Source organism: Peribacillus sp. NPDC056705 (genome assembly GCF_043656335.1).
Window position 1 is genome coordinate 403,136 of sequence record NZ_JBHTYI010000002.1, and the last position, 57,420, is coordinate 460,555.

55 protein-coding genes, 1 pseudogene and 2 other annotated features (1 of these 58 running past the window's edge) are annotated in these 57,420 nt (G+C 43.4%); of the genes and pseudogenes, 46 read left to right on the forward strand and 10 right to left on the reverse strand.

Features of this window, described 5'->3' with window-relative positions; genetic code table 11:
* The 8 genes from leuC to yihA form a co-directional block, all read left to right on the forward strand.
* A protein-coding gene (leuC, locus tag ACFRAK_RS04395) for a 3-isopropylmalate dehydratase large subunit (RefSeq protein WP_394571348.1) crosses the window boundary here: on the forward strand, positions 1-910 show its 3' portion. 500 nt of this gene lie to the left of the window's left edge; only the last 910 of its 1,410 coding nucleotides appear in the window; the start codon falls outside the window, past its left edge; it ends in the stop codon at positions 908-910.
* A 28-nt stretch (positions 911-938) separates the two neighbouring features.
* On the forward strand, positions 939-1,538 hold the full coding sequence (gene leuD, locus ACFRAK_RS04400) for a 3-isopropylmalate dehydratase small subunit (RefSeq protein ID WP_394571349.1): 600 nt from the start codon (positions 939-941) through the stop codon (positions 1,536-1,538).
* Between the two features lie 165 nt (positions 1,539-1,703).
* Entirely contained in the window at positions 1,704-2,738 is a 1,035-nt protein-coding gene (locus ACFRAK_RS04405) for a tetratricopeptide repeat protein (RefSeq protein WP_387602579.1), read from the forward strand.
* 183 nt (positions 2,739-2,921) lie between these two features.
* A complete protein-coding gene (tig, locus tag ACFRAK_RS04410) occupies positions 2,922-4,214 on the forward strand; it encodes a trigger factor (protein WP_387602582.1) in 1,293 nt (430 codons plus the stop codon).
* Positions 4,215-4,645: 431 nt separating this feature from the next.
* A complete protein-coding gene (gene clpX / locus ACFRAK_RS04415) occupies positions 4,646-5,914 on the forward strand; it encodes an ATP-dependent protease ATP-binding subunit ClpX (protein WP_034308926.1) in 1,269 nt (422 codons plus the stop codon).
* A 396-nt stretch (positions 5,915-6,310) separates the two neighbouring features.
* Positions 6,311-7,981 carry an ATP-dependent protease LonB gene (lonB, locus tag ACFRAK_RS04420; RefSeq protein ID WP_387705094.1) on the forward strand — a complete coding sequence of 557 codons (1,671 nt, stop codon included), beginning with the start codon at positions 6,311-6,313 and terminating at the stop codon, positions 7,979-7,981.
* A 253-nt stretch (positions 7,982-8,234) separates the two neighbouring features.
* Positions 8,235-10,556: an endopeptidase La gene (gene lon, locus ACFRAK_RS04425; RefSeq protein ID WP_387602587.1), complete on the forward strand. Its 2,322-nt coding sequence runs from the start codon at positions 8,235-8,237 to the stop codon at positions 10,554-10,556.
* Positions 10,553-11,134: a ribosome biogenesis GTP-binding protein YihA/YsxC gene (gene yihA / locus ACFRAK_RS04430; protein ID WP_034308918.1), complete on the forward strand. Its 582-nt coding sequence runs from the start codon at positions 10,553-10,555 to the stop codon at positions 11,132-11,134. The genes lon and yihA overlap by 4 nt, the downstream gene beginning before the upstream one ends.
* 74 nt (positions 11,135-11,208) lie before the next feature.
* On the opposite strand, the gene ACFRAK_RS04435 is transcribed toward yihA, so the two are convergent.
* Positions 11,209-11,691 (reverse strand): LiaI-LiaF-like domain-containing protein, encoded by a 483-nt coding sequence (locus tag ACFRAK_RS04435; RefSeq protein WP_260285330.1) that lies wholly within the window; start codon positions 11,689-11,691, stop codon positions 11,209-11,211.
* 254 nt (positions 11,692-11,945) lie between these two features.
* Here ACFRAK_RS04435 and hemA point away from each other — a divergent pair, with 254 nt between their 5' ends.
* From hemA to ysxE, 8 genes are all read left to right on the forward strand, one after another.
* Entirely contained in the window at positions 11,946-13,292 is a 1,347-nt protein-coding gene (gene hemA / locus ACFRAK_RS04440; protein WP_387705092.1) for a glutamyl-tRNA reductase, read from the forward strand.
* A 22-nt stretch (positions 13,293-13,314) separates the two neighbouring features.
* Positions 13,315-14,133 (forward strand): cytochrome C assembly family protein, encoded by an 819-nt coding sequence (locus tag ACFRAK_RS04445; RefSeq protein WP_253513634.1) that lies wholly within the window; start codon positions 13,315-13,317, stop codon positions 14,131-14,133.
* A gap of 9 nt (positions 14,134-14,142) precedes the next feature.
* The gene (gene hemC / locus ACFRAK_RS04450; protein WP_387602595.1) at positions 14,143-15,075 is read left to right on the forward strand and encodes a hydroxymethylbilane synthase; all 933 of its coding nucleotides are present in this window, start codon (positions 14,143-14,145) and stop codon (positions 15,073-15,075) included.
* On the forward strand, positions 15,075-15,872 hold the full coding sequence (locus tag ACFRAK_RS04455; protein ID WP_394571351.1) for a uroporphyrinogen-III synthase: 798 nt from the start codon (positions 15,075-15,077) through the stop codon (positions 15,870-15,872). Before hemC ends, ACFRAK_RS04455 begins: the two co-directional genes overlap by 1 nt.
* Entirely contained in the window at positions 15,869-16,861 is a 993-nt protein-coding gene (gene hemB, locus ACFRAK_RS04460; RefSeq protein ID WP_076364930.1) for a porphobilinogen synthase, read from the forward strand. Before ACFRAK_RS04455 ends, hemB begins: the two co-directional genes overlap by 4 nt.
* A gap of 41 nt (positions 16,862-16,902) precedes the next feature.
* Positions 16,903-18,192 carry a glutamate-1-semialdehyde 2,1-aminomutase gene (gene hemL / locus ACFRAK_RS04465; RefSeq protein ID WP_387602602.1) on the forward strand — a complete coding sequence of 430 codons (1,290 nt, stop codon included), beginning with the start codon at positions 16,903-16,905 and terminating at the stop codon, positions 18,190-18,192.
* Positions 18,193-18,530: 338 nt separating this feature from the next.
* Positions 18,531-19,934: a stage VI sporulation protein D gene (gene spoVID, locus ACFRAK_RS04470; protein WP_394571352.1), complete on the forward strand. Its 1,404-nt coding sequence runs from the start codon at positions 18,531-18,533 to the stop codon at positions 19,932-19,934.
* Between the two features lie 94 nt (positions 19,935-20,028).
* Positions 20,029-21,102: a spore coat protein YsxE gene (ysxE, locus tag ACFRAK_RS04475; protein ID WP_387602607.1), complete on the forward strand. Its 1,074-nt coding sequence runs from the start codon at positions 20,029-20,031 to the stop codon at positions 21,100-21,102.
* 56 nt (positions 21,103-21,158) lie between these two features.
* Here the strand turns inward: ysxE and ACFRAK_RS04480 are convergent, their stop codons facing one another.
* Entirely contained in the window at positions 21,159-21,350 is a 192-nt protein-coding gene (locus ACFRAK_RS04480) for a hypothetical protein (RefSeq protein ID WP_192205965.1), read from the reverse strand.
* Positions 21,351-21,577: 227 nt separating this feature from the next.
* Positions 21,578-21,806, forward strand: a binding site (T-box leader).
* Positions 21,807-21,849: 43 nt separating this feature from the next.
* Here ACFRAK_RS04480 and ACFRAK_RS04485 point away from each other — a divergent pair.
* A complete protein-coding gene (locus tag ACFRAK_RS04485; RefSeq protein ID WP_394571353.1) occupies positions 21,850-24,501 on the forward strand; it encodes a valine--tRNA ligase in 2,652 nt (883 codons plus the stop codon).
* 73 nt (positions 24,502-24,574) lie between these two features.
* Here ACFRAK_RS04485 and ACFRAK_RS04490 read toward each other — a convergent pair whose 3' ends face one another.
* Together ACFRAK_RS04490 and ACFRAK_RS04495 are read right to left on the reverse strand one after the other, a co-directional pair.
* Entirely contained in the window at positions 24,575-25,417 is an 843-nt protein-coding gene (locus ACFRAK_RS04490; RefSeq protein WP_387705085.1) for an ATP-grasp domain-containing protein, read from the reverse strand.
* On the reverse strand, positions 25,386-26,327 hold the full coding sequence (locus ACFRAK_RS04495) for an ATP-grasp domain-containing protein (RefSeq protein WP_394571354.1): 942 nt from the start codon (positions 26,325-26,327) through the stop codon (positions 25,386-25,388). Before ACFRAK_RS04495 ends, ACFRAK_RS04490 begins: the two co-directional genes overlap by 32 nt.
* 98 nt (positions 26,328-26,425) lie before the next feature.
* Here ACFRAK_RS04495 and ACFRAK_RS04500 point away from each other — a divergent pair, with 98 nt between their 5' ends.
* A complete protein-coding gene (locus tag ACFRAK_RS04500) occupies positions 26,426-27,715 on the forward strand; it encodes a bifunctional folylpolyglutamate synthase/dihydrofolate synthase (protein ID WP_387705081.1) in 1,290 nt (429 codons plus the stop codon).
* A gap of 29 nt (positions 27,716-27,744) precedes the next feature.
* On the opposite strand, the pseudogene ACFRAK_RS04505 reads toward ACFRAK_RS04500, so the two are convergent.
* A pseudogene (locus tag ACFRAK_RS04505) lies at positions 27,745-28,073 on the reverse strand (transposase); the annotation flags it as partial.
* A 507-nt stretch (positions 28,074-28,580) separates the two neighbouring features.
* Here ACFRAK_RS04505 and ACFRAK_RS04510 point away from each other — a divergent pair.
* The 9 genes from ACFRAK_RS04510 (at position 28,581) to minD (ending at position 36,417) form a co-directional block, all read left to right on the forward strand.
* The gene (locus ACFRAK_RS04510) at positions 28,581-29,333 is read left to right on the forward strand and encodes a prepilin peptidase (RefSeq protein WP_394571355.1); all 753 of its coding nucleotides are present in this window, start codon (positions 28,581-28,583) and stop codon (positions 29,331-29,333) included.
* Positions 29,334-29,641: 308 nt separating this feature from the next.
* On the forward strand, positions 29,642-30,616 hold the full coding sequence (locus ACFRAK_RS04515) for a hypothetical protein (RefSeq protein WP_394571356.1): 975 nt from the start codon (positions 29,642-29,644) through the stop codon (positions 30,614-30,616).
* 191 nt (positions 30,617-30,807) lie between these two features.
* Entirely contained in the window at positions 30,808-31,377 is a 570-nt protein-coding gene (locus ACFRAK_RS04520) for a Maf family protein (RefSeq protein WP_192205958.1), read from the forward strand.
* Positions 31,378-31,442: 65 nt separating this feature from the next.
* On the forward strand, positions 31,443-32,117 hold the full coding sequence (gene radC / locus ACFRAK_RS04525; protein ID WP_394571369.1) for a RadC family protein: 675 nt from the start codon (positions 31,443-31,445) through the stop codon (positions 32,115-32,117).
* Between the two features lie 149 nt (positions 32,118-32,266).
* Positions 32,267-33,286 (forward strand): rod shape-determining protein, encoded by a 1,020-nt coding sequence (locus ACFRAK_RS04530; RefSeq protein ID WP_034308871.1) that lies wholly within the window; start codon positions 32,267-32,269, stop codon positions 33,284-33,286.
* A gap of 136 nt (positions 33,287-33,422) precedes the next feature.
* Positions 33,423-34,295, forward strand: coding sequence for a rod shape-determining protein MreC (gene mreC / locus ACFRAK_RS04535; protein WP_387707263.1), 873 nt, complete (start codon positions 33,423-33,425; stop codon positions 34,293-34,295).
* The gene (mreD, locus tag ACFRAK_RS04540; protein ID WP_192205957.1) at positions 34,292-34,810 is read left to right on the forward strand and encodes a rod shape-determining protein MreD; all 519 of its coding nucleotides are present in this window, start codon (positions 34,292-34,294) and stop codon (positions 34,808-34,810) included. Before mreC ends, mreD begins: the two co-directional genes overlap by 4 nt.
* A 117-nt stretch (positions 34,811-34,927) precedes the next feature.
* Positions 34,928-35,611: a septum site-determining protein MinC gene (minC, locus tag ACFRAK_RS04545; protein ID WP_063232834.1), complete on the forward strand. Its 684-nt coding sequence runs from the start codon at positions 34,928-34,930 to the stop codon at positions 35,609-35,611.
* 2 nt (positions 35,612-35,613) lie between these two features.
* Positions 35,614-36,417 carry a septum site-determining protein MinD gene (minD, locus tag ACFRAK_RS04550; RefSeq protein WP_063594290.1) on the forward strand — a complete coding sequence of 268 codons (804 nt, stop codon included), beginning with the start codon at positions 35,614-35,616 and terminating at the stop codon, positions 36,415-36,417.
* A 126-nt stretch (positions 36,418-36,543) separates the two neighbouring features.
* On the opposite strand, the gene ACFRAK_RS04555 is transcribed toward minD, so the two are convergent.
* A complete protein-coding gene (locus ACFRAK_RS04555) occupies positions 36,544-36,987 on the reverse strand; it encodes a S1 domain-containing RNA-binding protein (RefSeq protein ID WP_034308861.1) in 444 nt (147 codons plus the stop codon).
* A 259-nt stretch (positions 36,988-37,246) separates the two neighbouring features.
* Between ACFRAK_RS04555 and ACFRAK_RS04560 the strand changes: the two genes are divergently transcribed.
* The 12 genes from ACFRAK_RS04560 to ACFRAK_RS04615 all read left to right on the forward strand — a co-directional run bounded on the left by ACFRAK_RS04560 (position 37,247) and on the right by ACFRAK_RS04615 (position 45,785).
* Positions 37,247-37,996: a peptidoglycan DD-metalloendopeptidase family protein gene (locus ACFRAK_RS04560; protein WP_387604482.1), complete on the forward strand. Its 750-nt coding sequence runs from the start codon at positions 37,247-37,249 to the stop codon at positions 37,994-37,996.
* Positions 37,989-38,855 carry a M50 family metallopeptidase gene (locus ACFRAK_RS04565; RefSeq protein ID WP_394571357.1) on the forward strand — a complete coding sequence of 289 codons (867 nt, stop codon included), beginning with the start codon at positions 37,989-37,991 and terminating at the stop codon, positions 38,853-38,855. The genes ACFRAK_RS04560 and ACFRAK_RS04565 overlap by 8 nt, the downstream gene beginning before the upstream one ends.
* Positions 38,856-38,897: 42 nt before the next feature.
* Positions 38,898-40,370 carry an Rne/Rng family ribonuclease gene (locus tag ACFRAK_RS04570; RefSeq protein ID WP_394571370.1) on the forward strand — a complete coding sequence of 491 codons (1,473 nt, stop codon included), beginning with the start codon at positions 38,898-38,900 and terminating at the stop codon, positions 40,368-40,370.
* Between the two features lie 75 nt (positions 40,371-40,445).
* Positions 40,446-40,529 (forward strand) — a sequence feature (ribosomal protein L21 leader region).
* Between the two features lie 13 nt (positions 40,530-40,542).
* Entirely contained in the window at positions 40,543-40,851 is a 309-nt protein-coding gene (rplU, locus tag ACFRAK_RS04575) for a 50S ribosomal protein L21 (RefSeq protein WP_034308849.1), read from the forward strand.
* Between the two features lie 13 nt (positions 40,852-40,864).
* Positions 40,865-41,197: a ribosomal-processing cysteine protease Prp gene (locus tag ACFRAK_RS04580; RefSeq protein WP_192205951.1), complete on the forward strand. Its 333-nt coding sequence runs from the start codon at positions 40,865-40,867 to the stop codon at positions 41,195-41,197.
* A 12-nt stretch (positions 41,198-41,209) separates the two neighbouring features.
* Positions 41,210-41,500 carry a 50S ribosomal protein L27 gene (gene rpmA / locus ACFRAK_RS04585; RefSeq protein ID WP_061143474.1) on the forward strand — a complete coding sequence of 97 codons (291 nt, stop codon included), beginning with the start codon at positions 41,210-41,212 and terminating at the stop codon, positions 41,498-41,500.
* Positions 41,501-42,037: 537 nt separating this feature from the next.
* Complete coding sequence (locus ACFRAK_RS04590) at positions 42,038-42,577, forward strand: Spo0B domain-containing protein (protein WP_260285314.1); 540 nt, start codon at positions 42,038-42,040, stop codon at positions 42,575-42,577.
* 48 nt (positions 42,578-42,625) lie between these two features.
* A complete protein-coding gene (gene obgE / locus ACFRAK_RS04595; RefSeq protein WP_260285313.1) occupies positions 42,626-43,915 on the forward strand; it encodes a GTPase ObgE in 1,290 nt (429 codons plus the stop codon).
* A 40-nt stretch (positions 43,916-43,955) separates the two neighbouring features.
* Positions 43,956-44,405 (forward strand): ACT domain-containing protein, encoded by a 450-nt coding sequence (locus ACFRAK_RS04600; protein ID WP_076364968.1) that lies wholly within the window; start codon positions 43,956-43,958, stop codon positions 44,403-44,405.
* Positions 44,406-44,535: 130 nt separating this feature from the next.
* A complete protein-coding gene (gene pheA / locus ACFRAK_RS04605; protein ID WP_387604476.1) occupies positions 44,536-45,411 on the forward strand; it encodes a prephenate dehydratase in 876 nt (291 codons plus the stop codon).
* Positions 45,412-45,488: 77 nt separating this feature from the next.
* Complete coding sequence (locus tag ACFRAK_RS04610; protein ID WP_387604474.1) at positions 45,489-45,611, forward strand: hypothetical protein; 123 nt, start codon at positions 45,489-45,491, stop codon at positions 45,609-45,611.
* Positions 45,612-45,620: 9 nt separating this feature from the next.
* Entirely contained in the window at positions 45,621-45,785 is a 165-nt protein-coding gene (locus ACFRAK_RS04615; protein WP_387604472.1) for a hypothetical protein, read from the forward strand.
* A 53-nt stretch (positions 45,786-45,838) separates the two neighbouring features.
* Here the strand turns inward: ACFRAK_RS04615 and ACFRAK_RS04620 are convergent, their stop codons facing one another.
* Both ACFRAK_RS04620 and ACFRAK_RS04625 read right to left on the reverse strand, forming a co-directional pair.
* Positions 45,839-46,369, reverse strand: coding sequence for a transcription repressor NadR (locus ACFRAK_RS04620; protein ID WP_098370081.1), 531 nt, complete (start codon positions 46,367-46,369; stop codon positions 45,839-45,841).
* A gap of 49 nt (positions 46,370-46,418) precedes the next feature.
* Positions 46,419-47,546 carry an IscS subfamily cysteine desulfurase gene (locus tag ACFRAK_RS04625; RefSeq protein ID WP_387604470.1) on the reverse strand — a complete coding sequence of 376 codons (1,128 nt, stop codon included), beginning with the start codon at positions 47,544-47,546 and terminating at the stop codon, positions 46,419-46,421.
* A gap of 102 nt (positions 47,547-47,648) precedes the next feature.
* Between ACFRAK_RS04625 and nadB the strand changes: the two genes are divergently transcribed.
* From nadB to nadA, 3 genes are read left to right on the forward strand one after another with little or no spacing between them, the layout of a single operon-like run.
* The gene (gene nadB / locus ACFRAK_RS04630) at positions 47,649-49,232 is read left to right on the forward strand and encodes an L-aspartate oxidase (protein ID WP_387604468.1); all 1,584 of its coding nucleotides are present in this window, start codon (positions 47,649-47,651) and stop codon (positions 49,230-49,232) included.
* Complete coding sequence (gene nadC, locus ACFRAK_RS04635) at positions 49,213-50,064, forward strand: carboxylating nicotinate-nucleotide diphosphorylase (protein ID WP_394571358.1); 852 nt, start codon at positions 49,213-49,215, stop codon at positions 50,062-50,064. Before nadB ends, nadC begins: the two co-directional genes overlap by 20 nt.
* Positions 50,061-51,167 (forward strand): quinolinate synthase NadA, encoded by a 1,107-nt coding sequence (gene nadA / locus ACFRAK_RS04640; RefSeq protein ID WP_394571359.1) that lies wholly within the window; start codon positions 50,061-50,063, stop codon positions 51,165-51,167. The genes nadC and nadA overlap by 4 nt, the downstream gene beginning before the upstream one ends.
* Positions 51,168-51,256: 89 nt before the next feature.
* Here the strand turns inward: nadA and ypfJ are convergent, their stop codons facing one another.
* A complete protein-coding gene (ypfJ, locus tag ACFRAK_RS04645) occupies positions 51,257-52,102 on the reverse strand; it encodes a KPN_02809 family neutral zinc metallopeptidase (RefSeq protein WP_387707232.1) in 846 nt (281 codons plus the stop codon).
* Between the two features lie 319 nt (positions 52,103-52,421).
* On the opposite strand from ypfJ, the gene safA reads away from it, so the two are divergent.
* The 4 genes from safA (at position 52,422) to ACFRAK_RS04665 (ending at position 57,182) form a co-directional block, all read left to right on the forward strand.
* Positions 52,422-54,932, forward strand: a complete 2,511-nt coding sequence (gene safA / locus ACFRAK_RS04650) for a SafA/ExsA family spore coat assembly protein (RefSeq protein WP_394571360.1) — start codon at positions 52,422-52,424, stop codon at positions 54,930-54,932.
* The gene (locus ACFRAK_RS04655; RefSeq protein WP_394571361.1) at positions 54,922-55,869 is read left to right on the forward strand and encodes a phosphotransferase; all 948 of its coding nucleotides are present in this window, start codon (positions 54,922-54,924) and stop codon (positions 55,867-55,869) included. Before safA ends, ACFRAK_RS04655 begins: the two co-directional genes overlap by 11 nt.
* Before the next feature lie 102 nt (positions 55,870-55,971).
* Positions 55,972-56,571, forward strand: coding sequence for a YhcN/YlaJ family sporulation lipoprotein (locus ACFRAK_RS04660; RefSeq protein WP_394571362.1), 600 nt, complete (start codon positions 55,972-55,974; stop codon positions 56,569-56,571).
* A gap of 101 nt (positions 56,572-56,672) precedes the next feature.
* A complete protein-coding gene (locus ACFRAK_RS04665; protein WP_387604457.1) occupies positions 56,673-57,182 on the forward strand; it encodes a BofC C-terminal domain-containing protein in 510 nt (169 codons plus the stop codon).
* Positions 57,183-57,266: 84 nt separating this feature from the next.
* On the opposite strand, the gene ACFRAK_RS04670 is transcribed toward ACFRAK_RS04665, so the two are convergent.
* The coding region (locus ACFRAK_RS04670; protein WP_387599374.1) for an IS3 family transposase at positions 57,267-57,420 on the reverse strand (154 nt) is incomplete at its 5' end.

The following is a 57,420-nucleotide window of genomic DNA, read 5'->3' on the forward strand; positions in this document are numbered from 1 at the left end:
TGAGGTTAATGGCAAGCTTGGTCATGGCGTGATGGCGAAAGATGTCATTTTATATGTGATTTCTAAATTCGGTGTCGATTTCGGTACGGGACATATCATTGAGTATTGTGGGGAGGTTTTCCGCGATATGTCAATGGAAGAGAGAATGACGGTTTGCAATATGTCGATCGAAGGCGGGGCAAGAGCCGGGCTGGTAGCTCCCGATGAAACAACTTTCTCTTATTTGAAAGGTCGTAAATATTTGCCGGAAGGAGAAGAGTTCGAGCGATGTGTTCAGGATTGGAAGTCACTTTCCAGTGATGAGGATGCTGTATATGACCAAGAAATCATTCTTGATGGCAGTCTGATTTCACCAATGGTCAGCTGGGGGACGAATCCTGGAATGGCTAGTGGAGTGGACGGAAAAGTACCTACCTTCGCAGAAGATATCATGGATCCTAAAGAACTGAATCGGGCCATTGAGTATATGGGTCTTGAGGAAGGTATGCCGATCACGGAAATTCCCGTACAACATGTATTCATAGGATCGTGCACCAATTCACGCATTGAGGACTTACGGCAAGCCGCAGAAATGATCGAAGGCCAAACTGTTCATAAAGGGGTTCGGGCGATGGTCGTTCCTGGTTCACAAAGCGTCAAAAGGCAAGCGGAAGATGAAGGGTTGGATGAGATTTTCAAATCAGCGGGATTCGAATGGCGTGAATCGGGCTGCAGCATGTGCCTCAGCATGAATCCTGACGTTGTTCCTGCCGGTGAGCATTGTGCCTCCACAAGTAATCGGAACTTTGAAGGCAGGCAAGGAGCTGGAGCAAGAACGCACCTGGTTAGTCCGGCCATGGCTGCCGCGGCAGCCATTCATGGGAAGTTTGTCGATATCAGGAATTTGAAAAGAACTGAACAAGTCCATTAAGAATACGAATTAACCGGAGGTGCAGAGAATGGAACCCATTACTATATATAAAGGAAGAGCGGCGGCACTTGACCGTAAAAACGTGGATACGGACCAAATCATTCCTAAGCAATTTTTAAAACGGATTGAGCGAAGCGGATTTGGCGAGTTTTTATTCTATAACTGGCGTTTTGATGAAGATGGAAAGGAACGTCCTGATTTTGAATTGAATCAGCCCTATAATCAAAACACGTCCATTTTAATAGCAGGTGAGAATTTTGGCTGCGGTTCTTCGCGTGAGCATGCCCCTTGGTCATTGAAAGACTACGGATTCGATATCATCATCGCTCCTTCTTATGCTGATATCTTTAAAAGTAATTGCATGAAAAATGGCATGGTCCCCATCGCTTTAACCCAGACTGAAGTAAGCTATTTAATGGAGAGGGTGTCGGCACCTGATTATGAGTTGACGATCGACCTTCCCAATCAGACATTGAAAGATGGTCAAGGGTTTGAAACAAGCTTTGAAATTCATCCATATTGGAAGGAAATGCTCATCAAAGGCTGGGATGAAATTTCGATAACGCTCCAATATGATAAAGAGATTTCTGCCTATGAATCTCAAAAAAAGACTGTAAAGAGTATTTAATCGAAGAAGGTCATATCCCGTTCTCCTTTCATAATTGAAAGGATGCGGGATTTTTTTTATAGGGGAAAGCCGAAAAGGCGTTCATCAGGCATATAATTTTTTGTGTTTCCAGCTATTACATGCTAAACTGTTTCTCAAAAAGCGAACGGTGAGGCGGAAAATAGGATGGATAATGAGAACAACGAAAAGAAGGTCGGAGAAACCAAAATTATCGCCTTTCCAAATCTCGGTGAAAGGCTGATTGTAAAAGGGCTGGATGAGCTTGGAAACAGAAACTTTAAAGCGGCTGCACAGCTTTTCAGCCAAGCCAGGGAGTATGAGCCCGAAAATGATGAAGTTTGCATGGGACTAGTGGTCTCATTAGTCGAACTTGAGTATTACCAGGAGTCAAAAGAGTTGTGTATAGAGATGCTGAATAAAGGCATCGGCGACTATTTTCAATTGATCAATATTTATTTGATGGTACTGCTGCAATTAGGCGAACATCAGGAAATGGTCACGACGATCGAACTGCTATTTGAAGAAAGCCAAATTCCTTTTGATAAAGAGGAACATTTCGAAAAGATGCTTCAGTTCAGTAAAAGGGCCCTTGAGGATAAAAAAGAGGAAAAGGAAAGGCAAAATCAGCAGCTTTCAGAGGAATTGCAGGAGGATGAACTTTTTGAAGGGAAAACGGATAATGACATGCTTATGGTCATTTCAAAACTCACGAATATCAATATTCGACCATTTATCCCTCAAATCGAAGAATTCCTACAAAAAGATGAGGAACACCCTTTCTTTAAAACGATGCTCCTTAACATCCTTATCGACCAGGAATATAACGAGGAAGTGACGTTGAAGAAATTCAATCAATCAAAGTCGGTCATACCAAGCGAATTGAAAAGTTTGAAGGAGACGGACTTTTATAAGAAGGTAACCGGGCTGACCGAAGAGGAAATCAGTCAGGATAATCCGAGCTTATTTGAAATGGTCCATAGTTTGATTGAACGTCATTCTTTTTTATTGTTTCCTTTTGAACCCGGACCAGAAAGTTTGCCTGCATGGGCAGCTGCCTATCATGCCTTGGCGGAAGAATACATGACCGGGGAAGTTTTCATGAGGGAATTAGCGGACCTTTACCAAGCTGATGAGGAAAGCGTTGCGGATATTCTTTCCAATATAAAAGAAATTGAAGAAATTTCTTATCCCATTATTTAAGCTATTGCTGTTGTAACAGATTAATCCTGTGGTATAATGTAGTGGTTGTAATGTATAATCGTCTAATTTTGACGATTACCCCAATATTTTTGGGGTATATTTGAAGGATGACTTGTTAACACTTGCAAAGCATATTCATCCAATGCTTATTATTGAAGTATATAGATTTTTGGAGGGAAACACATGTCTGTAAAATGGGAAAAACAAGAAGGTAACCAAGGCGTACTAACAATCGAAGTTGACGCTGCAAAAGTAAACGAAGGTTTAGACGCAGCTTTCAAAAAAGTAGTGAAACAAGTAAATGTACCTGGCTTCCGTAAAGGTAAAATGCCACGTCAAATGTTCGAAAAAAAATTCGGCGTAGAATCACTTTACCAAGATGCGCTTGATATCATTCTTCCAGATGCTTATGCAAATGCTGTCGAAGAAGCTGGAATTCAGCCTGTAGATCGTCCAGAAATCGACATCGAGAAAATGGAAAAAGGCGAAAACCTGATCTTCACTGCAACTGTAACAGTTAAGCCTGAAGTTAAATTGGGAGATTACAAAGGTGTTGAAGTTGAAAAATTCAATACTGAAGTAACTGACGAAGATGTTGAAAACGAATTGAAAACTTTGCAAGAGCGTCAAGCTGAGCTTGTCGTTAAAGAAGAAGGACAAGCTGCTGAAGGCGATACAGTTGTTCTTGACTTCGAAGGATTCGTTGATGGTGAAGCATTCGAAGGCGGAGCTTCAGAAAACCATTCATTGGAAATCGGTTCAAACTCTTTCATTCCAGGATTTGAAGAGCAACTTGTAGGTCTTGAAACTGGCGCTGAAAAAGATATCGAAGTTACATTCCCTGAAGAATACCATGCTGCTGAACTTGCAGGTAAACCAGCTGTATTCAAAGTGAAAATTCACGAAATCAAAACAAAACAACTTCCTGAGTTGGATGATGAGTTCGCGAAAGATGTCGACGACGAAGTGGAAACTTTGGCTGAACTTAAAGAAAAAACAAAACATAAATTAGAGCATGACAAAAAACATGAAGAAGAAAACTTCATTCAAAACACTGTAATTGGTAAAGCTGTTGAAGGTGTAGAAATAGACGTTCCTGAAGCAATGATTTCAAACGAAGTTGACCGCATGATGAATGAGTTCTCTCAACGCATTCAATCTCAAGGTCTTAATTTGGAGCTTTACTACCAATTCTCAGGTCAAGATGAAGAAGCTTTAAAAGCGCAAATGAAAGAAGAAGCTGAAGGACAAGTTCGTACGAGCTTAACTCTTGAAGCGATCGCTGAAGTTGAAAAACTTGAAGCTACTGACGAAGATGTAGAAGCTGAACTTGCACAAATGGCTACTATGTACAATATGGAAGTTGACGCGATCAAACAAGCTCTTGGAAACTTAGAAGGAATCAAAGGCGATCTTAAAATTAAGAAAGCAATTGACTTCTTGGTAGAAAACAGCAAAACAGTTGACGCAAAATAATTGTTATTAAATAAGTAGATTAAAATATTTCCTTTAAAAAACAAGGCGCGAGTAATCGTGCCTTGTTTTATACATATTGAGAATCAGTGTAAATTTCAAATATCGGTTATTTCCTGATTGATTTTTTTGGGATTTCGGTGTAGATTAGTTCTAATACCGCATATACATATTTATACAGCAAATGCTGCTTTTAAAAATCTAAAGTTTTGGGCATACTGGTAAAGGGCAAATACATATTGATTGATTATTGTACTTATTTAACAACTCGGACCGTGAGCATTTTTGTTACTAAACTTCCAAGAACATGATAAAATGCAAAACATACTTAGGATTTTGGAATGTTTAAGTAGATGTGTGCCTAGTTTCTTTTCATTACGATTGGGTACCGCTATGTTATAGAGTTGGAAGAGTATTTAAAGGGGTGAACGTACATGTTTAAATTTAATGATGAAAAAGGACAGTTAAAATGTTCTTTTTGCGGTAAAACACAAGAACAAGTCCGTAAACTGGTTGCTGGTCCAGGTGTCTATATTTGTGACGAGTGTATAGAACTTTGTACGGAGATCGTCGAAGAAGAGCTGGGAACTGATGAAGAAGTAGAATTCAGAGATGTTCCTAAGCCTATGGAAATCCGTGAAATTCTTGACGAATATGTGATTGGACAAGAACAGGCGAAGAAATCTTTGGCTGTCGCTGTTTACAACCATTATAAACGTATCAATTCCAATAGCAAAGTCGACGATGTGGAGCTTTCAAAAAGTAACATCGCCCTAATCGGACCGACTGGAAGCGGGAAAACCCTTCTTGCGCAAACATTGGCGCGATTACTGAATGTTCCTTTTGCCATTGCTGATGCCACTTCATTGACGGAAGCTGGATATGTTGGGGAAGATGTCGAAAACATCTTGCTAAAATTGATCCAAGCAGCAGATTATGATGTGGAAAAAGCGGAAAAAGGCATCATTTATATTGATGAAATCGATAAAGTTGCCCGTAAATCGGAAAATCCTTCCATTACACGTGACGTGTCTGGTGAAGGTGTGCAACAAGCTTTATTGAAAATACTTGAAGGAACGGTTGCAAGCGTTCCGCCTCAAGGTGGCCGTAAACATCCACATCAGGAATTCATCCAAATCGATACGACTAATATTTTGTTCATCTGCGGCGGTGCCTTTGATGGCATCGAACCGATCATCAAACGCCGTCTTGGTCAAAAAGTCATCGGCTTTGGCTCTGATGTGAAAAAGGATGATATTGCAGAAAAAGAATTGCTTTCCAAAGTCCTTCCTGAAGACTTGCTTCGTTTCGGATTAATTCCGGAATTCATCGGACGTCTTCCGGTAATTGCGACTCTTGAGCAATTGGATGAAGCTGCTTTGATTGAAATCCTTACACAGCCGAAAAATGCCCTTGTTAAACAATATCAAAAATTGCTTGAGCTTGACGATGTTGAATTGGAATTCGAACAGGAAGCGCTAAGTGAAATTGCTAAAAAGGCAATTGAACGTAAAACTGGTGCACGTGGTCTGCGTTCCATCATCGAAGGCATCATTCTTGAAGTGATGTTCGATCTGCCTTCACGTGATGACGTTGCAAAATGTGTAATCACTGGCAGCACGATTTCGAAAAACGAATCTCCAAAGCTCGTCCTAAAAGACGGTACAACCATCAAAGGCCAAGAAAAGAAAACATCTGCTTGATCTTATGGAAAAGCAAGGCTGCCAGTTCAACCTGGCAGTCTTTTTGTTTGTTGGAATGGAAGGTGCGAGACTCCTGATTGAATACGCGTCCTAGGGAGACCCCGTAGGCGCAGGGCGCCGAGGAGGCTCCCGGACCGCCCGCGGAAAGCGGTGCCTGTAGTGGAAAATCAATTCGAACTTCAAAAAAACAGTAGGGTAAAACCAATTTAATTTTGAGTTATTTACAGTCTAGACTGCCAGTTCAACCTGGCAGTCTTTTTCTTTGTCTTTTTATAAATTGTTGTTATTTAGGATAAAAACGCCAAAATTTTCAACACGAATTTCTTGGATAATTTCGCCCTTCCAAAGGAGATACTAACAGAAATGACAAACTAGGAGAGTGCAGGAGGGAATACGATGAATTGGACAGGATTGGCGTTGTTTATCCAGCTTTTTTTTGGGATCATTATTGGATTGTATTTTTTGAACTTATTGAAAGGCCAGCGGACACAAAAAGTTTCCATTGACCGTGATTCACGTAAAGAGATGGACCAATTACGGAAGATGAGATCGATTTCGTTAACAGAGCCATTGGCAGAAAAGGTTAGACCAAGCACATTTAATGAAATCGTCGGTCAAGAAGATGGGATTAAATCTTTAAAAGCTGCTTTATGTGGGCCGAATCCCCAGCATGTGATAATTTACGGTCCTCCAGGGGTAGGGAAAACGGCAGCTGCCAGACTTGTTTTGGAAGAGGCGAAGAAAAATGGCAAGTCCCCTTTTAAGAATTCGGCCGTTTTCGTTGAATTGGACGCCACTACAGCCAGGTTCGATGAACGGGGGATTGCCGATCCGCTCATTGGTTCTGTGCACGATCCAATCTACCAAGGAGCTGGGGCAATGGGGCAGGCTGGCATTCCGCAGCCTAAGCAGGGGGCAGTCAGCAATGCTCATGGCGGCGTACTGTTCATAGATGAAATAGGGGAGCTTCATCCAATACAGATGAATAAACTGTTAAAGGTATTGGAGGATCGCAAGGTCTTTCTGGAAAGTGCTTATTATCAAGAGGAAAATCAAAATATTCCAACTCACATCCATGATATTTTTAAAAATGGGCTGCCCGCTGACTTTCGGCTGATTGGAGCCACAACAAGAACGCCAAATGAAATCGCGCCTGCGATACGTTCAAGATGCATAGAAGTGTTTTTCCGAGAACTTGACCGGGAAGAAATAATCACCGTGGCTAAGAATGCCTCTGATAAAGTGGGGATCACCATCAGTGAAAAAGGCTTGCAGTCGATTTCGGATTATGCCCGAAATGGCAGGGAAGCTGTCAACATGATTCAGACTCTTGCAGGAATATCTATTAATGAAAACAGGACGTTTATCAGGGAAGAAGATATAGATTGGATGGCCCATAGCAGCCAGCTGACACAAAGAATGGACAGGAAAATAGAATCGAATTCTAAAATAGGCCTTGTCAACGGTCTTGCAGTCTATGGTCCCAACAGCGGGGCGTTGCTGGAAATCGAGGTTACGGTCATGGCTGCTTCTGATGAAAAAGGTTCGATAAACATTACCGGCATCGTTGAAGAAGAGAGTATCGGCGGCGGGAGTGGCAAATCGATTCGCCGCAAGAGCATGGCAAAAGGTTCGATAGAAAATGTCATTACGGTTTTACGGTCGATGGGAGTGCCTGCCGATCAATTCGATATCCATGTGAACTTTCCTGGCGGAAGTCCAGTAGATGGCCCTTCTGCAGGAATTGCCATGGCCACAGGCATATACTCGGCCATATATAAAATCCCTGTTGATCACACCGTGGCGATGACTGGGGAAATAAGCATTCATGGCGGCGTTAAACCGATCGGCGGTGTCATTCCGAAAATCAAGGCGGCTAAACTAGCTGGGGCTAAGAAAGTAATCATCCCAGCCGAAAACATGCAGCCACTTCTATCTGAAATCAAGGATATAGAAATCATTCCCGTTACGAATGTAAAAGAAGTGCTGGATCAGGCACTGAAAAAAGAATTGATGTCGGAACAAATCCTTACAACCTTGGACCTATCGAAAAAAGAAAGTGTATAAAGGAAATGCCCCGGCTAAAAAATGGAACCGGGGCATTTTAAGGACCATATTGGCGTTCCCGACAAACCTGACGTAAAATAAACCGCATTCAGACGTGCTTTTTTATCCAATATTGGAGATAATAAAAGCAGTCGAAACGTGTTAAGGTAAACGAATAGACACTTCTATATAAATAGGATAGAATTGTTAAAAGGTTGAGAACATGGGTAAATAGTTTACAACGACGATACTAATTAGATGGAGGTGTCAGGAAATGACTGATAAAGAAATCATCGTCCCCCTCCTGCCGCTAAGAGGATTGCTTGTATATCCAACGATGGTACTTCATTTAGATGTAGGCCGAGATAGATCAGTGCAAGCCCTTGAGAAAGCAATGGTGGAAGACCATCTTATATTTTTGACGACACAACAGGATGTTTCGTTGGACGAACCAGGTGAAGAAGATTTATTTACAATGGGAACTTTAACAAAGGTAAAACAGATGTTGAAGCTTCCGAATGGTACAATCCGGGTGTTGGTGGAAGGATTGAACCGCGCAGAAGTCATTGAATTTTACGATTATGAGACACATTATGGTGCCAAGATTAAAATATATGAAGACAGTGATGAAAAGGATGCTGAACATCAAGCATTAATGCGCACACTACTGGATTATTTTGAACAATACATAAAAATGTCCAAAAAAATAACCGGTGAAACGTTTTCTTCCACTTCGGATATTGAAGAGCCTGGGCGATTAGCGGATATAATCGCTTCACATTTGCCTTTGAAATTGAAGGAGAAGCAAGAAGTGCTTGAGACCATTGATATGAAAGAGCGTTTAAGCCGTGTCATCGAGATCATCAATAACGAGAAGGAAGTTCTTTTTCTCGAGAAAAAGATCGGCCAGCGTGTTAAGCGTTCGATGGAACGGACTCAAAAGGAATATTATTTACGAGAACAAATGAAAGCGATCCAAAAGGAATTGGGCGATAAAGAAGGAAAAACAGGGGAGATTGAGGTCCTCAACGAAAAGATTGAAGAAGCAAATATGCCTGAGCACATTAAAGAAACGGCATTAAAGGAATTGGACCGTTATGAAAAGGTTCCTTCGAGCTCAGCGGAGAGTTCTGTCATCCGCAATTATATCGAATGGCTGATATCGCTTCCGTGGACCAAAGCGACCAAAGATGACTTGAATATTCATAAAGCCGAAAAAATCCTGAACCGGGACCACCATGGTTTGGAAAAGGTGAAGGAGCGGGTGCTTGAATATTTGGCCGTCCAGCAATTGACCAATTCATTGAAGGGACCGATCCTCTGTTTGGTGGGACCGCCAGGGGTCGGGAAAACGAGCCTGGCTAAATCGATCGCTTCATCCCTGAATAGGAATTTTGTCCGTATATCTTTAGGTGGAGTGCGCGATGAATCAGAAATCCGCGGACATCGCCGCACATATGTAGGGGCGATGCCTGGACGGATCATTCAAGGCATGAAAAAAGCCGGAACGATCAATCCTGTCTTTTTATTGGACGAAGTCGATAAGATGTCCAATGACTTTAGGGGAGATCCATCTGCAGCGATGCTGGAAGTGCTTGATCCGGAGCAAAATCATAATTTCAGTGATCATTATATTGAAGAAACCTACAATCTTTCAAAAGTCATGTTCGTCGCGACGGCGAATAATTTGGGATCGATTCCCGGTCCGCTTCGTGATCGTATGGAAATCATTTCGATTGCAGGTTATACTGAGATAGAGAAACTTCATATAGCCAAGGATCACTTGCTGCCTAGACAGCTCGAAAACCATGGTTTATTGAAGACACAACTGCAAATCCGTGAGGAAGCTCTAACAAAAATCATCCGTTACTATACTCGGGAAGCCGGCGTTCGGAGTCTGGAGCGACAGCTTGCAAGCATCTGTCGGAAGACTGCAAAAATCATCGTGTCCGGAGATAAAAAGCGGGTTGTCATTTCTGAAAAGAATGTCGAGGAGTTTTTAGGGAAAACCATGTTCCATTATGGACAGGCGGAAGTCGAGAACCAAGTAGGTGTAGCCAATGGGTTAGCTTACACGTCGGTAGGTGGCGATACGCTGCAAATCGAGGTTTCCTTATCACCAGGTAAAGGCAAGCTGATACTGACAGGAAAGCTTGGCGATGTAATGAAAGAGTCAGCACAGGCTGCTTTCAGTTATGTCCGTTCAAAAACCGAGAAACTTCAGATTGATGCGAACTTCCATGAAAAATATGATATCCATATTCATGTCCCCGAAGGTGCGGTCCCAAAAGATGGCCCTTCTGCAGGCATCACGATTGCAACAGCGTTAATATCGGCCCTTACAAATAGGCCGATCAGAAAAGAGGTAGGCATGACAGGCGAAATTACATTACGCGGACGGGTTCTTCCGATCGGCGGGCTTAAAGAAAAATCTTTAGCGGCCCATCGCGCAGGACTTACGAAAATCATCATCCCGCAAAATAACGAAAAGGATATTGATGATATCCCGGAAAGTGTCCGTAAAGCATTAACTTTTGTTCCAGTTTCACACGTCGATGAAGTCCTTGAGCATGCATTGGTAGGTGTGAACGAATGAAAGTGACTAGTTCAGATATTGTCATCAGTGCTGTGAAGCCTGAACAATATCCCAATACCCCAATACCGGAATTTGCCTTGGCAGGCCGTTCCAACGTTGGGAAATCCAGTTTCATCAACAAAATGATCAATCGAAAAAACTTGGCGCGCACATCCTCTAAACCGGGTAAGACGCAAACCTTGAATTTTTATATCATAAATGAAGCACTCCATTTTGTGGATGTACCTGGTTATGGTTATGCAAAAGTATCTAAGACCGAGCGTGATGCTTGGGGCAAGATGATTGAAACGTACTTCACTTCCCGTGACCAGCTCCGCGCTGCGCTTCTGATCGTCGATTTGCGTCATCCGCCGACAAAGGATGATATCGCAATGTATGAATTCCTGAAGCATTATGATCTGCCCCGGATCGTTATTGCCACTAAAGCGGATAAAATTCCAAAAGGCAAATGGCAGAAGCACTTGAAAATCACGCGCCAAACATTAAATATGGAAAAAGAAGATGAATTGCTTCTATTCTCCGGTGAAACAGGCGAAGGTAAGGAACAAGCATGGGGCGTCCTTAAGAAATATATGTAAAAGAAAAGGGTATTCCGCATCTGGAATACCCTTTTTCATTATGGAATTCATAAAAATTGGCCAAACAAAAATTTTCACTTTTTTCGAACCAAAAAATAAATGCCGATTGCCATCAAGGCAAATGGCCAAAACCTTTCGATGTTCGCAGTAGTTGTATCAACAAACCCGAAAGACGTTTTGATTTTATCATAGAATAAAAAGGTGATCGAGATGATGAATATTACCATACCATGAAACATTCCAGAATTTGTTTTACGTGCCCGGAGAATAAATCCCAGAGAGATGATTAAAATAAAGATACCTATATTATCCGGCCAAATATCCAGGTTCTCGACGATGTGGAAGTGAGCCCCGAACCCGAGTAAGATGACGCCTGGCAGGATGGACTCATATTCATTACCGCTATATGCCTGAATCAGGAAGGCGGCACCAACTATACATAATAAAGTGGGCCAGCTGAAAAAGCCTGGAAAGATTTCGATTTGGGAATGTTCAAGAAAAAAATAGAGCCCGAAACCGATTAAAACGATTCCTGGGAAAATACGCTGCGTTTTCATTTTATCCTCCTATGCAATTTGATTACTTGAAGTTTTTTGCCATTTTTGATATGGTACTTTTGTACACAATGTCGAAATATGTATGTAACATACAAAACCCGCTTAGACACCTTTTGTAACAATTCAGGCGTTTTGGCTGTCTTTTCCATGGTAGCATACGTTTTCATAAACTGTTCATATTATTTGCGTGAAACCATTTTAGTACATGGTATAATAAATTTACATGAAAAATTTTGGGGGTGCAAAACAAAAGGATGCATATTCTAGCGGTTGGTATAAATTACAAAACTGCCCCTGTAGAAATTCGGGAAAAACTATCGTTTAACGAAGCCGAACTTGCCGAGGCAATGAAAGCTCTTAAAAATAAAAAAAGCATCTTGGAAAACATTATCATTTCAACATGTAACAGGACGGAAATATATGCGGTCGGTGACCAGCTTCATACAAGCAGGTATTATATAAAGGAATTTCTTTCGGAATGGTTTAATATCGATAAAGAAGAATTTTCTAAATATCTGTTCATTTATGAAGGCGATGGGGCTGTGGAGCATTTATTTTCAGTTACCTGCGGCTTGAATTCCATGATACTGGGAGAAACTCAGATTTTGGGACAAGTACGTTCAAGCTATCTGTTAGGGCAGAAGGATGATACAATCGGTACCGTTTTTAACCATCTCTTCAAGCAAGCCCTTACATTAGCTAAGAAAGCTCATTCGGAAACCGAAATCAATACCAATGCCGTTTCCGTCAGCTATGCGGCAGTCGAGCTTGCAAAAAAAATCTTTGGAGGCCTGAACGGCAAGAATGTCTTGATTCTTGGGGCCGGTAAGATGGGTGAGCTGGCCATTCAAAATCTTCATAGCAATGGCGCAGACAGCATTACGGTCATTAACCGTACCTTCCAGAAAGCGGTCGACCTGGCCGAGAGATTCAATGGTACGCCGAAACAGCTTCAAGAGCTGCAATGCGCTTTAGTGGATGCCGATATCCTGATTACTTCCACTGGATCAAAAGATCTTCTTGTAACAAAAGAAATGATGTCATTCATCAATAAGCTTCGTAAAGGCCGTCCTATTTTCATGGTCGATATCGCAGTGCCGCGTGACCTCGATCCAACATTGGGTGAGCTGGAAAATGTCTTCTTGTATGATATTGACGATCTTGAAGGGATTGTGCAAGCCAATATCGAAGAACGTAAAAAAGCTGCCGAGAAAATAGAATTGATGATCGAATCGGAAATCGTGGACTTCAACCAATGGATTAATTTGCTTGGTGTGGTTCCCGTCATTTCTTCATTACGGGAAAAATCCCTAACGATCCAGAAGGAAACGATGGAAAGCATCGAAAGAAAGCTTCCGCATTTAAGCGAACGTGACAAAAAAGTTCTGAACAAGCATACGAAAAGCATCATCAACCAAATGCTGAAAGATCCGATCCTTTATGCAAAAGAGCTGGCAGATGAGCCGAATGCAAAAGAGCAATTGAATAATTTCGTGAAAATTTTCCATTTAGAGGAATTGATTGAAGACCAGCTGGTTGCGGATGAAAAAGAACGGAACAGCTCCAAGTCATCCCTATTGAATCCAGTTCCTGTCCAGTAATGAGGTAGAGATGGAATTACTAATGACAAGATTGCATGAAGCCACTGTTTTGTTGTATGCCGTCAGTATGCTTTTATATTTTATCGATTTCCTTAATAATAACCAGAAGGCGAATAGGGTCGCCTTCTGGTTGCTTTCTATTGTTTGGGTGCTGCAAACAATTTTTTTGTTTCTGTATGTGTTGAAAACGGGAAGGTTCCCGGTATTGACGATTTTTGAAGGACTATATTTTTATGCATGGGTCCTCATATCGTTATCTTTAATCATCAACCGATTGTTAAGAGTCGATTTTACGGTCTTTTTTACGAATGTATTAGGTTTCATGGTCATGGCCATCCATACATTCGCACCTGTTCAGATAGAATCTCAAGTGCTTGCACAGCGCCTCGTTTCGGAGCTATTGCTCATACATATCACTTTTGCCATCCTATCATATGGGGCATTCACGCTTTCTTTCGTTTTTTCACTTTTATACTTAATTCAATATGATTTACTGAAAAGGAAGAAATGGGGAAAACGCCTGCTTCGACTCGGCGATTTAACAAAGCTCGAGCATATGTCTTATGTCCTCGCAGTAATAGGTGTTCCATTATTGGTGGTCTCCCTTATCCTGGGGATTCAATGGGCTTATATAAAAGTGCCTGGGGTATCCTGGCTGGACATGAAGATCATCGGCTCATTCATTTTGCTTATCGCTTACAGTGTGTTTTTATACTTGAAAATTCGGAAACAAATGTATGGAAGGACGCTAGCCTTTCTGAATATTGGATCTTTCATGATTGTGTTGATTAACTTTTTCCTTTTCGGAAGCCTTTCAACATTCCACTTTTGGAATACTTAGGAGGAAACTATGAGAAAAATAATTGTCGGTTCTAGACGTAGTAAATTAGCGATCACCCAAACGAACTGGGTAATCGATCAACTTAAAGAGCTTGGGGTCCCATACGAGTTCGAGGTGAAGGAAATTGTCACAAAGGGTGACCAAATCCTTGATGTAACACTTTCCAAGGTAGGCGGAAAGGGCTTATTCGTTAAAGAAATCGAACAAGCGATGCTTGATAAAGAAATTGATATGGCCGTACATAGTATGAAAGATATGCCTGCTGTGCTGCCTCCAGGCTTGACGATTGGCTGCATACCACCTAGGGAGGACCATCGGGATGCCTTGATTTCAAAGAACCATGAAACTCTTTCCGAACTGAAGCCCGGTTCCATCATAGGTACAAGCAGCTTGCGCCGCGGCGCGCAAATTTTGGCTAGAAGGCCGGACCTTGAAATTAAATGGATTCGCGGTAATATCGATACCCGTCTGAATAAGCTGAAAACGGAAGATTATGATGCCATCATTTTAGCAGCGGCCGGACTATCAAGAATGGGATGGGAACAGGACATCGTAACGGAATTTTTAGATGAGGATATTTGCATTCCGGCAGTTGGACAAGGAGCACTTTCCATTGAATGCCGCGAAGACGACAAGGATCTGCTGGCGGAACTTGCGAAATTGACCTGTGAGAAAACGAAAAGAACGGTTGAAGCGGAACGTGCCTTTTTGGATAAAATGGAAGGCGGATGCCAGGTGCCGATTGCCGGATATGCGGTGGCAAAAGAAAATGGATCCGTTTCGTTGACGGCTTTGGTCGCTGCCCCGGATGGAAAGGTGATTTATAAAGAAATGGTCGAGGGCGCCGATCCCGAGGCTGTTGGGCATGCTGCTGCCAAACAGATTAGTGAAATGGGCGGTAAAGAATTGATCGATCGCGTAAAAGAAGAGCTTGATCAGTAATGAATCCCGTTCAACCTCTTAAGGATTATCAGGTGTTAATCACCAGAGGGAAAGGACAGGCAGATGGTTTAAAAGAGTCGATCGAAAAAAATGGCGGAACGCCGCTTCTTGTGCCATTGCTTGAGTTCACTCTTCCTGATCATTTGGAAGATGTACAACAGCGGTTAGAAAAGTTGCTTACATATGACTGGATCATTCTGACCAGTCAAAATGGAGTGGATTTCTTCTTTAAGCTACTTGGAGACCAGCCTTTAAAGCTTCCGAAAATAGCCGTAATCGGCTCCAAAACAGAAGCGGCCCTGAAACGGCATGGATATAAGGCGGATTTCGTTCCAGCTCAGTTTGTTGCCGAAGGGTTCGTGGCGGAGTTCAATACCCGGCTTGATCCGGGGGCACGCGTGCTGCTGGCAAAAGGAAATCTCGCAAGGGCAGTCATTGCGGAGGCAATCAATGAAGCTGGTGCATCTTGTGATGAAGTGATTATTTATCATACAGTGCTTCCCCGAAGCAGTGAAAAAAAACTGGTGCGTCTTATAAAGAACCATGAAATCGACATCATAACCTTTACGAGTTCATCGACGGTCAATCATTTTTTGCAGATCATGAAACGCCATGAATTGGATACATACATAGACCGGATCATCATCGCAGCAATCGGGCCGATTGCCGCTAAAACAGCTGAAAAACATGGGCTATCCGTCGATGTATGTCCAGATGTATATACGACGGATGCCATGGTTGCGGAGTTAATACGCTTCATCTTGAAAAGAAGTGAAAAGGGAGGAACTTTAAAATGAAAAACATTCCATTCAATCGCCACCGCCGCTTGCGTGCAAGTGCTGGCATGAGGGCATTAGTCCGTGAAACACAATTGCATAAAGAGGATTTGATCTATCCGATCTTCGTCATCGACGGGGAAAATGTGAAAAATGAAATCAACTCCATGCCGGGCATCTATCAGCTATCGATGGATAATCTGGGGGCCGAAATGGATGAGGTCGTGAGTCTGGGAATCAAATCAGTCATTTTATTCGGTGTCCCTTTTGATCATGATAAAGACGAACAAGGCACAGGGGCATTTCATCACAACGGACTTGTGCAAGAGGCAACCCGCTTTATTAAAAAACAATATCCAGAAGTTATTGTCATTGCGGATACCTGCCTTTGTGAGTATACAAGCCATGGCCATTGCGGGGTTGTTGAAGGGGAAAAAATCCTTAATGACGCCTCTCTTGACCTTCTTGCCAAAACGGCAATCAGCCAGGCAGAGGCCGGCGCCGATATCATTGCGCCTTCCAATATGATGGACGGTTTCGTTGCGGCCATCCGTACAGGTCTGGATGAAGCGGGTTATGAAGATATTCCGATCATGTCCTATGCGGTGAAATACGCTTCGGCTTTTTACGGCCCATTCCGTGATGCTGCGAATGGTGCGCCACAATTTGGCGACAGGAAAACTTACCAAATGGATCCCGCCAATCGCCTTGAAGCGTTCCGTGAGGCTGAATCCGATGTTGCTGAAGGTGCGGATTTCCTAATCGTGAAACCAGCCCTTTCCTATATGGACATCATCAGGGACGTTAAGAATAACTTTAATCTTCCGGTTGTTTCCTATAATGTCAGCGGTGAATATTCAATGGTCAAGGCTGCTGCCCAAAATGGCTGGATTGATGAAAAAGCGATAGTGATGGAAATGCTGACAGGTTTGAAACGCGCAGGTTCCGACTTGATCATTACGTATTTTTCAAAAGAGGTAGCACGCTGGATAAATGAAGATAATCAATGATATAAAAAATATAACCTGTAATGGAAAAAGGGGATGGAATCATGCGGTCATATGAAAAATCGAAAAAAGCGTTTGCCGAAGCAAAAAATTTGATGCCAGGCGGCGTGAACAGCCCGGTACGTGCCTTTAAATCTGTGGACATGGATCCCATTTTCATGGAGCGTGGAAAAGGCTCAAAAATGTATGATATCGATGGAAATGAATATATCGACTATGTTCTATCATGGGGACCGCTTATCCTTGGACACACGAATGACCGTGTCGTGGAATCATTGAAAAAGGTAGCGGAATCAGGTACAAGCTTTGGAACTTCTACGCTGATCGAGAATGAACTGGCCAAGTTGGTCATTGAACGGGTGCCTTCGATTGAAATGATTCGGATGGTATCTTCAGGAACCGAAGCGACGATGAGTGCACTAAGGCTGGCACGAGGCATTACAGGCCGTGATAAAATCCTGAAATTCGAAGGTTCCTATCATGGCCATGGCGATTCATTGCTAATCAAAGCGGGTTCCGGCGTTGCAACGTTAGGTTTACCGGATAGCCCTGGAGTACCGGAAGGCATTGCTAAAAATACGATTACCGTAGCATATAATGATCTTGCTGCAACCAAATATGCGTTTGAACAATTTGGCGAAGACATCGCTTGCATCATCGTGGAACCTGTTGCAGGGAACATGGGCGTGGTTCCGCCACAACCTGGTTTCCTCGAAGGCTTACGTGAAGTGACGACCCAATACGGGGCTTTATTGATCTTTGACGAAGTTATGACAGGGTTCCGTGTAGGCTATAATTGTGCACAAGGCTATTTTGGCATCATACCTGACCTGACTTGCCTTGGGAAAGTAATTGGCGGCGGCTTGCCTGTCGGAGCATTCGGAGGCAAGCGCGAATTCATGGAACAGATTGCCCCGAGTGGGACAATCTATCAAGCAGGGACATTATCTGGTAACCCTCTTGCGATGACGGCTGGCCTTGAAACGCTGAGCCAATTGACTCCAGAATCCTATGATGAGTTCACCCGAAAAGGGGATATGCTCGAAAAAGGAATTGGAGAAGCAGCGGAAAAGTACGGAGTTCCCCATACATTCAACCGTGCCGGTTCCATGATTGGACTTTTCTTTACTAATGAAGAAGTCATAAACTATGATACAGCTAAAACATCCGACTTAGAGTTCTTTGCTTCTTACTATAGGGAAATGGCGAATCAAGGCATCTACTTGCCGCCGTCACAGTTTGAAGGTTTATTCCTTTCCACTGCACATAGTGATGAAGATATTGAAAAGACCATTGCAGCGGCAGAACAGGCTTTTGCAAAATTAAAAAAATGATGCAAGGCATCATGAACTACCGCTATATTAGATAATAATTTGAACTGGCTACCCTTTCTACCAAAGGCTTTTGGAGAAAGGCTGCCAGTTTTTTTTTTGCATACAATCAGTAAATGGAAGAAACGAATCAAAAGTAGGAGGCCGAATTAATAAGACGGTAGTCCGGATCATGCCGGATTTTTCAGCCCGATTGATACATAATTGGATCTCCTTCTTTTTAAAAGGCTTAGGAAAGATAAGGAGTATTGCAAATGAAATGAAGGAATAATCAGCTTCCTTCCTTCATAGATTGATATTGGTATAGGTACCGTTTCCTGAAGCTGAAAGGAGGAGTTGTCTTGTCGCAAGAAAATGAATCGTATTTACGATTTTCTTTAGAGGAATCCGTTTGGTTCCAGAAGGGACAGGAAGTGGCTGAGCTATATTCCATTTCCCTTGATCCGAATGTGGCGATTCAAGAAAGTGATCAATATGTTTATATACGAGGCTCGTTAGATTTAAGCGGTGAATACAAAGGCTCGCAAAATGGTGAAGAAGAGGAGTTTTCGCAGACCTTTTTGCCAAAAGCAGTTCAAAAGGTCGAGAGGCATCTTGATGGACTTAATGAGTTCACACACCGTTTTCCGGTTGATATAACGATTCCGAATAATCGGATTGCCTCATTGGATGAGGTCGATGTCTCGATTCAAAGCTTTGATTATGCCATGCCAGAGCATAATTGTTTGAAATTGCAGGCGGACCTTTTGATAACCGGAATCTATAATGATTCATATGTGGAAGAACGTTTCGATACTGAGCAGGAAGTTGGGGAAACAGAGGAACAGGAAGAAACGGATGGGGAAAACGAGTCATATATTCCTTATGCAGCTGCTGTGCCGCCAATCCCGGATTTTCAGCCTGTTTTCCGTGATGAGGAGGAAGAAGAGTTATACGCGCCTTTTTCTGCAGAATCAAAACGAGTTTCCGAAGCAAACGAAGAAGAAGAAGAGGAACCGATTTTTTTAAGCGATCAGCATAATGCCCCAGTTTTTGAAATGCCCGTTTCACCATATCCGGAAGAGGAGGAGTGGGAAGCGGAAGTGCATAGAGAGGAAGAAGCTGTAGAAGAAGAAGTAATTGGCAATCCGCATGACTCCGAGGAAATGGTACCTTCAATGGAAGAGGCGAAACTGGAGGAAGTACCAAGCAGGCAGGATTCCATGGAGAAGATGGAGATTCCTAAGGTGACATTGAGAGAAGATGTAGTGGAAGAGCCAAGTCATGCAACCATGCATCAAAATAGCCCTGTTTCAAATTTAGAATCCGAGGATGTTATCTGGCAGGGAGAAGATGACGTTGCAGCGGGCCCTATCCTTAATGAGAATGTGAAGGTGGAACAGGAAGAGGAATCCAATTCGTCCATAAGCGATCTATTCAAAAAGAGGGAAAGACCAGCGCCTCCGGCTAAGGAGGGTAAGTATTTCAAAGGCAGGAAACAAGCCGCGGAACGTGATGATAAAGAAACGGCCAATCATGATGAAAAGCAGCTATCCATCATGGATTTATTCGGACGGAAACAAGAAGAAGAACTAGTAAGGATGAAGGTTTGCATTGTTCAGCAAGGGGAAACGCTTGAAGACTTGGCTCAACGATATGATGTTACGGTTCAATCGATACTTTTCAGCAATGAATTGGAGTCGAATCAGAACGTCCATGAAGGGCAAGTCATCTATATACCGAAGGCGGTTGCATATAAGAATTGACCAGGACAGAGAGCAGAGCATATGGTCTGCTCCTGTTTTTTAGGTGCTAGAGGAATCGGATCGTTCAGTTTTTTAGAGAAAGTGAGTGAGTCTCGTGAGGGAAAACGAGAATCAGCAGCCTGCCAATCGGGATTGGGACGCGGAGACCGTATTGAAGGAATATGCCATGTATGTACAATATATTGAGGACTTCGGACGTGTAAAAAAAGTATACAGTGATCGCGGTACATTTGCCTTGAAATCCATGGTACCGCAGAACGGCATTGATTTTATGAAAAATGTTCAAAAATTGTACCATCGCGGCTATAACCGGATCGTTCCCATTTATCAAACGATGGATCAGCGTTACGCCGTTCTTCATAATGGACGTTTGTATTACCTGATGCCCTGGCTCAATAATGAAAGGGACGGGGAGCGCGATGAAAATCATAAGCAAATGTTCAGGGAGCTCGCTCGGATGCATACACTTTCCGTTAAGGAAATACAAGTGGATATCGAGGAACGGGAAGCCCATTATGAGCGGACGCTTGATGCCTGGAATAACGAGAAGGAATTCATCGATGAGTATATTGTCAGCTGTGAAAAGAAGTGGTATATGTCTCCATTCGAACTGACGGTTTGTTCTTTCTACACGGATATTTCACAGGCGCTGAGGTACTCGATCAAGAAATTTGAAACCTGGTATGAAAAAACGAAGGATAGTGAAAAGGTTCGAACCGTGGTCACGCACGGAAAGGTTTCCATGAAGCATTTCGTTTATGATGAGCGGGGTTATGGCTACTTCATCAATTTTGAGAATTCGAATACAGCTCCGCCGCATTTCGATTTACTGCCATTTCTCGTTAAATCAGCCAGAACCTATCCTGTCCAATGCGATGACTGCGTTGACTGGCTATATAACTATTTTCGTTATTTTCCGTTGAAAGAAGAAGAATTGCTGCTCATGCAAAGCTATCTGGCATTCCCTGGGTCAGCTTTGGAATTAGTGAAGGGTTACTCCGATGGCACGGGCCATCGTTCAGAGCTTGATAATGTTACACAACTGCAGCGGCAATTTTGGCTTTTGAAAAATATTGAATATATGGTGATGAAAATTGAAGAAATCGAACAGCAGAAAAAGGCAGCCGCCGAGGCTACCAAAGAAGAAGAACAATCACCCCCAAGCTAAATATACATGATTGGATCATCTCCAGTCATGTATATTTTTTTGCTGTAAGGGAATACTTAAATCCATTCGAAATACAAAGACATGGCCAGGAAAATAAAGGCGATTAGCAGGAGCATATCGAAGAAAGTCGGGAAAATCAGCGTACGTAATCCTTGGAACACAATAAAGGGGAAGATGAACTGCTGGCAGACACCGCGGAATTTCTTCACCCAAGGCGGTAAAGTATAGGGAGTATATCTTCGCTTCATAATATTACCTTCCTTTTTAGGACTTCTTATATTCTATGGGTGGGCAGTGAAAAAGGTGAAACAGCCGTCACATTCACTGTTTCTGGCGGATAAAATAAAGAAAATGAACTTGAATTGTATCAAAAGGGATGATTCCTGAGAAAGTAAGCGAAAAGATGATTGACTCGAGCCCCATGTTTTTTGTACTATATACTATATGCATTCAATGATTTTACTTATGAATATAAATCAATGCAAAGACCGGAAATAGTAAGATGAAATGCACTTTTCAGAGAGGAAACCAAATTGGTGCGAGGTTTCCAGGCAGCAGCATCCGAAGTCGTCCGCGAGCAGTCTTCGTGAACCCCTTAGTAGCGAAGGCCGGTGAAGAGCCGTTATCCGATTTGAGAGCCGAAAGAGATTTTTTTCTTTTTCGGAAAAAAGGTGGCACCGCGAACAACTTCCTTCGTCCTTTTGTGATGATGGAAGTTTTTTTTATGCCCAAAAAGGAGGAAATGTTATGGAAGAGAACCAAATTTCTATGCCGACTAAATATGATCCGCAAACGATAGAGAAAGGCCGCTACAAATGGTGGCTTGATGGAAAATTTTTCGAAACGACGGGTGACGATAAAAAAGAACCATATACGATTGTCATCCCGCCGCCTAACGTGACAGGTAAGCTTCATCTTGGCCACGCTTGGGATACGACGCTTCAAGATATATTGACACGCATGAAGAGGATGCAAGGCTATGACGTTTTATGGTTACCGGGCATGGACCATGCCGGTATCGCCACTCAAGCGAAAGTGGAACAGAAACTTCGTGCTGAAGGCGTGAGCCGTTATGACCTTGGGCGAGAAAAATTCGTCGAAGAGACTTGGAAATGGAAAGAGGAATATGCGAGCCATATCCGTGAACAATGGTCAAAGCTCGGTCTTGGACTTGATTATACACGTGAACGCTTCACTCTTGATGAAGGGCTTTCAAAAGCTGTGCGCGAAGTGTTCGTTTCGCTTTATAACAAGGGCTTGATTTATCGCGGCGAATACATCATCAACTGGGATCCATCAACGAAAACGGCGTTATCCGATATCGAGGTTATTTACAAGGATGTGCAGGGCGCATTTTACCATATGAAATATCCTTTGGTTGACGGATCAGGAGAAATTGAAATTGCCACCACCCGTCCAGAAACGATGCTTGGCGATACTGCTGTGGCTGTACACCCTGAAGATGACCGTTATAAACACTTGATCGGCAAAATGGTCCGCTTGCCAATTACAGGCCGGGAAATCCCAATTGTCGGTGATGATTATGTCGATATGGAATTCGGTTCAGGCGCGGTCAAAATTACTCCGGCTCATGATCCGAATGACTTCGAAATCGGGAACCGTCACGATTTGGAACGCATCCTTGTCATGCATGAAGATGGCTCGATGAATGAAAAGGCTGGTAAATATGAAGGCATGGACCGTTTTGAATGCCGGAAACAAATCGTAAAGGACCTTCAGGAAGAAGGAGTACTTTTCAAAATCGAAGATCACCTTCACTCAGTCGGCCACTCAGAAAGAAGCGGTGCTGTTGTTGAACCATATCTTTCGACTCAATGGTTCGTTAAAATGCAGCCGTTGGCTGATGCATCCGTTGAGCTTCAAAAAGGAACCGATGAGGAAAAAGTTCATTTCGTACCGGACCGTTTCGAAAAAACGTACCTGCATTGGATGGAAAATATCCGCGACTGGTGCATTTCCCGTCAGCTTTGGTGGGGCCACCGCATTCCAGCCTGGTACCATAAAGAAACAGGTGAAGTGTATGTAGGTCACGAAGAACCTGCGGACGCTGAAAACTGGGAACAAGATACAGATGTCCTTGATACATGGTTCAGCTCGGCATTATGGCCGTTCTCGACTATGGGCTGGCCTGACAAGGACAATGTCGATTTCCAACGCTACTATCCAACCGGGGCACTTGTGACAGGCTATGATATCATTTTCTTCTGGGTATCACGGATGATTTTCCAAGCTCTTGAGTTCACTGGTGAACGTCCATTTGAAGATGTGCTGATCCACGGTCTGGTTCGTGACGAACAGGGGCGCAAGATGAGTAAATCGCTTGGCAATGGTGTCGATCCGATGGATGTAATCGATCAATACGGTGCCGATTCGCTGCGTTACTTCTTATCCACTGGCAGCTCGCCAGGACAGGACCTTCGTTATAGCACGGAAAAAGTGGAAGCGGTTTGGAACTTCTCCAATAAGATTTGGAACGCATCCCGTTTTGCTTTGATGAACATGAACGGCATGACTTATGACGAAATTGATTTAAGCGGTGAGAAGTCTGTAGCTGATAAATGGATCTTGACGCGTTTGAATGAAACGATTTCAAACGTAACCAGACTTGCGGACCGTTATGAGTTTGGTGAAGTGGGCCGTGTGCTTTACAACTTCATTTGGGATGATTTCTGTGACTGGTATATTGAAATGGCGAAGCTTCCGCTATATGGCGATGACGAAGCAGCTAAGAAGACGACGCGCTCGATCTTGGCTTATGTACTGGATAACACGATGAGATTGTTACACCCATTCATGCCATTCATTACCGAAGAAATCTGGCAGAACCTACCGCATCAAGGTGAGTCCATCACTGTTGCCGCTTGGCCGGAAGTGAATGAAGGGTTGACGGATACAGCTGCAGCCGAGGAAATGAAGCTGCTGGTTGAAATCATCCGCTCCGTCCGTAATATCCGTGCTGAGGTGAACACACCGCTAAGCAAAAAAATCAATTTAATCTTAAAAGCGAAAGATGAATCCATCTTAGGGACTTTACAGAAAAACAGCAGCTATATCGAGCGTTTCTGTAATCCTGAACAATTGACGATCGGAATCGAAGTCGAAGAACCTGCTCAAGCCATGACAGCTGTCGTAACTGGCGTAGAGCTAATCCTTCCGCTTACAGGACTGATCAACATTGACGAAGAAGTGAAACGTCTTGAAAAAGAACTCGACAAACTTAATAAAGAAGTTGAGCGCGTACAGAAAAAATTGGGCAACGAGGGCTTCGTTAAAAAGGCGCCGGCAAGCGTCATCGAAGAAGAACGTGCCAAGGAAAAAGACTATAGCGAAAAACGCGACTCTGTAATCCACAGGATCAGCGAACTGAAACAATTGTAAAACAAAAGGATGAACCAGCTTGAAGCCGGTTCATCCTTTTTGTGTTTAAATGCTATTCAAGAAAAATATTCCATTAGGATGATATTCTTTCTTTTATGAATGAAAGGTACTCCCGTACGATATTCATATCACTTAGTGCACTTAATGTCCGGCTGCCGACGACATCCTCGATTTCGTTGAGCATGAGGCTGCCATCTTCCGCCAATATGAAATCGATACCGACCAGGCCAAAATCAAACGAACTCATTACTCTTTCAACAAGGGCTAATTCAGAAGCGGTCAGCTCATATAGAGAAGCCGATCCGCCCAGCGTATAATTTGCCTTGAAACTGGAAGCGGACTCTCTAAGTACAGCAGCCTTCACTTTTTTCCCAACCACAAAGACGCGGATATCCCTGCCGAATAAGCCAGGTTTTTGGACTATCCAATTTCCATCATTCAGTTCGGCAAGATCATCGGCATGCTCGATTAGATATACTTGTTTCCCGCCGCGACCACGTATTTCCTTAGCAATGAAAGGGAACTCCATGTCATCTGCACTCGGCCTCCCGTTACAATATACGGTATCGGCCATTGGAATCCCGAGCGAGGACAAATATTGATGCGTCTTTGCTTTGTCGTTCGCGATTTCCGATACGAAGGAGGAGTTAAAGCAAGCAATCCCCAGTTGCTCAAGTTGCTTTGTAAAAAAAGGGTCGATGGTCCGGACGATAGCAAAGTCCGGCAATGAAATGGGCTGTGTCCCATGTTCCACGTACAACTTGTTGAAACGATGACCGATCCTAAGATCTTCCCGAAAGTGAAAGTGTAAATCAAGGTCAAGCTTACTTGCTTCATCAAGCATCCAATCTATGTATCCCTTATTCTTCAAGGCATCTTTACGGTTATAAATCAACCAGCCTGCTTGTTTTTTCATCAGATGCACTTCCTTTTCCTAATTCTTTCAAGATATAATCGAACAGACTATCAGCGATGTTGATGCCTGTACATTCATAAATATTCAGTAAATGCGAATTCGAATTCACTTCGCACAAAAGCGGACCTTCTTCACCGAACAACAAATCGACGCCAGCGAAGTCGGCACCCAAAATTTGCGCACATCGGATGGCAAGTTGTGCTTCTTCACTGGTGGGTATATAAGGTGCAGCCTGTCCCCCGGCAGTCATATTAGCTCGGAAGTCTTGCTCGGAATGGCGTTGCATCGCTGCTATGACTTGATTTCCCACGACATTCACACGAATGTCCCGACCTTTGCTGTGCTTGATGAATTCCTGGAGTATAAATGGCTTGTGGCCAAGATTATGGATCGTCTTTAGTAACTCATCCTCTGTTGGGATTAAATATACTTGTTCCCCAAAAGAACCGTACGCTTCCTTAACGACAAGGGGATACCCAAGTTCATTGCCGATTTGCATGAAAGCATCCATATGGACCCTTTCTATCCCTTCGTAGGTAAAAGGGGGGAATATGGTTTTCGGCATCGGGATGCCATGGCCGGTCAATGCTTGATGTGTTTTTGCTTTGCTGTCGCAAATATCGATCGCTGTACTGCTGTTATATACGGGGATGCCGAGCAATTCCAAATGGCGTGCCAAATGAATGTCTTTATCCATGAACAGGACAAAATCAGGCAGCTTATCAAAGGCACCTTTAAGCAGTGGCACTCCTTTTTCGATAATGGGAAAGAGATCTGAATTGCGGATAAGGGTTGCCATGATATCTTTCCTTTCAGCCGCCTCTTTAATGAACAAAGCCAAACTGGAAAACTTATCATGCTGTAAATAGCCATTAACGACAATCCAACAGTGGAAATCTGAAGGTTTCATTGTAAAGCACTACCTTTCATCTAGGTTAATCGTTCATATATTGATAAAATAATCTTAACGCATAAGAGCGGTATAAAGAAAGAGGAGGCTCAACGATAATGGTAACAACCATGAAAGAAATCAATCATTTTTTTGAACGGCGCCAAATTCAATTGGGCATGAATTTTGGCCTATCACGAATGGAAACATTGTTAACTGAATTAGGTGACCCGCACAAGGCGCTAAAGTATATTCACATTGCAGGATCCAACGGGAAAGGATCAACACTGCAATATATTAAAGAAATCCTGCTTGCCCAAGGCATTCGGGTCGCTTCCTTCACTTCGCCTTATTTAATACGGATGAATGAGCAGCTGAAGATTAACGAGGATGAAATCAGTGATAAGGATTTTATCGCTGTCTTCCAGGAGCTTTGGCCGATCATTCAAGGGATGGACAGTAAGGGGAATGGTCCCACTCAGTTCGAAATTTTGACCGCCATGGCATTCTCTTATTTTAGCAAAAAGGAAGTGGATTTGGTTTTGATGGAAACCGGTTTGGGAGGCAGGCTCGATACAACGAATGTCATCCAGCCGTTTCTTTCGATCATTACCTCGATTTCTTTGGAACATACGAACATCCTGGGAAACACACTTGGGGAAATTGCTTTTGAGAAGGCGGGCATCATTAAAAGCGGGGCGCCGATCATTAGCGGAGTCACAGCCGGGGAACCAGCAAAAGTAATTGAAGAAAAAGCGTCGTCATTAGGCGTACCTTATTACCAATTAGGCAAAGACTTTCATGTAGGCAAAATAAAGCAAAGTGAAAGAGGGCAAAGTTTCTCCTTTTCGCTTGCAGACAGGTCCATCGAAAATGTGGAAATGCGGATGTTAGGGCGCCATCAAATGGAGAATGCGGCATTGGCCATTGCTGCTGTCACATTAGGAATGGAAAATATCGATGAAAAAAGCATACTTAAAGGAATAGGGGAAGCGAAATGGAATGGCCGCTTTGAAAAAATATCGGATGAGCCATTGGTGATCATTGATGGTGCACATAATCCTGCCGGCATCGACGTACTGAAGGAAACGCTAAAAGTGCATTACCCCGACTATAAGTACCGATTCGTATTCAGTTCATTTAAAGATAAAAATTATTCCGATATGCTTCATGGACTGGAAACGGAAGCGATGGAAATCATCATTACCGAATTCGACCATGAACGGGCGGCGGATGCGAAAACGCTTTATGAAAAGTGCAGTCATCCAAATAAAAGTATAAACTGGGATTGGCAGGCGGCAATAACGGAAGGCAGAAGGAAAACAGGGAAAAAAGAGATTCTTGTCATCACAGGGTCCCTTCATTTCCTTTCACTTGTGAGGGAGTTCCTGATCAGAGAAGGTGCCTAAAGGGATGTACCTTTACCGGCGGACTAATTATCTTTCCCGAATGTTGAGAAATGAGGCACTTTATCATGGAAACCAAAGCCTAGGAACCAACGGTAAGCCATATTTGTTTAATTTCTTCAACTGTTATACGCATTGAACGAATACCGAAGTTATATTGAATGAAAGTCAGTTTGACTACTATAACTAGATCAGTACTTGGGCGTCCTATCTCTGAATACAAATCTTTCACCAAGTCATAAATGAAAGTGAAGTCAATGACAGCCTCAATTTTACGAACCAAATGGTTCGCATGCACCAGTTGATCTAAAGTAATCATTTCAAGTTGATCACGCTGAATAGAATCATATTTAGAAAGCATCCTCATCACCTGGCATCTATAAGTTAAAACAAAGTTGATTGGAGCGGGTGTTCGAGACTCCTGCTTAGAAAAGCGAGTCCAGGGGAGACCCCGCAGGCGCAAAAGCGCCGAGGAGGCTCCCGGACCGCCCGCGGAAAGCGAGTGCCTGGAGTGGAAATTAACGTTCAAATTGCACAAACCCCCAAAAAAACTGTAGACAAACTCTATTTTCATCGAGTTTGTCTACAGTCTGAGAAAAGGATCTTTTCGAAGGTCCTTTTCTCTTGTTAACAAGTCTCTTGAAAAGAAAAAACTCTAATAGAATGATTGATAACAAATCACCAAGTATATTTGTTAAAATATGTTTATATATTGATTCTATGTGACTGATGAATAGTAGGATCTACTTAATAAAATAACAGGAGGAATGATAATCATGAAGAACCGAAGTGATTATTACATAACGGAAGGGACTTTTATATCAGGGTTTCACAGAAAGGCAATCGAATCCTCATGCACTATGTATAAATGATGGTTATCCATATCTATCTCTTCGTTTTGGGCTTGATTTTAGGCTCATTCTTCAACGTTGTCGGTTTAAGTGTTCCAGCTGGTCATTCATTTGCTAATCGTCGCTCCGCCTGCCCTTCTTGCGGGCGTACATTGACATTCTTCGAGTTGATACCGGTTATTTCTTATATGTTGCAAGAAGGGAAATGCCGTGGCTGTAAAACAAGGATTTCACCCCTTTATCCGGCAGTGGAAATGCTGACCGGTGTTTTGTTTACCTCTGCACCCATCTTCCTTGGCTGGTCGAGCGAACTCTTGATTGGCTGGACATTGATTTCATTATTTATGATCATCTTCGTGACGGATGTCGCCTATATGCTCATTCCTGATAAAATACTGCTTTTCTTTACGGTGACTTTTATCGCTCTAAGAGTCCCCTTTCCGCTGTCGCCCTGGTGGGATTCAATTGTCGGGGCAGCGGTTGGCTTTAGCTTGCTGTTATTGATCGCTGTCGTGAGCAAGGGTGGCATGGGCGGCGGTGATATCAAGCTATTTGCAGTGATTGGCTTTGTACTGGGAATGAAGATGGTGCTATTATCGCTTCTCTTTGCGTGCTTTTATGGGGCATTCCTTGGCATCATCGGATTGCTGACCGGAATCCTAAAAAAGAAAACACTTATTCCTTTCGGACCGTATATCGTTTTTGGGACATTTACTGCTTATTTTTGGGGCGATGCCCTTTTACATTGGTATGTAACTTTTTTAAGGTGAGCTTAAAGGGCCATCCTAATGCAGGAGGAATTTGTCAAAAATCACCTGAACAATAGCGAAGTAGGGAACTATCCCCAAATGGCTGCAAGTGTAGATGACATGAAAGAGGAATATATGTAATTGGTGAGTGGCGATATTGAATGGTACATGAACCGGAAGTACCAGTACCTTGGAAACCTTGGTTGGCTACCCATATATGAATAGGGAAATTTGACGAAACCTATTAATGACAAGACGACAAAAGTCTTGTTATTTTTTTTTACCTCTATGTTAGGATGAAAAAAATGATTTGGAGGGGAGGAAAAAAATTGGGCAAGCCGGAACAAAGCAAGGGTGTAACGATTAAAATAAATGGGGAAGAAAAAGTATTTCCAGATAAAAAGATTGAAAGTCAAGAGGCGGCGAGTAAGGAGCACGAACAGGAACACACAGATGAGAGTTTCGAATGGATACTCCCTGAGGATTCAAACGAAAACAAAATCGTATTGGTTCCCTCACCGCCGAAGAAAAAAATGCCGAAGTTCATCGGTTTTGGCACCAGTTCGCTGAAAAGCCAGGATAAAAGGCCGATCAAGACATTCATGATCGCTGTCATTTGTGCCGTTTTTTTTGGGTCGATTCTCGGCTTGATCGCCGTTAAAACAATTACAAAGGAAAAAGCAGAAGTATCTTCGGTCGAGACCTCGATTCCAACGGAAGCCACAGTTGAGGATAAAAAAGCGGCAGTGACTGAACCAGGAAACCAGCTGAAGACATTCCTTGTACAGGGAGGAGTATTCAGCAGCGAGGATGCAGCAAGGCAAATACAAAAGAAAATCATTGAAAAGCAGGTTCCTGCTGAAATTTTCAAATTGGAAGACAGCTATTATCTATTCTTGGGATCGGCAGAGAGTCTAGCTGCAAGTAAGGAGCTGGCCTTGTTCTTAAAGTCCTATGATGTGGACGTATATTGGAAGGAAATCAATTTAGAAGCAACCGGGACAAGCCCGGAAGATGAGAAAACCCTCGATAAGATGAAGGCAGTATATGCTTCATTGGCAGAAACATCGGCAACTAAACTTCGTGGAAAGGAAGGGGCGGTAAACGAAGGAACCTTGAAAAAAAATATGGATGAACTGAAGGCGGTGAAATTATCGCCGGAGTTTTCGAAAATGAACGATGACCTGACTGCTGCCGCCAAGTCGATTGACGAATATGGGACTTCCAAAAATGAAGAAAAGCTATTCCAAGCTCAAGAAAGCCTGCTTGATTTTTTATTGAATTTCCAAAATATATCGAGTTAAGGAATGAAAAAAGGGGGGCTGCCTAATGGGACAAGCTCCCCAATATGAAACCATCTGTGACATCTTTTTTATTTTCCGGGAAATACTTACAGGCTTTTGTCGATTCCTAGTAAACAATAATTGTGGATTGCAACATAATTTGATAGGATAGATATTGTATCTCCCTATGTAAAGAAAGGTGACTTTTTATTATGCAGCCATTGATTTTAGCTTCTTCATCACCACGTCGTAAAGAACTTCTACAATTTCTTCAAATCCCCTTTGAAAGCATGAATTCCAATGTCGATGAAAGTATTGATGAAAACATGTGTCCTGATGCAGCGGTGAAAGAACTGGCATCCCGTAAAGCGGAAGCCATCGCAGCAAAGTTTCAGGAAAGCTGGGTGATCGGCTCGGATACCGTTGTTGTCCTTGATGGTGAGATATTGGGTAAGCCGACAAGCCGGGCGGATGGAAAAAGAATGCTGGAAATGTTATCAGGACGGACACATGAAGTATACACAGGTGTCGCCATCCTATTCGGCAAGCATCGCAGAGTATTCGCAGAAAAAACGGAAGTGACATTTTGGGAGCTGCCAGAAGCTGAAATCGAACGTTATCTGGATAGCGGGGAACCCTTTGACAAAGCTGGCGGCTATGGGATTCAAGGATACGGATCTCTTCTTGTCGAACAAATCAAAGGAGACTATTTCTCAGTCGTCGGGCTTCCGGTCTCAAGACTGGCCCGGGAACTTAAAGCGATGCAGGAAGAGTTAGGATAAGATAATTTGATTTCGTCTGGCATCTTCCCTTTTATTAAGAAAGGGTTGATCTTTTGAGCGAAAAAATGTTAATACGGGATTACCCGAAAGAAGAGCGGCCGCGCGAAAGGTTTCTACAGGACGGGCCGCAAAGTCTCTCCAATCAGGAATTGCTTGCTTTGCTGCTCAGGACTGGGTCAAGGGAGGAATCAGTCCTGCAACTATCCGGCAGGCTCATCAATTCCTTCAAGGGCCTGCGCTTGTTAAAAGAAGCCTCAGTGGAAGAACTGACCTTGATCAAAGGGATTGGTGAAGCAAAAGCGATTCAAATCCTGGCCTCTGTCGAACTTGGCAGGAGAATTAACAATTTGAATGATCAAGACCGGTATGTGATTCGGTCTCCTGAAGATGGAGCCAACTATTGCATGGAAGAAATGCGGTTTTTATCACAGGAACATTTCGTCTGTCTCTATTTAAATACGAAAAATCAAGTGCTTCAAAAAACTACGGTATTCATCGGCAGCCTCAATGCATCGATCGTGCATCCGCGCGAGATCTTTAAAGAGGCTTTCAAAAGGTCCGCCGCCTCTATCATCTGTCTTCATAACCACCCCTCCGGAGACCCCTCTCCCAGCAGAGAAGATATTGAAGTGACGAAAAGGTTAGTCGAATGTGGTAAAATAATCGGGATTGAAGTATTGGACCACATCATTATCGGGGAGCATAAATATGTTAGTTTGAAGGAAAAAGGTTATTTATGACACTATCAAATTTTTTGACGATACGATATAATATTGTTTATGATTTTTAAAAGAGGAAACTTTTTCAAAGGGTCTTATTGTCAAAAAACGACAAATTATTATTTGAACTTATAAAAAGGCATTTTTGTTTACGAAAGGGAGATACCATAATGTTTGGAATTGGCGCTAGAGATATAGGGATTGATTTAGGAACGGCGAATACGCTTGTTTATGTGAAAGGAAAAGGCATCGCGGTACGTGAACCATCGGTTGTAGCTGTGCAAACAGATACAAAGCAAATCGTTGCAGTCGGAAACGATGCGAAAAACATGATCGGCCGTACACCTGGTAACGTGGTTGCCCTTCGCCCGATGAAGGATGGAGTCATTGCTGATTATGAAACGACGGCTACCATGATGAAGTACTATATGAAGGAAGCTCAAAAGAAGGGTGTATTCGGCAATAAGCCATATGTCATGATTTGTGTGCCTTCTGGAATTACGGCAGTTGAGCAGCGTGCAGTCATCGATGCAGCTAGACAAGCTGGAGCACGGGACGCATATCCTATCGAAGAACCGTTTGCAGCAGCGATCGGTGCAGACCTTCCGGTTTGGGAGCCTACAGGAAGCATGGTCGTTGATATCGGCGGAGGAACGACGGAAGTGGCAATCATTTCCCTTGGCGGAATCGTTACAAGCCAATCGATCCGTATTGCCGGTGATGAAATGGATGATGCCATTATCGTTTACATCCGTAAGAACTACAATTTGATGATCGGTGAGCGTACTGCTGAAGCGATCAAGATGGAAATTGGTTCTGCCGGTGACACGGAAGGCGTAGAAAACATGGAAATTCGCGGACGTGACCTATTGACTGGATTACCGAAAACAATCGAAATCACAGCTGAAGAAATATCCAAAGCATTAAGCGACACAGTTTCTGCAATTGTGGATTCCGTGAAAAACACTTTAGAGAAAACACCACCTGAATTGGCCGCTGACATCATGGACAGAGGCATTGTATTGACAGGCGGGGGTGCTTTGCTGCGCAATTTGGATAAAGTCATCAGTGAAGAAACGCAAATGCCGGTGATCATCGCTGAGAATCCACTGGATTGTGTTGCAATTGGAACGGGAAAAGCGCTGGACCACATTCATTTATTCAAGACTAAATCAAGAGATTCGCGATAAGCATTACTTCTCAAATAGGGCCGGCTCAACAAAAGGTGCAATTTTGAGCCGGTTTTCTTATGTTCTACAGTTTAATTAAATCCATAGTGTAAGTTTAAAACCATAGAGTAAATTTTTAGATAGAGGTGTAATCACCATGCCACAGTTTTTTAATAAAAAGCTCCTTCTCTTGCTCGTTAGTATTATCGTTCTCGTGGCATTGATCGGTTTTTCATTAAGGGAGAGAGAAGAGTTGACTTGGCCGGAGCAATTCCTGAAAGATACGACAGGCTGGGTAGGTAATGTGTTTAATAAGCCAGTATCGGGTATAACAGGTTTTGTAGGGGGCTTAAAAGACCTTCAACATACATACGATGAAAACAGAAAATTGAAAGCCCGCTTGGATGAATATGTATTATTGAAAACCCAAGTCCAGGATTTAAAGGAAGAAAATGAAGAACTTCGCGATAACCTCAAAAAAGAAGATGACCTGAGGAAATATTCGCCAACTCAGGCGACGGTCATTGGCCGTAATCCCGACCGCTGGCATGAAATGCTGACGATCAATAAGGGGAAGCGTAATGGGGTAGAAAAAAACATGGCAGTCATCACATCCAATGGGTTAGTCGGTAAGGTGAAATCAGCGACGGATTTCACGGCCTCGGTTCAACTTTTAAGTTCGATCGATAAAGCCAACCGCGTCTCGGCCATCATTCAAGGTGATGATAAAGCATATGGCTTGATTGAAGGGTTCGATGATAAAAAGAACCTTTTGCTGATGAAACGGATTCCATATGATAAAAAGATCAAGAAAAATTCATTGGTCATCACATCCGGTTATGGCGGAATCTTTCCGAAAGGTCTGCTGATCGGGAAAGTTGTCGATGTAAAAGTGGATCAATATGGATTGAACCAGACCGCATATATTGAACCTTCGACGGATTTTTATGATATTAATAATGTTATGGTCGTTCAGCGCGAAGTGGACGGTGTACCGAAAGAAAGTGAAGGGGAGGATGGAGCTGAGTGAGATATTTCATCCTTTCTTTTATAGCCTTGGTTTTTTTTGTTTTTGAAAGCATCTTCGCCCAGATGTTCGCTGGAGATGCATTCGGGTCCGATAAGATACTCGTGCCCCATTTCATGATGATTTTCGTTTTTTTCCTGACCATGTACGGATCCAGGAAAATGGGTATGCTTTATGGGGCGATTCTTGGGTTGACTTATGATGTTGTATATACGGAAATCCTGGGGATTTACATGTTCCTGCTGCCTTTTCTCGCCTATCTGATATCGAAAAGCATGAAAATCCTGCAAAATAACATATTGATCGCCTGCCTTACTGCGCTTTTATCCACGGCAGTTTTAGAGGTTGTCATCTTTCAGATGAATATCATCCTATCTTTTGCAGATATGGGATTTGGTGAATTTGCGGAACGGAGATTGATTCCGACATTATTATTGAATCTAGCGTTTATTATCATCAGCTGCTATCCTTTAAAAAGAATGATTGAAAAGCTTGATTTGCAAGGAGAAACGGAATAACGTTCCTGTGTCTTAAGAAGCAGGGGGGAAATGTATTTTCCCTTTTCCTTGTACGTAGAAAAAAGGAAATTTGTTTTCCTATGTCGAATTATATTTCATTGAGGTGAAACAAACGTCATGAATAAAAGAATTCAGCAAAATGTCATGATTAAGGGAACAAAAGACGGGTTTATGCTTCATCTCGATGATTCTTGCTCATTTTCCGAATTATTGAAAGAGTTAGAAGTGAAGCTTTCGGCAAACTATCAGTTTCAAGAAAATGACCCGTCCATTTCCGTAAAAGTACATACAGGGAACCGCTATCTTGATGAACAACAAGAAGAAAAGATTAAAGAGGTCATCCATAAAAAGAAGAAGCTTTTCGTGGATGAGATGATTTCGAATGTCCTGACGAAGGATGAAGCGAAACGATGGAAAGATGAAAACCAAGTGACGACCGTGACCAAGGTCATAAGGTCGGGACAGGTTTTTGAAGTTCCCGGAGACTTACTTTTAATTGGGGATGTCAATCCCGACGGTACGGTTCGTGCGGGTGGCAACATATATATCATGGGACAGCTAAAGGGAATAGCCCATGCCGGTTATAAAGGGAATAATGAGGCCATAATAGCAGCCTCTGTCATGAAACCTGCCCAGCTGCGCATTGCCGGACAAGTGAATTTATCTCCTGACCAATATACGAAATGGGGACATGACTTGGAATGTGCCTTCATGGATGAAGAAGAAAATATCATAATAGAAAAACTGCAAGTCTTAAAGAAATATAGACCTAATTTAAATAGATTAGAAGGGGGTCTCTAATCGTGGGAGAGGCAATAGTTATAACATCCGGTAAGGGTGGTGTCGGGAAAACGACCACCTCCGCCAATTTAGGAACATCTTTAGCTCTTCTAGGCAAGAAGGTTTGCTTGATTGATACGGATATTGGTCTTCGGAATTTGGATGTGATCATGGGATTGGAAAATCGCATCATCTATGATTTGGTCGATGTGGTCGAAGGGCGCTGTAAGATACACCAGGCGCTCATTAAGGACAAACATTTCGAGGATTTGCTTTACTTGCTTCCAGCTCCGCAAAATAGTGATAAAACAGTGGTGAATGAAGAGCAGATGAGGAAACTCATAAGCGATATGAAGCCTGACTATGATTATGTCATCATTGATTGCCCTGCAGGCATTGAACAGGGCTTCAGGAATGCCATAGCTGGGGCGGATAAGGCAATCATCGTTACGACTGCAGAGAGACCGGCTGTCAGGGATGCCGACCGTATTATTGGCTTGCTTGAAAAAGAAGAGCATATTGAACCGCCTCAATTGATCATCAACCGGATACGCGGCCATTTGCTACATGAGGATGAAGAAATGGATATCGATGGTGTTGCCGATTTTCTTAAGATTGATTTGATCGGCGTCATTCCTGATGATGACCAAGTCATTGTGGCAGCGAATAAAAAGGAACCCATTGCCTATAATCCGGACAATAGAGTTTCGCTTGCCTATCGGAACATTGCCAGAAGGATCCTTGGTGAATCTGTGCCCTTGACTCCAATTGGCAGCGAACCAAAGGGCTTCATATCCAAATTGAAAAAATTCTTTAGCGTGCGGTAAATCTATATTCTTTTGTCAGGAAGCGGGGAGCATTTGATGCCCTCGCTTTTTTTTATGCTTCTTGCAAAATAAAAAAGGCAAGCCATATTGGCTTGCCTGATCTATATGCTAAAAATGCAGCGCGGTTTATCCGCGTCTTCCGCCTCTGCCGCCGCGTTTTGATTCTGTGCTGCGTTTAAGAGTCGATAAATTTTCTTCACTAGTCTTTAAAAAGCGAACCATTTTATCTTCGAAATTTTCCTTTGGTTGAAAATTACCTTTTGAACGAAAATCTTTAGAACGGCTATCCCCTTGGCGTGGTGGGCGTTTGGTATAAGAAGAGGTTTGCCCTTCGGGTCTATCTATAGCCTTTTTGATGGACAAGGCAGTTTTTCCGTCTTTCTCACTAATCACTTTTACTTCAATTTGGTCGCCTACTTTAAGATGGTCATTTACGTCTTTTACATAGCTATCTGCTACCTCACTGATATGCACAAGACCTGTTGAGCCTCCTGGTAATTCTACGAATGCTCCAAAATTAGTGATACCTGTTACTTTACCTTGTACTTTGCTGCCTATTTCGATTGACATAAAAAAACGTTCCCCCTCAATAATGTTAAAACCACTTTATTATAACAAATTTCGGGGGATAATATCAATCTCAATTATTCGATTTTCTGAATCGATATCCGAATCCCCCTTGGTAATTCATAAATTTACGGATGATTTTTCATTGAAAAAATTTTTTTTAGGGAAGTGCAGAAAGAAAATCTTTTCTCCGTCATAGTCTGGACAAGTTGCTCATACGCTGTAATATAGCGCTTTGACATGAGCAGGGGGGAAATCTGGAATGGATGATCGCAGGAAAGATATCCGAAATCGTATCGCCAAGAGACGCAAGTTCAATGATAAACCGGCAGGTGGCAGCAGTTGGACGGAGATCAACAATGAAGAACCATATGGGATTGATTCATATAACGGGTATTCCGAGAAAGATCATCCGCTTTTCAAGAAAGAATATTTTTTCTTTAAAATCCTTGCCAGTGTATGCCTGTTCCTGATTATCGCCGTGATGTTCAAACACCCTTCTGTGCGGCTGGACCCTGCCAGAAGTTTTGTCACGGAGAACATGAACAAGGAATTTCAGTTCGCTTCAATCTCCAACTGGTATGAAAGTGCGTTTGGTAAACCAATCGCTTTTTTACCGAATGAGGCCGATAAGAAAACTGTTGATTCGAATGAAGAATATGCAATGCCAGCCTCTGCGAAGATTACCCAAAACTTCGAGACGAACGGTGAGGGAATCATATTGGAAACGAGCAAAGGCTCAAAGGTCGAGGCCGTCAATGAAGGGGTAGTCATCTTTGCCGGTGAAAAGGAGGGGATTGGAAAGACGGTCGTCATTCAGCATGCCAATAAAAGTGAGTCTTGGTATGGGCAGCTGGAAGGAATTGATGTGAAATTGTATGAGTTCGTTAAAAAGGGCAATGAAGTCGGACAGGTTACACTAAGTGAAGATGGATCCAAGGGAAGATTTTATTTGGCGATAAAAGAAAATGATGCTTTCGTCGATCCTAAAAAGGTGATTTCCTTTGAGTGAATATGGAAAATTACTGTTTAAAATCAGGGTGCACCCGACATTGTGGTTTGTCATTGGCATCGCCATCCTCACTGCCCATTTCGTTGAAATGATGATGCTGTTGCTCATCGTCTTCATTCATGAAATGGGGCATGCTGTCTGTGCCCAGCATTTCAAATGGCGGATAAAGTCAATCCAGCTTCTTCCTTTTGGCGGGGCTGTCGAGACTGAGGAGTACGGAAATAAGAGCTTGAAGGAGGATTTGGCGGTGGTGCTTGCCGGTCCGCTTCAACATGTTTGGCTCATTGGTGCAGCTTTTTTGCTCTATTTCTTTTCTATCATCCCATATGAGCTGTATCAGCCCTTTTTGTATATGAATCTTATGCTGCTGATTTTTAATCTGCTGCCAATTTGGCCCTTGGACGGGGGACGGCTGCTATTCATCGGTGTATCCCTATACTGCACCTTTCTGGAAGCGCAGAAACATACACTTCACTTTTCTGCAGTATTCGCAGTCCTGGCTTTTGTGACCTGGATCATTCTGGATCCGCTCAATTTGAACATCTGGCTCATCATCTTTTTCATAAGTCTCTCACTGGTCATGGAATGGCGGCAGAGGTATTACGCTTTCATCCGTTTTCTTTTGCAGCGCCATTATGGGCATACGAATGATTTAGCGAAACTGAAGCCGATCTCGGTGGATTCACAAGAACCGATTTTTAAAGTGCTGGAACTGTTTCAACGCGGTTGTAAACACCCCGTCATCATCATGAAAAACGGGAAAGAGACCGGCTCGTTGGATGAAACGGAAATCCTTCACGCCTATTTTTCCGAGAAAATGACAAACGGGAAAATCGGCGACCTATTATATTCTTATTAAATATGTTATCCTTTCTTCAAATTGAGGAGAGGATTTTTTTTGATGAAAAAAATGATCGCGAACTTAGCTTCACGCGAAAAAAGAGTGGCCGTACTTGAGAATGGTGTTTTACGTAAACTTGAAATCATGCCGCCTCAAAAGCGCAGTACGGTCGGCAATATTTATCTTGGGAAAGTGACGAAGGTTTTACCGGGAATGGATGCCGTCTTCATTGATTATGGTGCAGAGAGGAATGGTTTTTTACACCGTGACGAGATTCCCTCTTTCCAGCAGACAAAAAAAACGGATGGGAAAGCATCCATCGGTCAATTTGTCCATCAGGGAGAAAAGCTGCTAGTTCAGGTGACTCGGGATGAAACGGGCACTAAAGGAGCTAAATTGACTGGGCTGATCGAGTTTTCAACAGAATCCCTCGTATACATACATGGAATAGATTATGTTGGTGTTTCAAAGAAATTCAAAAACGATGATCTTCAAAAGCAGTGGCGGGAAACGGCCTTGCAGTATAAAAATGCTGATGAGGGATTGATTGTCCGCACCTCGATGGAGAACGAAAGTGAAGCGGTATTCCTTGACAGGTTAACTGGATTGCGCGAGCTCTATAAAGGGCTTGAAGTTAAGGCTGCTTCCCTCAAGGCCCCATCCATACTCTATGAGAGGGACGCATACCTGGACATGATCATTTCTGAAATGTCGGGAGCGGCGACGGGGGAACTGGCCATCGATGATTTCGAGGCTTATCGGGAGCTGAAAAAGTGGATACAGGAAAACCGCAAGGAGTGGGAAATATCCCATGTATCGGGTCCAAAGAACATTTTTTTCGAATGGAATGTCGAAGCGCAAGTGGAGAAGATGGCCAAGAAAATTGTTTGGCTTGAGAATGGCGGATATTTAATTTTTGAAGAAACGGAAGCTTTCACCGTAATCGATGTCAATTCAGGTAAATTCATCGGCAAGGTGGCGAAGGAAGCTACATTGTTTGCGGTTAATCAGGCTGCGGCAAAGGAAGTCGCCCGTCAACTGAGATTGAGGAATATCAGCGGAATCATCTTGATAGATTTCATCAATATGGACAATTCGCGGCATGAGCAGGAAATCATCGACATCGTCAAAAAGGAAGCGGTGAGAGATGAGAAGCGAATCCAGGTCATCGGCTTTACGGAATTGGGCATTTTACAAATGACGAGAAAACGAACCTCCCCGTCTTTAAGTGAAATGATGTCGGTACCATGCCCGGTGTGCAGTGGAAGCGGTAAAATCGAGAGCCCGGAAACAGTGGCCTTCCGGTTGGAACGGGAACTGCTGGAACACAGGAAGACGGATGATGAAGCGGTCTGGGTGGAGGTCAGTAAAGCGGTGGCGGACGTGCTGCTTGGCGAAAAAGAATCATATCGGCCGACACTGGAGGAATTGATCGCTAAAAAGATTTTCCTATCTTTTATCCCAGGTTCGAGCAATGCCTATTCCATCAAGCGCTTCGGAAGCATGCAGGAAATCGGGCGGGCTTTCAATTGAAGAGCGGGAATTCTAATAAATATATTGACAGCCTTTCCTGTTTCATGTTAGGATTTTAATGTTATGTTTGTAGCACCCGTGCTACAACCGCTCAACAACAGGTTTTAAGCTTTTGCCTATCTGGTAAAACGCCTGTGATTGGCGAGTCTGAGACATTTAAGGAGGTGCAAGTATGTACGCAATTATCGAAACTGGCGGTAAACAAATTAAAGTAGCAGCTGGCGAAGCGGTTTACATTGAAAAATTAAACGCAGAAGCAGGCGAAACTGTTACATTTGACAAAGTTTTATTCGTAGGTGGCGAAGACGTGAAAGTCGGTGCTCCACTAGTTGAAGGCGCTACTGTAACAGGTACTGTCGAAAAACAAGGTAAGCAAAAGAAAATCACTGTTTTCAAATACAAAGCGAAGAAGAACAATCGTAAAAAACAAGGTCATCGTCAACCATACACTAAAGTTGTTATCGAAGCAATCAACGCGTAAGGGCTGATTCTAGATGATTAAAGTTGTATTTGATGCTCCGCAGGAACGGATTGCTTCGTTCACCTTAAGCGGACATGCTAATTTTGCTAAAAAAGGTTCTGATATTGTTTGTGCAGGTGTATCGGCTGTTTCCTTCGGGGCAGTCAATGCAATCATGTCCTTAACGGACGTAGAACCTGAGATCGAGCAAGGGAGAGAAGGCGGCTATCTTCGCTGCGTCATTCCGGGGAATCTTTCGCCGGAATCGGAAGGGAAGGTTCAGCTGCTTTTGAACGGCATGCTCGTATCGCTGCAAACCATCGAACGTGATTATGGTAAATACATGAAAATTATCCTCAACCAATAGGAGGTGGAACAAATGTTAAGATTAAATCTTCAGTTCTTCGCTTCGAAAAAAGGAGTAGGTTCTACAAAGAACGGACGTGACTCAATCTCCAAGCGTCTTGGCGCTAAACGTGCAGATGGTCAATTCGTATCTGGTGGTTCTATCCTTTACCGTCAACGCGGAACGAAAATCTATCCTGGTGAGAACGTAGGCCGTGGTGGAGACGATACTCTATACGCTAAAGTAGACGGTGTTGTTAAATTCGAACGTTTCGGACGTGACCGTAAAAAAGTAAGCGTATATCCAGTTGCACAAGAAGCATAATTGGCATCTTTGAACAGAGGCTGACTCAAAAGGGTCTGATTCCTTCTACAAGACACTATATACCGCGTCATTTTTAATAATGGTATGTTATATAGTGATGAAGGGGTCCGGCCCTTTATTTATACTATAGGAACGAACCAGCATTTTGCAGGAGACTTTAGTCATTAGTATAAGGAAAACAACCTCTGACTTACAAATGGCTCGCCAATAGGCGGGCTTTCTTAAACTTTCAGGGGGAAATCCAAGAATACTCATCCATCCGATTTGGTTAAACCAAATAGACACTCCAATTCAACTATAATATCTCCAATTGGTGCATAAATAAGGCCCATTCTCTTTTTTAGTTCAAATGGCTCTACCATCGTCCAAAGAACTCAGGGTGTGCGGCTGTATTTTTTGGACGGGGGCTTTCATGTGAAGGCATGTGAATCAAGCTTCATTTCCTGTTTGTTGTTTTTTTGATATACTGTACAAATGGAAGTATTCAACATGATAGAGCCGAAAAAAGTTTCTTTATCATAATTGAAGGTGTTAATAATGGATAAAAATTGGACGACTATTGAAACTCTGCGTCAAACCAGGCATGACTGGCTGAATAAAATTCAAATCATCAAAGGGAATCTGGAGTTGAACAGAATCGACCGTGTCAAGGGCATCATCGATGAAATCATTGTTGAAACCCAGAATGAAGCACGCCTTTCCAGTTTGAATTTACCTAAGTTCACCGAGATGTTGTTGACGTCGAATTGGAATAATGGATCCTTTTATTGCGAATATGAAATCATTGATGTTTTTGAAGGCTCAACTGAGATGGACGGGCTGATGTATCGCTGGACAAACGATTTCTTTGATATTCTGGATAAGAATCTGGATCCGTTTTTTGAAAATATACTGGCTGTTTCCATGTGTAAAAAAGAAGTGAGCGATATGCACTGTTCATTTCATATGCAAGGCAGGTTCATTGATCAATCCCCAGTGATCGAGTTTTTGGAACGTTCATTGACGGCCGAGCAATCAATTGAAATTCTTGAATGTAATGAGGATGAAATATTTTTTAAGATGGATATTAACTTTTAGAGAAGTATACAGCAAGAAATGACTTGCAGAAAACAAGGAAGTGATAGCATGTTTGTCGATCAAACGAAAGTCTATGTAAAAGGCGGAGACGGTGGTAACGGGATAGTTGCTTATCGTCGTGAGAAATTCATACCTAAAGGCGGACCTGCTGGCGGAGATGGCGGTAATGGGGCAAATGTCGTTTTTGAAGTGGAAGAGGGCTTGCGTACATTAATGGATTTCCGTTATCAACGTCACTTTAAGGCACCTCGCGGAGAACATGGCATGTCCAAAAACATGCATGGTGCGGCTGCAAAGGATATGGTCATCAAGGTTCCACCAGGCACGGTTGTCATTGATGATAAAACGAAGGAAGTCATTGCTGATTTAGTTGAGCACGGGCAACGCGCCATCATTGCCAAGGGTGGCCGCGGAGGCCGGGGAAATTCCCGCTTTGCCACACCTGCCAATCCTGCACCTGAAATCGCTGAGAATGGCGAACCGGGCCAGGAACGCGATATCGTCATGGAATTGAAACTGTTGGCTGATGTCGGTTTGGTTGGTTTCCCGAGTGTAGGGAAATCCACTTTGCTTTCCGTCGTATCCGCAGCAAGGCCTAAAATTGCCGAATACCATTTCACGACGATCGTACCGAACCTCGGAATGGTGGAAACGGAAGATCACCGTAGCTTTGTCATGGCCGATTTACCTGGTCTGATCGAAGGTGCTTCAGAAGGAGTGGGTCTTGGACATCAATTCCTGCGCCATATTGAAAGAACGAGGGTAATCATTCATGTAATCGATATGTCGGGTCTTGAAGGCCGTGATCCATATGAAGACTACCAAACAATCAATAAAGAGTTGGAAGAGTATAACCTGCGCTTGACTGAACGTCCGCAAATCATTGTTGCAAGTAAAATGGATATGCCGGACTCAGCAGATAATCTAGCGGCTTTCAAGGAAAAGCTGGAAGAGGACTATCCTGTCTTCCCGATTTCTGCCGTGACCCGTGAAGGGATCCGTGAGCTTCTTTATGCAATTGCGGATAAAATCGAAGAAACGCCTGAGTTCCCTCTTGATCATGAAGAAGAGAATACTGGAATCCATCGGGTTCTTTATAAACATACATCACAGTCTGATGAATTTAACATTGAACGCGAATCCGATGGCAGCTTTGCCGTATCAGGATTCAAGGTCGAGCGTCTATTCAAAATGACTGACTTTACCCGTGAAGAGTCCGTACGTCGTTTCGCCAGACAGCTTCGTTCATTCGGAGTCGACGAAGGCCTTCGCCAAAAAGGTGCGACAAATGGCGATATCGTGCGTATCCTTGAATATGAATTTGAATTTGTGGATTGATTGTAAACCATGATGGCAGGCAAAAGGAGGCGTGCGGAGTTTGAATAAGGCCGATCAGAAATTTTTCCTCGTTCGAGAGGATGTCCTTCCCGAAGCGATGAAAAAAACGCTGGATGCAAAAGAAATGATTGAACGGGGAAAAGCAGAATCAGTTTGGGAAGCTGTACAGCGGGTGGACCTAAGCAGGAGTGCATTTTACAAATACCGTGACACGGTTTTTCCGTTTCATACAGTTGTTAAGGAAAAGCTGATTACACTGTTCTTCTATCTCGAAGATCGTTCTGGTACTCTATCGGAGCTTTTACGGCTCGTCGCCTCATCCGGTTGCAACATCATGACTATCCACCAAACGATTCCTTTGCAGGGACGTGCAAATGTCACCCTATCCCTTAATACGGGCGGGATGACGATGGATATTGATGATCTGCTCACTAAACTGCGTAAAATGGAGTTCGTCGAAAAAGTCGAAATCATTGGTAACGGCGCATGAAAACAGCCTGTACATTTCAGATGTACAGGCTGTTTTCTTTTGTAAGGGAAAATTAACGATTAAGTATTGTAAAAAATCAGAAAATGGCATAACATAAACAGTAGATTTTCCGTGAGAAGGAGTTTATAATATGACATCAAAAATCGCATTTCTTGGACCAAAAGCAACATTCACGGATTTAGCTGTATCGCGACTATTTCCTAATGATATAAAAATACCGATGAACACGATTCCGGACTGCCTTGATGCTGTTCGGGACGGGGAAGTGAATCACGCGCTCGTGCCGATCGAGAATGCTTTGGAGGGTTCGGTAAATATAACGATGGATTACTTAGTCCATGAAGTCACATTACCGATGAAAGGCGAAGTCACGATTCCAATCCAACAGCATTATATGGTACATCCGGATCATGCATATCCTGGTTTCAAACCTGACATGGTTTATTCGCATTCCCATGCCATTGCTCAATGCCGCAAATTTCTACATAATGAGCTAAGGGGCGTTCCATATGAGTATGTCACATCCACTGCAGCCGCTGCGAAGATGGTGATGGAGAATCCCGATATCAATATTGCTGCGATTGCAAATGATATGGCTGCGGAGGAGTACGGTTTGACGATTGTTAAACAAAATATTCACGATTACGAACATAATCACACCAAGTTTATCGTCGTATCCAACAGTGAAGTCGACTTTGAAGGGCATTTGACCGTTGAAGGGGACAAGAAAACGACCTTGATGATTCAGCTGCCTGCTGACCACTCAGGGCAGCTGCACCAAGTCCTTTCCGCTTTTTCCTGGAGGAAACTTAATCTTTCCAAGATTGAATCGAGACCAATGAAAACAGGATTGGGCAATTACTTCTTCATCATCGACATCGAAATGTCCCTTGATGATGTCCTCATCCCAGGAGCGATCTCTGAGCTCGAGGCATTAGGATGTACGGTTTCGATCATGGGAAGCTATTCATGCTTTAAAGTCCAAACAGGTGTACCGCAACGATGAATGAATGGTATAACCTCAGCTGAGGTTTATACAATGAATAAAAAGGGTGCCCTGGGAGTATTTCCGGGGCATTTTTTGTGTTCGTTAAGATTTGTATTCAAGCGTATGGCGGAATTGCCGATTGTGTTCTAGAAAAAGTCCAAGAAAAGGATCAAAAGGAAGAAGAGCAAGATAAGGAGCAGGAACTGCAAAAATATTAATATCCTGATTTGGAAGAGAAGCCATCTGATGCGGAATTAATCCAAGCGACGGGAGGCTGGGTTCAGGCAGCCGGTTCCGTCATCAGTCTTATCGGGCAGTTGAGAAGTAACCAGGAAGAAAACTCCGGGGAAGGCTGCTCAAATGAAAGCAATTCCGATGATGGGGGAGCATAATGACCAATGAAAAAATCCTCAAAAGATATGGCTTTTGAGGATTTTGGGTTCATTCAATCGACTAAAATGCCGGCATCCCTTAAAGCACACTCCGCTTCGTCGAGCAGTTCTTCAGATGCTGCGCTCAGTGTATGGAGATGGATGCCGCTCGTCAGTTCCGATAAAAAAGATGCGTTCGTTGCCGTCACCCTTGAAAGGAATTGCTGGACTTCCTTCCGGCTGCTGACCATGATGGAAGCGGTTAGGTCGCCGTAAACGGGATGCTCGATTTTGACATCTTTCACCGTGATGCCGATATCCACAAGTAAATATAGCTCTTCTTGGGTCCGGGAAGGATCGTGTTGGCAAGCAATGATCCTTTCCGGCTTTTGCGTGCTCCCCGTTTGTAAGTACAGATAGCCTTGGCTTGTGGCGATGATAGGTTCATTCCGCGCTTTGAGTAGGGTTATGTCACCAACGATAACCTGCCGGCTTACATTCGTTATCTGCGAAAGCTCGCTGCCCGTTACAGGCTCCGCGCTTGTTTGCAATAAATGTAAGAGTTTCGTCCGTCTTTCTTCCCCGAGTAATTTCTTTCTTTCCATAAACATTCACCTCTTTAATTACAAACATTTTAACACAGATTGGAGGGTTTTATCGAATGGCAGCTATTCCTTCGATGCAGTCCGCCAACTTGTGAATGTCATCGGCCGTCGTGTTTTTGCCAAAGGAAAGGCGGACGAATTGATGGGCTTCATCTTCGCTTTTCCCAATGGCCATCATCGTTTTTGAAGGATCCTGTTTACCGATTTGACAGGCGCTTCCCGTCGAAACGGCGAATCCTTTCTGGTTTAATTCCAACATGATGTACTGTCCTTGCAATCCAGCGAAGGTCAGCGCCAGAATGTGAGGCAATTGCTCGTTTTTTGCTTCGATGATTTGAAAATCGATTTTCCTTTCCGTTAGCAGTCGGATCAATTGTATCCTAAGTGTGGAAATCCGTTTTCGTTCACCTTCCATGATATCCCCCAATTTCTTGGCAGCGGTTACGAAGGAAGCAATTCCGGGGACATCCACTGTTCCTGGCCTGAAACCATATTCATGAGTGATATTCGGTACCGAAGGCTTCAACTGATGGATGGCCGGGAAAATGACGGCCCCAATCCCTTTTGGACCATAAACTTTATGACTGGAAACGGATAGTCCATCACATGAGGCTGCTATCTGCCCAAGCGGTAATTTAGCAAATGATTGGACACAATCCACATGAAAAAAAGCCTCGTGTTTTCGAACGATTTCACTTATTTGCTCAATGGGTTGAATGACCCCGATTTCCGAATTCACATGCTGGACAATGACCAAGCATGTTTTCTCCGACATACATTCCTGCAGATGTTCAATATCAACCCGGCCATCTTCCAAATGCCGTAAATAAGTAACCTCGAATCCTTCTTGTTCAAGTTTTTCCACGAAATTTGCAAGAGATGCATGTTCAGTTCGGCTTACAATCAAATGGTTCTGCCAGGAGGGTTTCGAAGCGATGAATGTATCGATCGCAAGCATATTGCTTTCCGATCCGCCGCTCGTAAAGATGATTCCTTCCTTTTTTATGTTCAGCATTTCTGCGAGTTGCTGCCGTGACATATCCAATAAACGTCCCGCTTCAGAGCCAATATCATGCAAACTGCTCGCATTCCCGAAAAACTTCCGGGCTGCTTGGCTAAATACGTCGAGAGCCTCCTCATCAATCGGAGTTGTAGCGGCGTAATCCAAATAAATCAAGAAATCACTTCCATCCTTTAATCTAAAAAACTCTTGATAATAGTTTAATAATATGTAAATATAGTTGTCAAGACACCTGTAATAAACAGGAGGAATGAAAGAATGGTAAAAGCGGAAATCATCGTGATAGGCAGTGGGATTGCTGCCTTGAAAACGGCATTGGAAGCAAGTGAACATAAGCATGTGATACTCATCACAAAATCAAATATCCGTCATGGTAATTCTTATTTAGCCCAGGGCGGAATTGCCGCTGCATTATCTGATCGTGACCGAGTATCCTTTCATAAAAAAGATACGCTGGCAGCTGGTCAGCGATATAACAAGGTGAGGGCAGTGGAAAAACTCGTCGAAGAGGCACCTTCGGTTATAGCTGAGCTTATTGATTCGGGTATGCGATTTGACCATGATGATGACGGAACTCTATTGCTTGGCATGGAGGGCGCCCACAGTGAACGAAGAATCCTCCACAGTCACGGGGATGCTACAGGAAAGTACATGATGGAACATCTTATAGGGTGCTTGAAAAAATCATCGATTACTGTGATGGAGAATGTTGCTGCAGTGGAGTTGATCATCGGGCAAGATGATACTTGCATAGGCGTCAAAACACTTGATAAGGCAGGGGAACTTGTTGCCTATCATGCGGAACAGACGGTTTTGGCTACAGGCGGCTGTGGTTCCCTATACCATTTCACTTCAAATTCACAAACGGTTTCAGGTGATGGAATCGCACTTGCATTCAAGGCCGGTGCAAAAGTTCGTGATATGGAATTCATACAATTCCATCCGACCTTGCTTTTTGTGAATGGCAAAGCGAAAGGGCTCGTTTCAGAAGCGGTTCGCGGGGATGGCGCGAGATTAGTGACTGAAATGGGAGCGCCGATCATGGAGGATGTCCATAGCTTGAAAGATCTAGCACCAAGGCATATTGTTGCACAGACGATTTTTTCTTATTTGCAGCGCGGTGAAAAGGTATTTTTGGATATTTCGATGATTAAGGATTTTAAAAATCGTTTTCCGACAGTGAGCTCATTATGTGAAAAAAGCGGGCTGGACCTTCATTTGGGGAAAATCCCGGTTGCACCAGGAAACCATTTTCTAATGGGAGGGATTGAAGTGGATGAATCGGGGCAAACCTCAGTACCCTCTTTGTATGCAGTTGGTGAAGTGGCATGCACTGGTGTACATGGTGCAAACCGATTGGCAAGCAACTCCCTTCTCGAAGGATTGGTTTTTGGAAATGCGCTTGGCCGTTTCCTTGCTAAAGTCCCGTCAAGGTCGATACCGGAAGTAAAAGAGCAGTCCAAGAATTCCAGTCAAATTCCCTTTCTACCCGATCTTACGACATTGCGGGAAAAATTAATGAACGAAGCGGGAATCGTTCGAAATGAAGCGGGTTTAACTCGACTGAAGGTTTATCTAGAGACATTTCCTATCGAAAAATTGCTGCATATGGAAGTAACGGCATTATCGATACAAGAAATAACGAAAATCAATGCCATCATCGTGGCTTGGCTGATTGCCGAATCCGCATTGACCAGAACGGAAAGCAGGGGCGGTCATTTCCGCAGTGACTATCCTGAGGAAGATGACGCCCAATGGCTTGAGAATTCGGTTATCCTTGCTTGTACGGATGTAAAAAACCGAGTGAAAGGGAGACGACTATATGAATATATTGAAGCTTAAGCAGAGGCTGCAACAATTTTTAATGGAAGATATAGGGGAATGCGATGTAACGAGTGATACGATTTTTGATCAAGGTGAACAAGGAACTTTGACATTCATCGCAAAAGAAGGCGGGGTCTTTAGTGGAGGGGACGTCATCAAGACGGGATTTGCATTGTTGGATGAGCAAATCGAGGTTTTCCTTTTTGTTCAAGATGGCGAATTTTTCGAAAAAGGACAGCAGCTTGCGAAAATGACCGGCGATATGGCCTCCCTTTTAAAAGGGGAACGGGTAATTTTGAATTTAGTGCAGCGTATGTCCGGCATTGCGACACAGGCTCATAAAGCTGCCATGATTTTGGCGGGGACGAAGACGAGAGCTTGTGATACGAGGAAAACTACACCAGGCCTGCGGATGCTTGAAAAATATGCGGTCCGTTCCGGCGGGGCATTCAATCACCGATATGGTCTTTATGATGCAGTCATGATAAAGGACAACCATATTTCTTTCGCTGGGTCCATAACGAAAGCGGTCCAAACGGTAAAATCCAAACTGGGACATACCACTAAAGTGGAAGTGGAAACGGAATCACCACAACAGGTACTTGAAGCAGTGGAAGCCGGTGCAGATATCATCATGTTCGATAACCGGAGCCCTGAAGAAATCAAGCAACTGATTAAATTGGTACCCGCCCACATCATAACTGAAGCTTCAGGAGGGATCCATTTAGACAATCTAGCCTCATATCGGGAAACAGGGGTAGATTATATTTCGTTGGGCAGCTTGACGCACAGTGTCAGGGCACTTGATATTAGCGCAAAGGTCAAAGAGCGAGAGGAGATATTGAAATGAATATATTGGAGATGGCTAAAACAGCAGGAAATGCATTGCCTGAAAAATATAAAACGATGACAAAAGGAGAGATGGAGAATCGGGTCCTTGACATTAAGAAACGACTGGGGAACCGTCTTTATATTCCAGGTCATCATTATCAACGGGAGGAAGTCATTCAATTTTCAGATTCAACGGGGGATTCACTTCAATTGGCCCAGCTTTCCGCGCAAAATCGTGAAGCGGATTATATCGTGTTCTGTGGCGTGCATTTCATGGCTGAAACAGCCGATATTTTGACAGAAGAAGGGCAGACGGTTATCCTACCTGACATGCGTGCAGGCTGCTCCATGGCAGATATGGCGGATATTGAACAAACGGAACGGGCATGGACAAAGCTTCAGGATTTATTTGGCGATACGATCCTTCCGCTAACTTATGTGAATTCCACTGCAGCCATCAAAGCTTTTGTAGGGAAAAATGGCGGGGCGACAGTGACGTCCTCCAATGCACAAGGGATGGTCTCGTGGGCCCTCTCGCAAAAAGAAAGAATCCTATTTCTTCCCGATCAGCATCTTGGGAGGAACACTGCCTTTGACCTGGGGATCCCATTGAATGAAATGGCTGTCTGGGATCCGCATAAAGATGAATTGATCTATGAAGGGGAACTGGAAGATCTGAAGGTACTTCTTTGGAAAGGACATTGTTCAGTCCATGAAAATTTCACTACGGCGAATATTGAAACGCTTAGAGAGGAGCAGCCTGAAATGAATATCATCGTTCATCCCGAATGTCGCCGTGAGGTAGTGGCCCTGTCAGATTATGCGGGTTCGACATCGTACATCATCAATATGATCGAAAAAGCCGAACCAGGCAGTTCTTGGGCAATCGGCACGGAAATGAACCTTGTCAAGCGTCTTATCGCCAATAATCCTGACAAGAACATCATCTCGTTAAATCCGAATATGTGTCCATGTCTTACAATGAACCGGATTGATTTGCCTCACCTGCTATGGGCGCTTGAATCCATTGAAGAAGGTATCATCATCAATCCGATAAAAGTGGAGAAAAGCATTGCGGATAATGCCATCCTAGCATTAAACAGAATGCTGGAGCGCGTTTGAGTCAGTGCTTTCTAAGAAGATTTTGGAGCATAAGAAAAAGGGGGTCTAATCCCCCTTTTTTTCTTATGCAATCGAACAGGTAAGAACTTTTAAAGGTTTTTCGCTTTAAAAGTATTGCCTTCATTCATATCACCGGATTTAAATCCTTTAGTGAACCACCGTTTCCTCTGTTCGGAAGTGCCGTGCGTGAAGCTGTCTGGCACCGTGTAACCTTGTGCCCTTTCTTGGATACGGTCATCCCCTACACCACTTGCTGCATTCAAGGCCTCCTCAAGATCGCCTGCTTCAAGCAAATTCTCTCCTTGGACATGATGTGCCCAAACTCCAGCCAAATAATCGGCCTGTAATTCAAGACGTACAGAAAACCTATTATATTCGGTTTCGCTGACCTTTGAACGATCGGGCATTTCCTTTTCCGTTGTCCCTAAAAGTGTCTGAACGTGATGTCCGACTTCGTGGGCAATGACATAGGCCATGGCGAAATCCCCGGGTGCCTGGAATTCTTGCTTTAACTCTTGATAAAAGCTGAGATCAATATATAGCTTCATGTCACCCGGACAATAAAATGGTCCTACCGAAGAAGCTGCCATCCCGCATGCCGATTCGACACTGCCCGAATACAGGACAAGGTTCGGTTCCTTATATTCCAGCCCATTTTTACGGAATTCTTCTGTCCAGACCTGCTCCGTTTCTGCAAGGACGACAGATACGAACTGTGCAAGTTCCTTCTCCTCATCAGTTTCGACATAAGAGCCGCCATTGTTCGATTCAGTGGTATTCAAGCTGCCTAGCAATTCGCTTGGATTACCGCCAAGGAGCGTCACGATCAAGACAATTACCAATCCGACACCTCCGCCGATTCCGGCCATGCCTTTTCCACTCATGCCTCTTTTGTCTTCGACGTTCGTGCTGCCCTGTCTACCTTTCCATTTCATTATTATTACCCCCAGGGATGTAAGATAAGTACCTGAAGACAAAGCCTTAGGTCATTTCCTTTCTTATACCCGGATTTCCCTGAGTTTAGACAGAAGCCTGAAAGATGCGTTTCAGGAATGGAATTCAAAGGGGCGATCTTCCTTTTTTGAGACGTCCCATCATTTATTTCCTCTCCAAAAAAGTACCTTCTATGTCCCTAAATCATTGATCCAATCATAAAAGTCATTTTTCACGCATAAGTTTTCATGATAAAAATAATAGCAATTCACCCACTGCTTCATAGAATATATGGACATATGCACAGGAGGGGTTAACAGCGTGAAAATTCATATAGTCCAAAAAGGCGATACACTTTGGAAACTCGCCAAAAAATACGGCGTCAGTTTTGAAGAACTTAAAAAAGTTAACACGCAATTGAGCAATCCGGACATGATGATGCCCGGAATGAAAATTAAAATACCAGGGACATCCGGAGCAGTAATTAAAGAAACGGGTAAACCAACCGTGAATATTCAGCCGGGAATGAAAGAATCCCAAATTCAACCGTACCCGCCTCAGTCAGCAAATATGAAAGAGCAGCAAATTATGAAAAAACCGGCCGTTAAAGAACAGCAGAAAATTCAACAGCCGGTAAAAGAGCAGCCAAAATTTCAACAGCCGGTAAAAGAGCAGCCAAACATTCAAAAACCAGTGAAAGAGAAACAGATCGTTCCACAGCCGGTTAAGAAAGAGAAGCAGATCATTCAGCCAAAGCCAATCATTAAAGAGAAGCAAGTAATCGTTCCAAAAGAAGTGCCGGTGCCCATGCCGGTGATTCCGGAGATCGACGTCAATAATTATTATATGGTCAACATGACCAATATGAGTGTGCAAAAGCCTCCAGCACCACCACCTTTACCGAAGAAAAAAGAAAAGCCTGCAGTGACCAAAAAGAAGAAAAAGCCAGCTGTACAGCCAGCTCAGGAATATAGTGAGCCGGTGGATGATTGTATTCCAGTAACGCCAATCTTGCCTGGAAGCGGTTATAGCATTCAGCCGCCACCATGGGCGCATATGCATGGCATGCAAGCACCATATCAAGGTGCACAAGGGTATCAGGCGGCTCCGGAAATACAAGGTTATCCAATGATGGAAGAGAGCTCTGAAATTTTTGAGGAATCTTCTGACATGCAAATGATGGATCAAGGATTCGTCCAAGGGGCGAGCATGAATGTAACAGACCAGCAACATTATCCATATCAAGCCTCCGCACCGGTTCCGCACCATTATTATGGAGGGATGAATCAACAAGCTCAAGCAGCAGGTTCATATATGCAACAAGGTTATGAGTCACCAGGCGAATTGCCTTCTTCATACAATCAAAATTTCCCTCAGCAATATTCCCAGCCTGCCGGTGAGGAGGATTGCGGCTGTAATAAGGGGTTACTTGGAACTTATGGACCGGAAGTGAAGGGGCAGTATCAAGGGAACAAGAAAATGGCTGCCAATGCACATCACCATCCAGATTATCACCAATATCAATCCGTTCAATCACAAGCCCCATACCCAGGGTTGTCACCAAAAGAGTCTCAGATGGGAATAGCGATGCCATCCCAATATGAAGATGAGTCAGAAGAATCATATGATGGATTCATGATGACGGGCGGCCAAAACCCAGGTCAGCCGGGTATGATGATCGGCGGTCAAAACCCAGGTCAGCCGGGGATGATGATGGGCGGTCAAAACCCAGGTCAGCCGGGGATGATGATGGGCGGTCAAAACCCAGGTCAGCCGGGTATGATGATGGGCGGCCAAAACCCAGACCAGCCGGGTATGATGATCGGCGGTCAAAACCCAGATCAGCCGGGTATGATGATGGGCGGTCAAAACCCAGGTCAGCCGGGTATGATGATGGGCGGTCAAAACCCAGGTCAGCCGGGTATGATGATGGGCGGTCAAAACCTAGGTCAGCCGGGTATGATGATGGGCGGTCAAAACCCAGGTCAGCCGGGTATGATGATGGGCGGCCAAAACGCAGACCAGCCAGGGATGATGATGGGCGGTCAAAACCCAGGCCAGCCGGGTATGATGATGGGCGGTCAAAACCCAGGTCAGCCAGGTATGATGATGGGCGGCCAAAACCCAGGCCAGCCAGGTATGATGATGGGCGGCCAAAACCCAGGTCAGTCAGGTATGATGATGGGCGGTCAAAACCCAGGTCAGTCAGGTATGATGATGGGCGGCCAAAACCCAGGCCAGCCAGGGATGATGATGGGCGGTCAAAACCCAGGCCAGCCGGGTATGATGATGGGCGGTCAAAACCCAGGTCAGCCGGGTATGATGATGGGCGGTCAAAACCCAGGTCAGCCGGGTATGATGGGCGGTCAAAACCCAGGTCAGTCAGGTATGATGATGGGCGGCCAAAACCCAGGTCAGCCAGGTATGATGGGCGGTCAAAACCCAGGTCAGTCAGGTATGATGATGGGCGGCCAAAACCCAGGCCAGCCAGGTATGATGGGCGGTCAAAACCCAGGCCAGTCAGGAATGATGCCGGGACAGTTTGGTAGTCAGCCAGGAATGATGCCGGGACAATTTGGTAGTCAGCCAGGAATGATGCCGGGACAATTTGGTAGTCAGCCAGGAATGATGCCGGGACAATTTGGTGGTCAGCCAGGAATGATACCGGGACAATTTGGTGGTCAGCGAGACATGATGCGCGGCCAGCTTGGTGGTCAGCCGGAAGCAATGTTACCTGGGCAAATGGGAGGCCAGCCAGGCCAATTCGGGGGCGTCCGTGCGCCTGAAACATTTGGGATACCGACATATGTAGATGAAAGCGATGACTACTAATTATCAAGGAGACAGTGTTTTTAACACTCGTCTCCTCTCTTATTTAAATCGTAAGCCAAAGAATGTCCACCATATTCAAAGCAGTGTCTATTTATTAACTTTTGAAAAGGGTCATCCTATGATCCTTAAAGGATTCGACAGTTTTGAAAAATGGGATCGGCAAAGGGAATTGACTTCTTTATTAAAACAAAAGGGATTTCATCAAACGTATTATATTCATCAGAATCTAATGCCCTTTCAATTTAAAGGGAAATGGTATGGCAGTATGGACTATTTTCCACCGAGTAAGAAAAAATTCAAATATTCCAATCATAAGGACCGCTTAGAGGGCATTCAGTTACTGGAAAGCTTCCATGATGTGTCGGAACATGTCTCCATTAACGCTCCTGTGTTCAATCAATCAAAAAAGTGGAAAGAACGCTTATCACTATTTAAAAAGAACTTTTCTTATGTTCGCCAATATGTTTCCGAAGATATTATCAAGGAATGGATTAGATGGGGTGAATGGTCGCTAGAGGGGTTTGATAAAAATCAGTCTTTATGGAATAAGGAAAAGAAAGTCATCATTCATGGTGATTGTGCCCACCATAATTTCTTGCGGAGAGCGGACGGCACTTTGACGTTAATCGATTTTGACTTAATGGCGAATGCCCCGAGGTGCATTGATTATTTACAGTATGCAAATCGTATTATGCCTCATTTGGGAGATGCGGCCACCGAAATGTGGGAAGTTCCGCAATTGAAAAGGTATAAGTCAGACCCGGCATTTTTATATGCGTTAACTTATCCTACCGATATTTTCCGTGAATGGAATCGTCTTAATAAAAGTTCTTCCCAGATTCATTCGGTTTGGAAAATGTCCGTGGAAGGATTTTCGAAGCGAATGGAGATGAATGAAAAATTGAAGGAAAGGATTTCTTCCCTTAAAAGGAATTAAAACGGGTTTTTGGCCGTATCTTACAGAGTACATTTCCCGTTCGACACCCATGCTAATTATGAGCGGAATATAGCTCATTCTATTGCAATGGGAGGGTTATTGGTGCAGAAAATAAAATGGGCACATCCGCTTTGTACGGTATTGGCTGCCGTCAGTTTGGTTGGATGTGCTAATAATGATACAGCGGAAAATGAAAATATAACGAATAATACAGGGTACCATGAAAAAGATGCATTGGTACGCAACATCAATTATGAGAATATAGTGCAAGGTTTATACGATAAAGATGATGCGTACAGTAAGAGTGACCGTAACTACCATGGACATGAAAGTAAACCGCTTAAGGCAAAATCATCTTATTATAATTCTTATGAAGGTGCTTTTGCCGATCAAGTTAATGGTATCGCCAAGAAAGCGGAGCCGGTCATCGATGCCAGGACAGTCATCATGAAAGATGAAATGCTGGTAGCTTTGAGGCTTGATGACTACAGCCGGGCAAAAGATGTTAAAAAGAGAATCAGGAGAGAAATCGGACCCCTTACAAATGGCCGCACCCTATATGTAACCACCGATGAAGGTGTCTATTTCAGGACGATGACACTTGATAACAATCTTCGGGATGGCGATACGCGGGAAATGATCATTTTGGATGCCAATGACATGTTCGATAACCTTAACATTCACGAAAATCACTTAAAATAATAAGTGGGCTGACCCAATATGGAGTCAGCTCTTTTTGATTTTTTTCTGGTTAATAATCCTTATTTGGGGTCAAACTACATAAAAAGTAAACGCCTTAAGAGGTGAATATATTGATTAATCAACTTAGAATCCAATTTTTCATGACGCTTTTCATATTGCCAATTTGCCTAACCGTTTTTGCCGAAGAAACCGTTCAAAAGGAAAATGATCCTATTGAAAGGAAGGTCATTCTTCAGCGTATGTATCTGGATGGTGAATTAAGTGAAGAGAAATTGACAGAAACAATTTGGTCGATGGAGGACTTTTGGTCAAAATATGAAGGATGGATAGTGATCGATCAAAATGAAGAGCAGATTGTCATGAAGAAAATTGAAAATGACATATCGCCGCTTTTAAAAGCGAATGGTTACCTTGGGATGAGGGAAGATGGTACGTTATCCATTTTTATCGGAAGGCCTGAGCACGCCAAGATCATTCATACTTTCTACCAAATAGACGTTGGTAAACTTGAAGCATACAAGCAGGAGGAACTGCAAAAAGGGATTCCAATCATGAATAAAGACCAATATAAACAGCTCATTAAAGAATATGAGCCATATTCGGTAAACTAGGATGGGATGATACCCACCCTCCAGACTGTAGGTAAACTCGATGAAAATCGGGTTGATCTGACCCAATAAAGTTAGACATATAGTTTAAGCAGCTTCTAAGACTTGAGTTCGGTATTCTATCGGACTCAGGTCGTTTAATTTTCTCTTCATACGTTTGTGGTTATAGTAATGAATATAATCATCTAATTCCTTTTCAAAGTGCTCCATACTTTCAAACTCTTGGAGATAAAGCAATTCA

Coding starts and splice junctions, on each gene's coding strand:
- hemC (WP_387602595.1), top strand. CDS start 14,143: ATGAGAAAAATAATTGTCGGTTCTAGACGTAGTAAATTAGCGATCACC.
- ACFRAK_RS04495 (WP_394571354.1), bottom strand. CDS start 26,327: ATGAAACCTTCAGATTTCCACTGTTGGATTGTCGTTAATGGCTATTTA.
- ACFRAK_RS04560 (WP_387604482.1), top strand. CDS start 37,247: ATGGATGATCGCAGGAAAGATATCCGAAATCGTATCGCCAAGAGACGC.
- ACFRAK_RS04480 (WP_192205965.1), bottom strand. CDS start 21,350: ATGAAGCGAAGATATACTCCCTATACTTTACCGCCTTGGGTGAAGAAA.
- radC (WP_394571369.1), top strand. CDS start 31,443: ATGTTAATACGGGATTACCCGAAAGAAGAGCGGCCGCGCGAAAGGTTT.
- hemA (WP_387705092.1), top strand. CDS start 11,946: ATGCATATTCTAGCGGTTGGTATAAATTACAAAACTGCCCCTGTAGAA.
- nadC (WP_394571358.1), top strand. CDS start 49,213: ATGAATATATTGAAGCTTAAGCAGAGGCTGCAACAATTTTTAATGGAA.
- ACFRAK_RS04580 (WP_192205951.1), top strand. CDS start 40,865: ATGATTAAAGTTGTATTTGATGCTCCGCAGGAACGGATTGCTTCGTTC.
- ACFRAK_RS04445 (WP_253513634.1), top strand. CDS start 13,315: ATGACAAGATTGCATGAAGCCACTGTTTTGTTGTATGCCGTCAGTATG.
- minC (WP_063232834.1), top strand. CDS start 34,928: ATGAATAAAAGAATTCAGCAAAATGTCATGATTAAGGGAACAAAAGAC.
- ACFRAK_RS04485 (WP_394571353.1), top strand. CDS start 21,850: ATGGAAGAGAACCAAATTTCTATGCCGACTAAATATGATCCGCAAACG.
- ACFRAK_RS04590 (WP_260285314.1), top strand. CDS start 42,038: ATGGATAAAAATTGGACGACTATTGAAACTCTGCGTCAAACCAGGCAT.
- ACFRAK_RS04500 (WP_387705081.1), top strand. CDS start 26,426: ATGGTAACAACCATGAAAGAAATCAATCATTTTTTTGAACGGCGCCAA.
- yihA (WP_034308918.1), top strand. CDS start 10,553: ATGAAAGTGACTAGTTCAGATATTGTCATCAGTGCTGTGAAGCCTGAA.
- ACFRAK_RS04455 (WP_394571351.1), top strand. CDS start 15,075: ATGAATCCCGTTCAACCTCTTAAGGATTATCAGGTGTTAATCACCAGA.
- ACFRAK_RS04655 (WP_394571361.1), top strand. CDS start 54,922: ATGACTACTAATTATCAAGGAGACAGTGTTTTTAACACTCGTCTCCTC.
- ACFRAK_RS04510 (WP_394571355.1), top strand. CDS start 28,581: ATGATGGTTATCCATATCTATCTCTTCGTTTTGGGCTTGATTTTAGGC.
- hemB (WP_076364930.1), top strand. CDS start 15,869: ATGAAAAACATTCCATTCAATCGCCACCGCCGCTTGCGTGCAAGTGCT.
- ACFRAK_RS04530 (WP_034308871.1), top strand. CDS start 32,267: ATGTTTGGAATTGGCGCTAGAGATATAGGGATTGATTTAGGAACGGCG.
- nadB (WP_387604468.1), top strand. CDS start 47,649: ATGGTAAAAGCGGAAATCATCGTGATAGGCAGTGGGATTGCTGCCTTG.
- ACFRAK_RS04435 (WP_260285330.1), bottom strand. CDS start 11,691: ATGAAAACGCAGCGTATTTTCCCAGGAATCGTTTTAATCGGTTTCGGG.
- ACFRAK_RS04405 (WP_387602579.1), top strand. CDS start 1,704: ATGGATAATGAGAACAACGAAAAGAAGGTCGGAGAAACCAAAATTATC.
- ACFRAK_RS04555 (WP_034308861.1), bottom strand. CDS start 36,987: ATGTCAATCGAAATAGGCAGCAAAGTACAAGGTAAAGTAACAGGTATC.
- ACFRAK_RS04570 (WP_394571370.1), top strand. CDS start 38,898: ATGAAAAAAATGATCGCGAACTTAGCTTCACGCGAAAAAAGAGTGGCC.
- lonB (WP_387705094.1), top strand. CDS start 6,311: ATGAATTGGACAGGATTGGCGTTGTTTATCCAGCTTTTTTTTGGGATC.
- pheA (WP_387604476.1), top strand. CDS start 44,536: ATGACATCAAAAATCGCATTTCTTGGACCAAAAGCAACATTCACGGAT.
- hemL (WP_387602602.1), top strand. CDS start 16,903: ATGCGGTCATATGAAAAATCGAAAAAAGCGTTTGCCGAAGCAAAAAAT.
- clpX (WP_034308926.1), top strand. CDS start 4,646: ATGTTTAAATTTAATGATGAAAAAGGACAGTTAAAATGTTCTTTTTGC.
- rplU (WP_034308849.1), top strand. CDS start 40,543: ATGTACGCAATTATCGAAACTGGCGGTAAACAAATTAAAGTAGCAGCT.
- ACFRAK_RS04620 (WP_098370081.1), bottom strand. CDS start 46,369: ATGGAAAGAAAGAAATTACTCGGGGAAGAAAGACGGACGAAACTCTTA.
- leuD (WP_394571349.1), top strand. CDS start 939: ATGGAACCCATTACTATATATAAAGGAAGAGCGGCGGCACTTGACCGT.
- mreC (WP_387707263.1), top strand. CDS start 33,423: ATGCCACAGTTTTTTAATAAAAAGCTCCTTCTCTTGCTCGTTAGTATT.
- ACFRAK_RS04490 (WP_387705085.1), bottom strand. CDS start 25,417: ATGAAAAAACAAGCAGGCTGGTTGATTTATAACCGTAAAGATGCCTTG.
- obgE (WP_260285313.1), top strand. CDS start 42,626: ATGTTTGTCGATCAAACGAAAGTCTATGTAAAAGGCGGAGACGGTGGT.
- ypfJ (WP_387707232.1), bottom strand. CDS start 52,102: ATGAAATGGAAAGGTAGACAGGGCAGCACGAACGTCGAAGACAAAAGA.
- nadA (WP_394571359.1), top strand. CDS start 50,061: ATGAATATATTGGAGATGGCTAAAACAGCAGGAAATGCATTGCCTGAA.
- tig (WP_387602582.1), top strand. CDS start 2,922: ATGTCTGTAAAATGGGAAAAACAAGAAGGTAACCAAGGCGTACTAACA.
- rpmA (WP_061143474.1), top strand. CDS start 41,210: ATGTTAAGATTAAATCTTCAGTTCTTCGCTTCGAAAAAAGGAGTAGGT.
- lon (WP_387602587.1), top strand. CDS start 8,235: ATGACTGATAAAGAAATCATCGTCCCCCTCCTGCCGCTAAGAGGATTG.
- ACFRAK_RS04520 (WP_192205958.1), top strand. CDS start 30,808: ATGCAGCCATTGATTTTAGCTTCTTCATCACCACGTCGTAAAGAACTT.